Source organism: Paenibacillus oenotherae (assembly GCF_019443105.1).
In the GTDB taxonomy this organism is placed as follows: Bacteria; Bacillota; Bacilli; order Paenibacillales; family Paenibacillaceae; genus Paenibacillus_Z; species Paenibacillus_Z oenotherae.
In genome coordinates this window covers 1-57,671 of the sequence record NZ_JAHZIJ010000018.1, presented here as the reverse complement: position 1 = coordinate 57,671, position 57,671 = coordinate 1, and the positions used below count along the sequence as shown (strand labels likewise).

Genomic DNA, 57,671 nt, shown 5'->3' with positions numbered 1-57,671 from the left:
AAGCTGTGGGGATCCTCCGATTTCTCCGGTGGTATAGTACTGGACACAACTTGCTCCAGAGCAGATAATGTGGATGGTTCGTTCAGATCGGTTAATAACTGGACCAGTGACCAACGATCCAAATATTGATCACTGGACAATTGCTCATACTCTGTTGCAATAATGGCTGTCACTTCTTTTGCTGTCCGTGACAGCTCAGCCAATGACTTGCGGTATTTGTGCTCTGCATCCGCACCGACACCGCCCATACGATTCACCGTTTCGGTCACCTTGTCATTAAGCGGGTTGTTCGGGAAATTCCGAAAGCTGAACGTTTGTGCTTTCTTTTCCACAGCGAAGGAATGATCTCTTGCTACTTTTGGCGAATCATTGCTCTGTTTACGCACAGGTATCCTCCTAATATAAGATTGCCAACCTGCTCCTGCAAGGTCTTTAATGAGGTCGGCTCTTCACATCCTATGAGGGAAAATAGCGAATATTCGCCTGATATTATTATTGTAATTTTTGGAATATTGGCAGCGTTTTCATAATTGTTCAAAGTCTTATCAGCTCTCTACTGCCCGCATATTAACTGGGGTCTGTCTTGCTTTTTTTCGTCATATGCATCAGTCTCTTATCGCTCCAATGATACATATCAAGCAATATTTTGTAGGCATCCCCTTGCAGCCCCAGAAACTGTCCGAATGCCGGTTCGGTCTTCAAGCCGGAAAACTTCAGCAGCCGGATCTCCTCCTTGGCCGTACTGCCCAGCAGTCCCAATATTTTTGCTTCCACAATCATATGCATGTAACCGTTCTGCCGCTTCGTTGGAACAGGCTGTCCGAATATCTCGATTGGCCAGCCATTATATGCGAAATTAACAACTGTACGCTCCATACCATCCTTCATGCGACGGATACACCGGAACCCTTCATGTTCCCCATAGAGCTCGTTCGCAATACGGACAAATGCAGCCATATCCATCACTTCACATGCAATGTCGAGGTCGCTCCCCGCAATATCTATCCCGATGGGAACCGTGCCTACAAGGATCGGATTGAATGCTTGCAAGCTTGGAAACACCCCTAAACTTCTCAATGCCTCATATGCGCTTCTCTGTCTCTCATTCCCGGCAGCCAAATAATCAATCGTATGGTATCGAATCTCGGCAATGTCCATTTGCATGATACAGCTCCTTCTAGAATCATCGCTCCACCGCGCGCAGCTCCCAGCTTACGATTGGAGCGATGACGGCAATGGCTTTAAGGAAACGCAATTCGATCTTTCACTGTTTTCAGTGCTTTCACTGCTCTCACTGCTCTCACTGCTCTCACTGCTTATCATAGAAAATCATATGGCCCTTGTCAGCCCTGTAGTAATCCATCCGTTCCTGCAGAGAGCCGGTATGAAACTCGAACTGATGCCCGTCAGGATCCAACAGATAAATCGATTTCTTATCCCGCACATCTCTTGCCCGCCCTGGCAGCAGCTCCACCTTCAGCTCCAGCAAGCGGGTGTAAACCGATTCATACTCATCCTCCGTAATCGTAAAAGCGATATGGGTATAGCTTTTGCTCTCATGCTCTCTTGGTATATCCTCTTCATTCAATGCGATCCATAATCCATTCAGATCGAAATAAGCGAGCTTCCTGCCCGTTACCAGCAGCCTGGCCCCAAATACTTGCTCATAAAAAACAATCGAACGCTGCAGATCCGAGACAGAAAAACAAAGATGGTTAATTCCCTGTATGTTCACAATCATCGCTCCCCCTGAAAGTTCATTGATTGAAGACTGGCAACCGCAATATATCTCCCCTTAGCAAGTATACGACAATTGACGAAGAAAAAAGGAATAAACTAACATATCTTCATATTCGACGCTGTGTTCACGTATTTTCTTGCTGTCTAAAAACGATCAAGGTTTCCAAATTAAATAAGGCGACCGTTCCCCGATTATACACCGGGAAGCGATCGCCACTTGCTCTTCTTATTCGATCCTAATTCTAATGAAGGTTACTTTATATGATCCTTATCATAAATAACAACTTCTGTCACTGCTTTCGGACCCAATACTGCATTGCCCGTTGGATTCAACAGATTCACCGTGAAAGCCTCCCGATACTCAACCGCATGATCGTCCACAAGCTTGATCTTGACCGTCTTGCTCGTCTCGCCTGCCGCAAAATTCAACGTGCCAGCTGCCGCAACATAATCAGAACCAGCAGCCGCTGTACCGTTAACCGTTGCAAATTTCACACTGGCTGCCTCTGTAATATTGCCTGTGCGCGTGACCTTCAAGGTAGCCCAGCCAAGCTCCTCAATGAACGGGTAGCTCGCTGCTGCAAACTGTATTTGAGACGGAGGAGTGATATCATTGTCCTCGATAGTTACCGCAGCAGTTGTAATGGAACCCAGTGCTGCACCGTTAGTCGGATCACTTAACGCAATGGTGAAGCTTTCCTCACTCTCTGATAGCAGATCATCGTATATTGGAATCGCTATCGTCTGATAGCTTTCTCCGGGCGCAAAGGTTAACGTCCCGGAGACGGCCTCATAGTCGCTGCCGCTTAGGGCTGATCCGTTGCTTGTCGAATAATTAACCGTCACTTCTCCATCTGTGCCGTTATTGCGGACTACTGTAAGATAAGCCGTCTGACTGCCGTCACCTTCAATGACAGAGTAGGAATCCCCTTCAAAATCGAACTGACCAGGATTCCACGGCCCTTCATCATTATCTGTAATCGTCACATTCGAGCTCGTAACAAAACCTAAGCTTGCGCCGCCGGAAGCGTTATACAGCGATACAGTGAAATTTTCTTCACCCTCATACTCGGCATCCTCATAAATCGGAATATAAATACTTTGCCAGGTCTCTCCTTCATAAAACACCAGCGTACCGCTCGTGCCGCAATAATCCACATTCTCGTCAGCACTTCCACTGCTTGTGCTGTAATCAACCGTCACTGTGCCGCCAGCACCGTTCGTGCGGCTAACCCCTAACGTAACATAGCCTTCTCCTTCATTGACCGAAGTAAATTCTGGCTCCAGCTGCAATTCGCCCGGCGGATCCGGAATCCAATAATCATCATCCCCAATCGTCACATACCCGACAGCATTCGCGCCAAGAACTGCACCTGCGCTCGGGTTGCTCAGCTGAATCGAGAAATCTTCATCGCCCTCTACCTCATAATCATCATAGATAGGCACTTCAATCGTCTGAGTTGTCTGCCCGCTTTCGAATGTCAGAGTGCCCGAGACAACCCCGTAGTCACTACCGCCATAAGCCACGCCATCGTTAACCGTGTAATCTACTGATAGTGCTGATTCCCCGCCATTGGCAAGTCCGACAGTCACGTATAGCGTTCCATCTGCTTCGTAAATATAGTAATAATTGCTGTCCAAACTGAACTCTGCGGGAACCGTGTCATCCCCATAAGCAACCCCGCCGAAGCTGGCGACAGACAGTGCGAGCGCTAGCAGCATGGAAGTAAATACTCTTCCTTTGGATTTCACCGGCAATCTTCCTACTATCCCTTTCATAATCATTCACCCTTCACCTTATTATTGATACAAATCGTATCAATTGATAATTTATACCACTTTCTCTCATCCATCAAGTGACAATAGACTTATTCTTAATCCGCTTAATTCGACAATTCCGCTAAGATTAGCATGTTTTTCTCATCGCTTGCGAAGCTGCACTTCTTGCGCTATGCCCCATATCGGGATAAGGGCTCTGTATTCGGGCTTTCAAAGTACTCATTGGTAGGTGCAGGGTGGGGACAAATTCTGCAAAAGGGGGACAATTGGCTCTGTCGCGAGCTGTGGAAAAAGTCCGGTTTAGTCTCAGGGAGTTGCGCCATCCTACAGGGGGATCGATTCTATCAACGTTGAACATTCCTGCGTAACTGCAGTTTTTTTCACCTTCCGGCCTCCTAAAGACCGAATGCCTGCCAAAGTGCAGGATTATCGTTCTATTTCCTCTTACTTGATCAATTTCGCTCTAAATCCCTGCTCAATCGCAAGCATTTTCTGGTAAAGGTACTTTCTGACTAAAATTCCTGCACTTACGCAGGCTTACTTCCCTGCTTATTGACTTGAAGCCATCTCATGCAGAGCGTGGGCTTCATGCGGAACGTGGGTATCATGCAGAGCGTGGGCTTCATGCGGAACGTGGGTATCATGCAGAGCGTGGGGCTTCATGCGGAACGCAGGATTTCATCCGTAGCCAGGGCATCGTCGTGGATGTACTCAAATCAATCAAAAAGAACCTCCATTATCATCAATGGAGGTTCCCAAGAGGGCCGTCGGCCCTTATTTTCAGCTCTCGCAGGAGCCGCTTCTCAATCATTTGAAATAATCCGCCAGCCCATTCGCAATTGCTGCGGCGGCCTTCTTCTGGTATCCCGATTCGCGGACAATCGCCTCGTCCTTGGCGTTGGATAGGAATCCAAGCTCTACGAGCGTGGAGGGAGTCTCATTCTCACGCAGAACATGAAGATCGCCGTAAGAAATCCCGTTGCTTCTCAGCCCAATTCCTTGCGCGAGCCTGCCCTCTACCGCTCTGGCCAGCGACTCATCCTTGGTCTCTGAATAGTAGAAGGTAAGGATGCCCGAAGTGTTCTTCTCCGATGAATTGTAATGAATGCTGACAAAAGCATCCGCTCCTGCTGATCGGCTCGTCTTCACCCTGTCGGATAATGCCGGCTTCTGCTCGTCCTTCGTTCGTGTCATGACAACATGAGCGCCGCGACCCCGGAGCTCCTCCGCAAGATAGAAGGATGTGCTCAAGTTGAGCTCCTTCTCCAATGTATTATGGCGGGTGCCAATCTTGCCGGGATCACTTCCCCCGTGTCCGGGATCAATCACAATCACTTTCCCCGCAAGTACGCCTGAAGGCGCCTTTCCTGAAGCCGTCTTGCCTGCAGCTCCCGCGCCAATATATTGTGCCGACACCCAACCGATCTGGCCGCCTTCCGTGCGAATCTGAGCCCACCCGTCTTCGCGGGCAAGCACAGTTACAAGCTCTCCCTTCGAGAGTCCGCCAAGCACCTTGTAATTAAGTCCGGCTCCTGATCGGATTCGCAAGGCATCTGCCAATACAGCAGCCTGATCGCTTTGTGCCTTCTTCTTATTCGGGGTCTGCGCCACCGTATCTGTCGCGGATGCCGTCACGGCTCCACTGCCATTAATCTTCTTCAAATAGTAACCTGCCGCCCATCCCGATACTTTGCCCTTCGTCACCTTCAGCCACCCGTGCTCTTCACTGGAGACCGTGACCAGATCCCCGTTCTGCAACGATCCCACAACAGAAGCTTCAATTGAGGGCTCGCTGCGCACGTTAATGGAGCTGCCGAATACTTTAGCTGTATATTCACCGCTTGCAGCCGCCTTATCCGGATGATATCCGGAGATACTTGCCAACAGACAGAATAGAAGCACCGCTTGCACTACTTTTTTCATAAGGATCCTCTTAGATATTCATAGATTATCAATTCATGGGGTCGGACTATTATTATAGCAGCAATTACTAGATTTATGCAGTCCTATTCTTTGTATGAACAATAGGAGACTCGCCCCATGCAGAAGCCTGGCCAAAACAAAATAGGCCCCTTCACGGAGCCAGCTGCAGTTGACATATCATTATCCCGAATCAATAAGGATTTAATTTATTCCTAATAACAGACAGCTGATTCTTGACGGTGTAGAACGACTTGTGCAGTCTGCTGGCGATCTGCTTTACCGTAAAGCCAGATTCCTTGAGCTCATAGACTTCCCTCTCCACCGAAGTGAGAATTTGCAGCTTTTTAAGTTTCTGATATCCTTTTCTGAGCGCCTCTGCCGCATCCGGATGGATGCCTGAGCCCTCCGTGACGGAGTCGCGTATCGCTTCCACCATATCTCTTATATTGGACTTGGAGATGTAATTGATCGCTCCATGCTCGAAGCAGTGCAGGATGACGTCCGTATCCACAATATTGGTCAGCATAATAATATTCGTATGCGTGAACGAGTTAATTTCTTTGACGGCTTCTATGCCGTCCATATTATTGGAACTGAGGTTGATATCCATCAATATCGTATCAATGGCATTCTCCCTCGCATAATGGACTGCATCATCCTTCGTCGAAGCGACCTTGACGATTTCGATGTCCTTCTCATTGTTCAACTCTCTGCAAATGTTCTCTACCCAAAACTCGTCATCCTCTACCAGCATTACTTTTATTCTGGTCATCTTTTCCCTCCACCTTAACCCGTCTGTCTAAAGGAAATCGCATAGTGATGGTGGTTCCTTTATTTGGTTCGCTCTTAATCGCCAGCCCCCCTCCATGCTTCTTCATCACGATAAATGCATAGCTTAATCCTATTCCATAATTGCCGTTATTAACCTGTTTGGTGGTGAATAGCGGCTTTAACACCTGCGACAAATTTTCCTTCGTAATACCAACACCATTATCGCGTATATCGAGCTGAATGAAATTTTTCGTAACGGAACAATGCAAGGTGATCTCATGGTTGCTGCTGCGCTTCGCCTCTATCGCATTCTTCAGGACGTTGGACACCGCTTCTTGAATGTGGGTCTTGTCACCGCTTAGACAGATGTTCGCTTCACTGTAAGACACCAGCGTCGAGATGCTTCGGACTGTTAATTGATCGGAATAAGAGTGGACAATATACTGCACCAATCCGATTAAATTAAAAGTCGTTTCATCAATGATAATCTCCCTCGTCTTCTCCTTCACCTTCCGGATCATATTCTCCAGATGCTCCGTCGAATTCGAGATGGATTGCAGATGTCCGATCGCTTCCGTAACCTTTTGCTCCTGCAGCAGCGTCTGTGACTTATAATTCAAGAAATTAATCTTCTCGATCTCGTTCTTGATGGAATGATTGATCATTACGGTCGCATGCGTCATAGCCGGCAGCATAGACACGGAATCGGTCGCTACTTTGTGAAGCCGCAGATGGATGCCGAGCAGACCGGTGCTGAACAGCAGAATAATCAATAGTACAAAAGATAGAAGTGTCAGCCAGGGGACTGCCTGCTCCAGATGCAGCTCTGGCGGCAAAGCATTTTGGAGCGGGTTGCAGATGAACAGGGCTGCGAGTGCGGGAAGCAGCATCAGATACAAGAAGCACCTGTCTCTCTTTCGATAGTAGCTGCCCTCTCTGCGATAAGAGAGGAACATTAGTACGCAAATACACGCAAAATACAGGATGCCCATATTAAATGCAAGATTAGTCTGCTCGATGAAAGGCCTATTGATCCAATGAGCTGCTGCCAGCAGCAGCCATGGAACCGCGAGCCACTTAAGAATAATGCTCAAATTCGGCCTGCGGAATAATTCGGAATATACAAAGCACATGGCTGTTGCACAGAAGATTGCCCCATATTTCGATAGAAGGGCTGCCCCAAGCCAGATCGGCCCAATCTCGAATGAATCATCCCATAAGTAGATAAGACCGCCAATGCTGTTGAATAGTTGAAAACGAACCATCCATCTCACTTGCTGCGAACCGGCATTGACGGCTAGTAAAATGATGACGGTAAGGATAGGTAATAGTGACGGTAACAGATTCATGAGCTCACCTTTACATCAAGAAGTAGGAGTCATTCTATTTTCATCCTGAAGTGGCGGATTGTTACGCGCAATCGTTTGCACAATAGTCGTGTTACTCCGATTATACCATGGTTTATTCCTAAATATTTGTAAACATTATTTATACAATGGCTTTATTATTTTTCATTGCATGATACATTGGTTGCAGCAGCTCTTGCTGCTCTTCTTCCGGTACTTGCTTTGTTTCCAGTACCGTGCGAAGCATAGCGACAGCTTCCTGCATTTGCCCCTCTGTCGGAGTCGCCCCCGTCTCCTCAAGCTCGGCGACCATGCCACGTATTCTGCGGTAAGGCACAACAACCTTCTCCTCATACTCCGCGTTGTTCCAGTTGCGGTTGCGCGTAGACACCGCTGCAGCGAGACATTGGATCATGACGTTCAAACGGCCGGCAGAAATATTCGGATCCACAGGTACTGCAGCAGCCCATTCTCTGAGCTTGGCCCGATCCTCTATCTTATCATAGGCATAAGCAGTCATGGAGGGGACATTCTTCTTCATCAAATTCCTCAGTACAGTCTGCGGACCGAACTCCACTACAGTCGTCACATCTTCCCAATCGAGCAATTGCATGGAATCATACCATTGGACAGCCCCTGTCATCTGCTCCGTCAAATTGCCGATAATATAGCTGCTGCTCTGATACAGCTCAGCTGTGACATTGGATATGACCGGGATCTTTATATCGGAGTAGCTATATTTACTCAGCTCCTCCTTGAGCTTCTGAGCTGCCGGAAGCATTAGCGGACTATGGAAAGGCGCGCTTACTTTCAGCGGAATGACCATTCCTCCCATTTCCTTCAGCCTCTCTCCAGCAAGCTTAACAGCCGACGACTGTCCGGAGATTACGAATTGCTCGGAGGAGTTGATATTGGACACGTCTACAATCTCCCCTGCTTTCCGCAGCGAGCTGCACACCGAGAGTATCGCGTGCAGCTCCACACCTGTCACAGCTGCCATCGCTCCGCTGCCCAGGCCCACCGCTTCCTGCATAAATTTGCCTCGTTCACGAACGATCTGAACTGCATCCGCAAAACGTACAGCCCCCGCACAAGTAAGCGCCGAGAACTCGCCCAAGCTATGACCCGCACAATAAGCCGGTTCGATTCCGAACTCTTCCAGAAACACGCTATAAGCAGCGACACTGACAGTCAGAATCGCAGGCTGTGTATTTTCTGTTCTGGTCAGCTCTTCCTTCGTGCCGTTAAAGCACAGCTCCGCCAGGTCATAGCCGAGTACATCGCTGGCTTCCTGGAACAACTTTTGTGCCAAACGATGCCCGTCATACAGCTCCTTGCCCATCCCGACATATTGCGAGCCTTGACCCGGGAACAACGCTGCATACTTCAACATGACCACCTCCACTATTCCGGTTGAATGACAATTCCGCTCTGCTCTAATTATTTCGCGATGAAAGGTGTTCCATTAGCCGATTGCACGAACGTCCAGATGACATAGCCGCCATAGAGAATCGAGATGACCCATACAACTGCCTTCTGCGCCGTGCTGGAAGCCAGTTTTCCGGCGATCACGAAAGCCAGAAGCGGGATAATCTGCAGCGCGTGCAGCCCGAAGAAGTGAGATACTCTAAGATCTCCAACGACCGTGCTCCAGTTAATGAGGAACAGCCCTTCTCCGCCATCGTCGCCTCCAACCGTGTGCTTGTTATATTTGCTCATATAGCCGCCAATACCGGAACCGATAAGGGAAATGAACAATCCGGTACGCAGCGCAAGCGCCATATAGGCCGGCATATCCAGCTTGTGCCTGATCAAATGGACGAACAGGATAATTCCCGCCACTGTAACTGCGCCAATAAAAACACCCATAATAATAAACAGAGTCAGATTCAGAGGTGAAGTGAAATTAAAATGGGAGTGCTCTCCGCGTGCCGCCTGCACCGCAATGATAATGGTCTCAATAAAGAGTCCAACAGTGCTTATATAGGACACTGCTTTGCGGACCTTCGCGCTGCTGACATATTTCATAATGGCCGCCACGCTAAAGGCATAAACGGCAATAGACAGCGCGAACTTCGTCGGTTTAAGCCAGATATTGATGCCCAGCATCAATCGTGAATCCAGTAAGATAAGTACCGCAAACACGACAGCCAGTACAAGATGAATGTAACCTGTCATGGCCAGCAAGCGGTCGCGCGCATTCAATTCTCTGATCCAATGATTCATATTTCTGCCTCCACAGTAATTGCATGCTGAGCTAATGCCTCATAGTTAATATTGGTGAATGTAACGCGGTGGTCGATCGGCTCCCATGTCTTGGAGAACAGTCCGACACATAATACAGGTTCATCCGCTGAGATGGTATAGATGGAAATCCACGCCTCAGCCGCACTGTTTCTGGTCATGAATGTGATCATCCCGTCCTTCTTCTCGATTCTGAAGCAGCTGGCCAGTTGCACAACTTGCTGCTCATAGACGAGCTGATGATTCTGATTCTCCGGACAATAAATAACCGTACTCTCCGCTCGATAATTGCCGAACAGATACTTCCTGCCACTTTCCATCTTCAGTACAAGCCCGCTATGGAAAGTGCGGCTCTGTTGATTATGAATCGCGAGCTCTAGCTCTAGTCCAAAATCTTCATGCCCATCCGGATAGATGAGCAGCTGCGGCGCATCATCGCGGACAATCCATGTATCATAGGTTTTGCTGGCCTCGTGAATGATCTCTACACTGTCATTGTCCCGCAGGATGGCAGCCTTATTGTTGTTCCTCACCACGAATTTGTCGTTCTCACTCCTGGTCTCCATGTCCCGGATCATGCTCTCCATATCCATGCCGTCAATAATTCCGATGAAACGCTCCCGGAAGGCCCGCTCCCGGCCAATATTCTCTTCCACAAGAAGCTCGATATCGGCAAATTCAAAGTTATTCTCGCCCGCTCGTTCGAACAGCTTCATCCGAATATCCGTCCACTTCCGGAACACGTCTCCCGAGATCGTCTTAATCGACTGGATCTCTTCCGCAGAAATATTGCAAAGCGACAGAAACTTGATCAGAATATCGTAATAAACAAACTTGGAGTTCGCCAAATAAGCGACGCCCTTGCATCTGTATACATGTCTCTGAGTCTCAATCTCTTTCATCAATTCCTGTTCGAGGTATGTAATGGTCGAGCTGCCATCATTAATCTCTTTCATTAATGTGTTATGCTCTGCCAGTGCATGCAGGTAAGTGAACGGCTTGACCTTCTGCTGCCCCTTCCTCAAAGTCCAGAAATATTGATACGGCAAATTCGGGAACAGATGCTTGAAATAGAGACGGCTCATCGCATACATATCACTGCAGCGAACCGTGAAATCGCGATACAGCGCCGTAGCTCCGCCATCAATATGCATATTGTCGAGTATGAAATAAATATTGCGGTCCAGATCATAGCCTTTGATGATGAAATAATGCTCATGCGGCTCCTGCAAATAGTTGGCGTTATAGACAAGGCCGAACAGATCGCCGGGAACAAGCAGCGAGAAGCCGCTGTTGAGCTCCTTGCGGATCTTGTCATGAAAGTCCTCTTCGCTCGTAAATTGCAGCTCCACCATCTCAATGCCCAGCTTGCCCTTCAGCCCGGTCCGATCCAGACAAGGAGTAATCGGTTCCCACGGCTTCGTGAATGGCTCGAACATCATCGCAGAAGACATATTAGGCAGAAATGTAGTGAAGAAAGTCGAATAGAACAGGAACAGCTCGTAGTTGCCGGAATGAAAGGATTCAAACTGAATCGCAACAGGCTTGAAGAAGCAGTTAAGCTGCTCCCAATTGTAGGTGTCTTCGTTCCCTACTATCGTGTCAATGACCTTCAAACTTCTCGCTTTATCCTGCTTGCCATCCATATCAAGCGCTTCGATTCGCAGATCAGGATGCTCCTCCTGAATGCGTGCGGCCACTTCGAATACAGTCTGATGAGCGATGATATCTGCAACCTTCACAGGGATATGGCTGTTATTCATCGTTGAAGCAACATTAACGGCAATGATCGAATCTCCGCCCAGCTCATGAAACGGATCATAGATATCGATTTCATGCAGCCCAAGCACTTCGCCCCAGATCTGTCCCATATGCTGCTCCAGCGGAGTATAGTTTTTGTCCGGTCTCCCTTTCAGCTCCACCTTCACCCGCTCACGTTCTACTACCGGAAACTCGGCTGCTGAAGCCACTTCGTTGTAGACATCCGTCTGCTTAAATGATGTGATGATCTGCTCGCTCAACTGAATCGGCAGATGGGCGTCTAAGAGCGACATGTCCACCTGTTCATTCAACTCGGCAATAACAATATTCGTCAGCTTCCTGTTCAATACAGCCTCGAAGCAATTCATAGCCTTGGCGGTCTCTATGGCCTTGAACACATTCTGCTTCTGGTGGAATTGATGCTCGACTGCCATCCCCGCTTCCTTCCATGCTGGCCAGTTGATGGACAGAGTCCGGCGGCCGCGCTGCTGCCGGTAACCGGCATAAGCATCCATGAAGGCATTGGCCGCTGTATAATCGGACTGCCCGGCTCCGCCGAATACCCCTGCAATCGAGGAATACATCACAAAGAAATCCAGCGGATCATTCTCTGTCAGGCGATCCAGCACCCAGGTTCCTTGCACCTTGGGCCGCAGAACATCGAAGAATACGGACTCCTCCTTCTGCATGACAATACCGCTGCCAGCTACTCCTGCACTGTGAATAACGCCCCGAATCGGGCCGAATGATTCACGCAGATCATCCAGTAAAGCGCTCATGGCAGCATAGTCGGCAATATCCGCACTATAGGCAACGACGCGAGCTCCCAACGCTTCAATTTCCATCATATCTCTAATTTTGCCGACCACACGCGCATCCTGTCCGTCCGCCAGCAGCGCTTCCCATTGGCTGCGATCCGGCATGGCTGAACGGTTGATCAAGGCGATGTTCACGTTCGACTTGCCGGCCAAATATTTGGCGGTCTCAAGGCCAAGTCCCCCCGTTCCGCCCGTAATGACGTATATGCCATCACTGTGAATCTGCACAGGGTCGCTAGCAGTGCGGTTAAGTCCGGCATGCTGGAACTGCTGCACATATCTGCGCCCATCCCGATACGAAACGGTGGAGGCTAGATCGCGCAGTCCCAGCTCCTTCATCCATACGGATACAGGTGTATGCTCATCGATATCCAGGCCTTTGCATTTGAGCTGAGGATATTCTTGCCGCAGCACTTTGCCAAGACCGAGCAAACTCGCATACTGCGGACTAAGCTCCTGCTCCAGATTCGTAACGGCATGCACCTGCTGCGCCACAACGACAAGCTCGATATCACCCTGAATCGCCTGGTTCATCAATGCTTTCGTCAGGAAGAACAGACTGCGAACGCCGTAGTGCTGGCTCTCTTGCAGGCTGGCCAGATCATCCAATCGTCCATCCCCGCGCAGTGAGAGCAGATGAACAATCTGCAGCGAGGCTCTAATGCCAAGATCGGCTATCAGGCGCTTGTAATCTTCCTCGTCTTCCCTGATCGTATATCGATTGCCATCCTGCTTCTCATAGCGATCACCGGATTCAACTGTAATAACTCTGATTCCGTCCTCGGACAGTTTTCTTTGCACTTCATCTCCGAGACCTTGACGATCCATGAATACCAACGCCGTTTTGGCTGCCGCCGGATGCGGAGATACGGCCAAATTCTGCTGCATCCATTTCGCCTCATAGAAGATCCCGTCCTTAATACCCTCCGATACCTCGGGAATGTCAATCCAGCAGCGATTGCGTTCGAACGGATACGTAGGCAGGCTGACCTTGCTCCGCTTCTGCCCCTTGTACAGCTCCTCCCAGTTCACTTCAGCCCCTTGTACATAATACTGGGCCAGCTGCAGGAGCAATCGTTCTCCAATGCCTTCAGAGAACTCTGGAATACCGCTAAGAACACCATCCGCCTCAGCGCTCCATCTTCGCTTGTCCTGCTCCGTTACTTCCTGCGGCTCCGCTGCACGCTGCGATACTGTCTTATGATAGCCGTACAACAGGCCATTGTGATGCCCGGCATCCAGCCCAGCATGCGCAGCAGCTTCCAGCTTCCCGGCCAGATCCTCCGCATCCCATGCAATAACAGCCAGACGGTATTGGTAATGTCCGCGGCCAGTGTTGGCAGTGAAGCATAAATCATTGAAGCCCGGTGAACGTTCGGAGCGGAGCAGCTTCACGTAGTCGCTTATTAAATGCTTCAGCGAATATTCGCTCTTGGCCGACAATGCGAACAACTGCGGATAATCGGCATACGCAATGGAGCTTTGCTGTTCAGGCGCTTCCTCAAGCACAACATGACAGTTCGTGCCGCTAAGGCCAAATGCGCTGACTCCGCATCTTCTCGGCAGCCCGCCGGTATCCCAAGGCACAAGTCTCCTATTGACGTAGACAGGCGAGCTCTCGAAGGAGATCTCCCGGTTCGGCTTCACAAAATGAAGGGAGGGCGGCAGTTGTTTATGCTTGAGCGACAAGACGGCTTTCAATAGTCCTGCTATGCCAGCCGCATGATCCAGATGGCCAATATTCGTCTTCAGCGCGCTTATGGCGCAGAACTGCTTCCTGTCTGTATACCGGGCGAAAGCCTGCTGAATCGCTTTGATCTCGATGGGATCACCCAGTCTGGTGCCAGTACCATGCGCCTCCATATATGTAATCGTCTCCGGATCCACACCGGCATCCTGCCACGCCCTGACAATAACATCCTCCTGCGCTTCGGGATTCGGCACCGTAATGCCGAGTGATTCGCCATCCTGATTAATCGCGCTGCCCTTGATGACAGCATAGATATGATCTCCGTCCTCGATTGCTTGGCCAAGCGGCTTCATGAGCACCGATACAACACCTTCGCCGCTGCCTGTGCCGTCCGACTCATCATCGAATGTTCTTGCTTTCTCAATTGAAGATTCGAAGCCCACCTTAACCGCATCAGCCACCGGTACGAGATTGATCTTCACGCTTCCGGCAATCGCCATGTCGCATTCCTTGTTGCGCAATGATTGGCAGGCAAAGTGAAGTGCAACGAGAGAAGAAGAACAGGCCGTATCCATGACAACGGATGGTCCCCTCAGATTGAGCAAATTCGATATCCGGCTTGGTATGATAGCAGGCAGATTGCCGGCAACCGATATCGACAGTGAAGCAGGCTCCACCTCATTGATGATCCGTTGGTAATTATATTCACCCATGCTTGTATAACCGAGGAATACGCCTGTTCTGCTGCCCGCTATTCTTTTGCCGCCATACCCGGCATCCTCAATCGTCTTCCAGGCAGATTCGAGAAACAGCCGTTGATTCGGGTCCATAAGACCGACCTCTTTGGGCGACAAGCGAAAGAAACGATAATCAAACTGTGCAATATCCTCCAGATAGGCTGCACTGCTGTAGGCCGTTTGGCCGCCTGGCTTGCGCATATACTTCAGATAGCTGTCGATATCCCGTTGTCTTCCCTCCGGGAAGGGGCGAACGCAATCCCTGCCTTGCTGCAAATTATGCCAGAATTGACCGGCATCCTCCGCCATCGGCAGATTAGCCGAAATGCCAATGATGGCAATATCATTAACAGCCGTCTCAAAGCTTACTTCCTCGATCCCTTCATCCATGTCCTCATCCAGCTGTCCGATATCAAAGTTTAACAAATCCTGGAGCAAGGTCTCTCCTCCTCTCCTTATGCATCTATCATTTATAAGTTTCTACAAACCCTTTGAGCAGTTTCACATAGCGGTTGAACCATGCTTTCATCCTGGCTCCATTCATCCGCTTCTGATTAAAGTCGAAATAAATTCTGTCATGACGCTCACTCGTGGCCAGTGCCAGATCGAATGTCCGGAAGGGGTCGATCGCATCGTCCAGCAGGTGCTTCCTATAGAACACCGGGATACAATCATACTCCCCTTTAGCTGGCTTCACGCGGCTCAACTGGGCGGCAGGAATTCCCGCATTACCGTTATTGCGCCGTTGGCCCTGCACCCTCTGCATCAGGTCGGTCAAGCTGGATATTCCGGCAAGCGCAACGTCAACAGGCACGATCACTCCATCCCCGTTCAGCAGCGACGGAACCGACACTTGGCTGCTGCCGGACATCTCCGCGATCATATAGATATAGAGCGTCAAATAAATATCCGTCTGCTCGATCCCCTGCTCTTGCGCAATCCGCGACAATTGGGTGAGCATCGCTTGCTCAACCGCATATTGATAGACGACTTTCTTCTCCGAAAGCAGCGCACCTTCCCCATTCCCGTAATAGTCCGGGGACAGTGGCAATGACTGCAGCACGACAGAATCAAGCGCAGTTGCCGATACAGACTTGGCGATAAACTGCGCCAGCTTGGCGATGCTGGGATAGGTGAACATGTCTGTTACGGTGACTATATTCGGATAGACAACATCAACCTGCGCATAGATCTGATTGATCTGTATGGAGGTGCCGCCATGATCGAAGAAGCTGTCATCCATTCCGATCCCCTCTGTTTCCAGCACTCCGGAGCAGATCTGCAGGAGCTTCTCCTCAATTTCATTGGTCGGAAGCGAGATCTCCCTCTGCTGCGTCTGTGCCTGAGCCATCGCTCCAAGCTCCTCCAGCACCCTCGCATATTCGCCGGCCTGGTAACTATCTCTCAGCTTATAGCGCTGAACCTTGCCGCTTGTTGAGCGCGGAATGCTTTTGACCGGGATGACCTCATGCACTTCAAGCCCCATTCCTCTTCCGATATGCTGCTTCAATTCGGCGGCTACCTTCACGAACGTGTCCAGCTCGCCCAGATGAAATACGAACATGACAATATCGTCCTTGTTCGTCTCCTGATTCTGCACGCCGCACACCGCAACCTTGCCGAGCTCGACCCCTTCGACACCCTCCGCCACTTTCTCAATATCATGCGGATAGTAATTCTTGCCATTGACGAAAATGATATCCTTCAACCGGCCTGCTACGACAAGGCGGCCTCCGGTCATGAAGCCAGTATCCCCCGTATGGAGCCAGCCATCGCCAGCCATCGCCTTGTCCGTCGCTTCTTGATTCTTGTAATACCCTGAGGTGACATTCTTGCCCTTGATCTGGATGTATCCCAGGTGCTCCTCCGGCAATTGACGATTGTTCTCATCACAGATGCGAATATCGCAATCCTGAAGGGGAGCGCCTACTTCAACGAAATGAAGAGCAGATGGGGAATGCGGATCGGATACAAGCTTGACCTGCTCGCCCACATTGAAAGCTTCTCGTTCCACGGAGACGGTCACGAACTCATCCTCCAGAGAGGACAAGGTGACGCACACTGTCCCTTCGGCAAGGCCGTAGACCGGCAGCATCGCAGATTTGCGAAGCCCATAAGCGTTCATAATGTCCAGGAAGCGGTGGCATACATCGGCAGAAATCGGCTCCGCGCCATTGCATATAAACCGGACATGGGATAAATCCCAGCCTTCACCATACTCAGGCTTGAAGTAATCCAAGAAATATTTGTAGCCGAAATTGGGCGAAGCGAGAATGGTAATCTTATGCTCATTGGCCTTCTTCATCCATAACACCGGATTGCGGATAAACAGCAATGTTGGCATCATATATTGATTGTAAGCATCGACAAGAGGCGTGATATGCAGCGCTATAAGGCCCATATCATGGGTGAGCGGCATCCAGTTAAGCAAGCGGTCATCCGGCAGCGTCCGGCAGCCCGTATTCAGCGCATTCGCATTGCTGAGCACATTGCCGTGAGTGAGCATAACGCCTTTGGGATCTCCCGTAGATCCAGATGAGAACTGGATAAAGGCCAGATCGTCCAGCCCCGTCGGATGAATGATTCCTTCTGGACCAGACTGGGACATATCATCAAGAAACAGCGTTCGCTTGCCAATCGCCGCGATGTCTTCAGCAAGGCCATTACGCTTCGAGAAGTTCTCCAGCATTCTGTAGATTGAGCGGGCAGTGACCAAGTAAGGTTCCTCGATTAAGCTCCAGATCCGGAACATCTTCAGCTTATGCTCGTCATTCGTGCCGACAGTGAGAGGCACCGGTATGAAGCCGCCCAATATGCACGCCCAGAACATATAAACAAATGATTCATTGTCATCAATCTGATAGATCAGCTTCTGCCCCGGCTCCATGCCCGATTGCTGGAGGTGATGCAAATAACTCAAGGCCCTCTCATACAGCTGCTTGTAAGAAACAACTTTCTCTTCCTGAGGGCCTGTTATGAATGTAATTCCTTTATCTTCTATCCGTTGATTCGCAACTAACGCTTCCGACAAGCTGCTATATCTACTCATTCCAGCCACCCTTGATTATGATGAAATAGCTGCATTAGCCCTCGCTGCAGCAAAGGTCAATTCCGCCTTCGCAACAATTGTTCCGTCCACAACAGCCTCTGCTTCTACGATTCCGCCCGTTCCTACCATTTTCAATACCTTGCACACGTAACGCACCTGATCACCAGGTACAACCGGCTTCAGGAAGCGGCTCTTGACAGCTGTGAGATAAAAGTTCGTGTTCGGGTCGTCCAGCTCAGGGCGCGATATCTTGAATAGAAGAATACAGGCCTGCGCCATCCCTTCGTTCAACAGCACACCCGGATAGATCGCCTTGGAGGGGAAATGGCCGGGGAACATCCATTCATTGCCGCTAATATTTTTGAGGCATACGATAGACTCTCCTGCTGCGATATTCTCGATGGTATCTATGAGAACGAATGGATACGCCTGCGGCAGCATCTCTTTTACTTCATCAAACGAATATTTAGTTTTCATAATATTCTCCTTTTATTGAACTTTTTATATAACGAGTACTATTTTCCACTATATGAAAGAGGGAGTATTCGAAAGTCGAATACTCACACTCACCGTCAAGCTATTAAACCGCTGACCGTATAACGACGGCACTGGATGCGCCGAATATATCCTGTGCCGATATCAGCACAGTGCCGTCTTGCTTGTTGTTCCACGCTCTTGCCGAGCTGCGGATTCCGGCTATCGCAGGGACTGCCTCTTGCGGTGTCTCGTATCCAGGTGTCGCTGGAATAACCGAACGCTGAATCGCGCCGATCGCAGCGATCGTCTGGAAGATGCCGCTGGCGCCATAGCATTCGCCGATCGTTGCCTTAACCGCGCTTACCGGTACATCAGGCTGGCTCGCGAATACGCTGTTCAAAGCGATTGCTTCAGCAGCATCCTGCTCCCGAACGCCGCTAGCGCCTGCTATGACCAGTTCAACATCATCCGCTGTCAGTCCGCCAAGCCGCAGTGTATTGTTCATCGTTCTGGCCAGTCCCGCAGCCCGCTTCTCCGGTGACGGGTCAGCTACGAAGGAGCTGGACCAGGACACGATCTCCGCGAGAATCTTTGCTCCGCGAGCCAGCGCATCTGATTGGCGTTCCAGAACGATAGCGCCGGAGCCCTCAGACGGAAGCCAGCCGGTGCTGCTTTCGTCGAATGATTTGCCAGCGTTCTCAGGCGACTGCTTGGACAATACGTTCGCATTGTCGTATACCCACAGAACGCGCGAATTGATCTCTTCAACACCACCGACAACGACATACTTGGCACGGCCCTTGCGCAATAGATTGCACGCATAGCCCAGCGCATCCAGACCGCCGCATTGTCCGTTGGCGATCGTCGTGTTCGCTGCCCGCGATTGAATTCTAATCGCCAGATAGGAGGCTGGCGCATTCGTCAGCGTGTTGGGCGCATCCATCGGACTTACCGACTTTGGACCATCCGTAATGGCCGTATAGTCATAATCGATTCTAACTTGTGTACAGGCATGGTTCGTGCTTACGACAACAGCCAGATCATCCGGATTGGGCAGCTCTTCCTCGAATCCCGCCCCCTTGAGAGCGAGGACGGAGGAGCCGAGCAAATACTGTGCGCTTGGCTTCATGAACTGCATCCCCTTCTTCCCCAGCAGCGGAACCGGATCCCAGCCTTCAATCTTGTTGCCATAGACCGGTCCTTGCACATGAGCGGAGAGCTCTTCATCAAGCAGGCTGCGAACATTCGCGCCGCTCTCGATGGAGGACCACAGCTGTTCAATATCAAGTCCATAAGGAGAAACGGCGCCAAGACCAGTTACTACAATAGGATCATCCGATTTATGCAACATGGTTGACCTCCCCAAGGACGATGATGGATATATTGCCGCCGAAGGCGAACGCGTTGCTCACAATAATTTTGACCGGATGCTCGACCGCCTTGTTAGGCACAATGTTCTTCACGCACTCCGGATCAGCTTCCTCGTAGTTGACGGTTGGAGGGAGCATCGACTTCTGAATAGCAAGCGAGCATGCGACTGCTTCAATCGCGCTTGCCGCGCCCATCGTATGACCCATCATGCCCTTGATCGAGCTGACAGGAATCTCATCGGCCAACTCGCCGAAAATGTTGCGGATCGCCTGGGATTCTGTCGCATCATTTGCTTTGGTGCCTGTGCCGTGGGCGCTGATGTAGGAAACTTGTCCGGACGTCAGCCCGGCATCCGCAAGCCCGCTGTTTATCGCCAGCGCAGCTCCCATTCCTTGCGGATGGGGAGCAGTCGGATGATGCGCATCACAGGCCAGGCCATAGCCAAGCAGCTCGGCATAGATCGTCGCTCCGCGGCTGATGGCATGATCCATATCCTCCAGCAGAATAACTGCTGCTCCTTCGCTGACCATCGTACCTTTCCGATTCTTCTCGAAAGGCTGGCATACTTCCGGCGCAAGCGCTCCAAGCCGATTGAACACGGAGTAGCACGCCCGGGAGATCGCATCGGAGCCGCCAACAAGAGCAGCATCTACCAAGCCGTCACGAATGAGGTCGCTCCCCCAGCTAATCGCATAATTGCCCGCAGCGCATGCTGTCGGAACCATCAGGCACGGTCCCTCTGCACCCAGCTCCGTAGCTACTGCAGCCGATATATAAGCCTCCGGCATGTGCGCGACCAGATTCGCAGCCAGCGCGCCCGTTCCTTCCACGCGGATATCGTTGTTGTCTTCAACAACCGAAATATTGCCCATTGTTGTTCCGATACAAACGCCGACCCGATCGGCTCCGAGCTCGTCGATGTTCAGTCCGGAATCCTCCAGCGCCATTCTGGCCGCAGCAGCGGCAAGCTGCGTCGTCCTTGGCGTTTCCGCCGGATTCAGCTGTTTCAGATAGCTGCGCGGATCAGCATCACGAACTTCTCCGCCATTATGTGTATCGAAGATCGACACATCGAATGCTTCGATTCTGGCTGTTCCTACATGACCTTCACACAGATTGCCCCAGAACACATCATGACCGGAACCGATTGGCGACAACACACCTAGTCCTGTAATGGCAATTCTTCTTGTCATCGGATTATACGCTCGCTTTTTCCGTGCCAAGAATCTGATTCACGACACGCGCAACATCGTTCAACGTTACGAATTCAGTCAAATATTCCTCAGGGATGCTGATCTTGAACGCCTTCTCGATACGCACGACCATCTCCAGGGAAAGCATGGAATCGATACCCAGATCGTTCACGAACTCATCGCTGTCGTTAAACTCATCAATCTCAATAATCGCAGCAATAATACCTTTCAGTTCCTCTTTCACTTGTTGTTCAGTCATTATTTTCTTCCTCCCGATTTTGGTTTTTTTATATTTGATAGATATATCAATGGATATATCTTCAATAACTGAATGAATTTCTTTACTAGCGAGACTGCCTAGGCGCTTAGACCTCCGTCGATAACAATAACGCTGCCGTTAATGTAGCTGGCATCCGGCGACAGCAGGAATCGAATGGTGTTCGCTACTTCCTCCGGTGTTCCGGGTCTGCCGGCTGGTATCGTCAGATTCACCTTTTCTCTCGTCGCTTCCTTCATCTCATCCCACATGTCGGTCTTGATATAGCCAGGAGCAACAGCATTCACGGTAATGCCAAACTTGCCGACTTCATTGGCAAGCGTTCTTACCATTCCGATCTGCCCTGCTTTGGTAGCGGAATAGTTCACCTGGCCAGGTGTGCCGATCAGTCCGCTGACAGAGCTGACGACGACGATCCGGCCGGAACGCTGCTGAATCAAGCCATAGACCGATGCCCGCGCATAATTGAAAGTCCCCTTGAGATTCGTCGAAATGACATCATCCCAATCGTTCTCTGCCATCATGACAAGGAGCTTGTCGCGGTTGATGCCAGCATTAAGCACAACACCATCCAGACCGCCAAGCGCTTCCTTCACACTTTCTATCGTCTGCTTCGCCTGTGCATAATCCTCTGCATCAGCGAGAAAGGATACCACCTTGCCGCCCCCCAGCTTGGCCGCTTCGGCAACAACCTCTTCGGCAGCCTCCTGATTGCTGCGGTATGTAAATGCGACATCCGCTCCGGCTTCCACCAGAGAAAGCACAGTAGCGCGCCCAATCCCGCGGGAACCGCCTGTAACGAGAAACTTTTGACCTTGCAACACAACCAACACCTGCCCTTTATCAATTTACTTATGAACTCGTTTGTGACAGCCCCTAGGCTCTTTCGGCTTCATCCTTAGCGAACAGGAGAGAGTCCCTTGACCTTGAGCCCGCCTCCTTGGAGAATTGAAGCGTGCATAACTGGTGATACAATCCATGGGCCCCATAGAGACTGTCATGATTGCCCTGCTCCACCACTTTGCCCTCGTCAACAACATAAATGATGTCTGCATTCTTAATTGTCGATAACCGATGCGCGATGACCAGTGTCGTGCGGTTCTCCATGAGGCGATTGATCGCCTGCTGCACCAATTGCTCAGACTCCGAATCGAGCGCTGATGTCGCTTCGTCCAGCAGCAGTATAGGGGCATTCTTGAGCAGCGCCCGCGCAATGGCGATCCTTTGCTTCTGCCCGCCGGACAGCTTCGCCCCCCGCTCGCCGATCATCGTCTCGTACCGATCCGGCAGGCTCTCAATAAACGCATGAATATGCGCGGACTGAGCAGCTTGCACAACTTCCTCCATGGAGGCATCCGGCTTGCCGAGCCTGATGTTGCTCGCAATCGTGCCATGGAACAGATAGGTATCCTGCGGCACGTACATCATGGAATCCCTGAGTTCTGCCAGGGAATACTGTTCCATCCGCTGACCCGCGATCGTAATCTGCCCTTCGCCGGGCGGGTAAAATCCAAGCAGCAGCTTCATGACCGTGCTTTTGCCGCCCCCGCTCGAGCCAACGAGCGCAGCCATCTCCCCGCGCCCAATCGACATATTCAAACCTTGCAGAATCGGCTTGTCCTGCTCATAGCCGAACGCAACCCCGTCGAATTGAATCATCGCAGCCTTGCCGGATTCCGCTGCAATGCCCGCTGCGTATCCTGCTTCGTCTCCCGCGACCAGCCTCTCAGGCTCCACCGGTTCGTTCAACAGCTCGGTTATGCGTCTAACGCCCGCAGCAGAAGTTTGGAACTGGGTTAAAATTCTGCCAAGATCCAGAAAAACCATACTGACGCTTAATTGCAGCTGGACAAGAGCAACAATGACACTAATCTCGATCCAACGATTGGCTACCATCCAGACACCGATCAGAATAATGCCTCCGAAGTTCAAGAATCCGAGAAAATAATTGGTCGCCTCCAGATGCCCGCTCTTGCGTCCATGCCTGATGGAGGTCGCAGTCAGTTCGCCATTAACGGAAGCGTACTTGCTGTTAAACCGACCGGACAGGCCGAACATCCGAATGGTGAGCAGACCTGTCAGCATGTCTGTTGCCTGCTCGGTAAGCCGTCCCAGCTTGTGCTGGATCGAATCACTCAGCTGCCGCAGCGAACGGGAGAATGCGGCAACCGACACAATCGATAGCACTGTAATACCGACCAGCACTAAGGCGATTCGCGCGTCGAGCAGGAACATGGCTGCAAGCCCGGAAACACTCATCATTGCCATATAAGCGAGCGAGCGAATCTGAGTAAGGAATACATCCTCAATAATCTGGACATCGTTTGTCAGCCTGCTCATTACATCTCCGCTATGCCGTTTCTCGAAGTAAGAAACCGGGAAAATGCTGAGCCGCTCGAACAGCTGAAGCTTCAAACGGGTCATGAGCGTCTTGACGCTTTTCTTGTAGAGATAGCCGAAGAAAGGCGACAGTACAGCTAGTATCACTACGGCAGTACAGACGATTGCAATCGCACTCGCAAGCGAGGATTGATCCCGGTTGATGGATGTTTCAATCAAGTTCTTGAAGACGAAAGCGAGCAGAATTTGCAGGCTTACACTTGCGCCGCAATCACCGAGCACACCAATGAGATACCGCCATTTGTTAAGCTTCAACAAGGAGAGCATGCGGACCGCTTCATGATCCTTCCAGTTAGCGAACAATCCAATACGCTCCTTCTTAGCCAATTTCAATAAGATCTCCCTGATCATGCGATAAGGACTCTGCAACTAGCTTGCGGTACAACCCGTCCTGCTTCAAAAGCTGCTTATGGGTCCCTCGCTCGACCAGACGGCCTCCATCCAGCACCAGAATCTCATCCGCTTCCGCAATTGTCGATAAGCGATGTGCGATCATAAGCACGGTACGGCCTTTCATCCAACGTCCCAGCGCCTCCTGAACGAGCAACTCGGACTGGGTGTCCAGTGCGGAAGTCGGTTCGTCGAGCAGCAGAATAGGCGCATCCTTCAAGATCGCCCGGGCTATAGCGAGCCGCTGCTTCTCCCCGCCTGAGAGATTGGCCCCGCGCTCTCCGACAAAGGATTCATAGCCCTTCTCCAGCGCTATGATGAATTCATGCGCATTCGCCATCTTGGCCGCCTTCACAATATCCGCCATCGTCGCTCTGGCATTGCCATATGCAATATTCTCCGCGATTGTGGCGGGGAACAAGTAAGTATCCTGTGATACGAGCGCAATCTTGCTTCGGAGCTCATCGAGCTGCAATTGTCTCAGCTGCTGGCCATAAAGCTTGACTTCCCCTTCTTGCTGCTCATAGTAGCCGCAGAGCAATTTGAATATGGTGCTTTTGCCGCTGCCGCTCGGACCAACCAGTGCAAACGTTTGCCCTAGAGGCAGTGTGAAGCTCACATGATCGAGAATCCGGGATCCTTCGCTGTATTGGAATGATACGCCAGCGAACTCGACAACAGCTTCAGCGGCTTCATTCGGCTTTAGCACATCGCTGCCTGTAGGCTCAACCGGATGATCCAGAATCTCAAACATCCGCCCCGCAGCACCCGACGCTTCCTTCGAGCTGAAGATCAGATCAGGAATAACCGCAACCGACATCCCGATATGGAACAGCAAGTAGATGAATAGGATGAGATCACTGACTCCAATCTCTCCTTGAACAGCCATATATCCTCCATACACAACACAAAGGATAACCGGGGTCATCTGCAGGAAAATAGTTAACGGACTTAGCCAGGCACGCCGCTTCTCCACTTCTACAGCTTTGCTCAAGGCTTCATTCATAATCGTCTCGTATTGCTGTACAATACGGTCTCTCGCATTGAATGCCTTGACGATTGACATGCCGCCAATCGTATCGTGAAGCACCGCATTTCCCTCGCCCAGATGCTCTTGCAGCTGCTTGACATGCCGCTCGATCGGCTTGGTGATCATATGGCTGGCAATAATCGCTATCGGTGTCAGCAAAGTCGTAATCAGCACGAGCTGCCAATTAATAAATGCCAGTACAATAATTGCGCTTATAAAAACAAGCGGATGGTAGATCAAATTAGCAAATTTATGAGTAAAATAGTTCTGGACTACATAGGTATCGTTCGTCATGCGTGCGATGATATCGCCGGTCTGACGGTTCTCGATCGCCTCTACAGCTGTTTTCTGCAGATGCTGCGTCAGCGCGTTCCGAATCGACTCCAGACTTTTGGCGCTGAACTTTACCGAGCTGAATTTGGCGATATACTTGAACAGAACCCCGCAAACAACTGCACCGAACACCATAATCATGTGACGGAAAAGCTCGCTGTAATTCTGATCAATCGCATCATTCGTTAACACTTTAATAAAATAAGCGATAAAAATATCAATTCCGACAATAACCAGCGATGCAGCTACTGCGAAAAATGCCCACAGCCTGAATGGCTTAACAAAAAACAGCAATCTCCAGAAAACGCCATGTTTCAACTCAGTTAACCTCTCGTTTTTTGCCATATTTTGCAGAAAGATTACTTTCCGCTTCATTGTAGGTTACATAAACCAAAAAAAATAGGACTAAAAAAATAGCCCTTTGACAAAGATTATATGAAAGCGGTTGTCATCTATAAAGCAGCCTGCCCACTCCATAATAGGTAATTTTAACTAGTTGTAATGCGACCTTTATCCCCCGCGAATGAAGAACCAATTACGGCCCAATCTATCCACCTCAACAAGGCGAGAACCGAATACTTCTCCCTCCGGAACTGTTCCATTACCCGTGTACACAAAGCCAGAGAAATGATCCAATGCACCTCTAAATGTAAAGAACAGCACCTGAAGGTCATCTCCTTCCCCTTCGACCACAATGTCTCCCCCACCCTTGGAAAGCTTCTCATATTGCTCCGGCAGATGTATAAGAGAAGGGTTATACGTTACATTGGGTTTCAATGCTCCACCACGAACCATTTCTATTACTTTAGACCTATCCTCTTTATCCCTCTCGAATTCGATTTTCAATGTGATTTGAGTAAAAGGAACCAGCCCCACCGGCATCAATACAAGCAGGCAAATACCGCCCGGAATAAGATTTTTTCTATTCTTTCTATTGATAATCGCATAGATTAGAACAGTCAGGGTACAGAGCGCGAATAGAAGCACAGCCCCGCCTTCTGATCACCGCTTCTTCCACCGTTACATGCCTCCCGATTAGTTGTAAAGGCTTATCGTCAGATCTCCAACCTCAATAATATGTATATCTTGTATATAAAAAAGCCACCAATAATGGCGGCCCAAACTGTTGAAATTTCCCCTTCCGAGGGTAGCGACTCCTGCTTTTAACCGAGAATTGCTGCACTTTCGCAAGTTTCCCTTTCACCACCAACCGGATGTTCGGTAGTCAGTCACTCCCGTACGTTAGGGGGCTAGTTGACGGGAAGTCCGCCGGACTTTCTCAAAAGCCTGCGAATAGGCTGGCTTTTTATCATTTCGGTCTGCTAAAGACCGAATGCCTGCCGAAGCGCAGGCTTCTCGCCAGGTTTTCCCTCTAGTGGCCCGGTCGGCCATATATTCCTGCGTAATCGCAGGCATTCTGCCTGCAATGGCTTCTTTTAGCGGAAATTGCTGCACTTTCGCAGGCTTCCCTCTCACCACCAACCGAATGTGTTGCAGTCAGTCACTCACATACGCTTGGAAGCTTAGTTAACGGAAGCGCTCCAACAGGCTTTCTCAACAGCCTAACCGCCATTCAAGGCAATTTCTGCGTGATTCGCGCATATCTGTACACATGCTGTTCGAAAGATTAATTCGTGCCGTTGCAGTAAGCAACGACTTCCCTATAGGGCAAGTCCCCGCCAAAAATATCAAGCGCACTGCCGATTGTAATATCCAGCTTGCCGACGGTCAGCCGATTGAACAGCTCCATGTCCGCAAGAGAACGCGCGCCCCCGGCATAGGTGGTCGGAATTTCCACCCAATTCGCCAGCCCTTCCACCAGGCTCTCAAGAATTCCTGTCCGCTTCCCTTCCACATCAACAGCATGGACAAGAAACTCGCTGCAATAGGATTCCAGCTCTCGCAGATTGGCTTCATTAACCTCGCAATCACTGAAGGTCCGCCATTGATTCGTAACGACGAACCATTTGCCATCCCGCTGCTTGCAGCTCAGATCGATAACCAGCCTCTCCTTGCCAACCTCCGAGACGATCCGGCGCAGATTGTCCATATCCAGCTTCCCATCCCGAAAAATATAGGAGGTGACGATGACCTGGGATGCTCCTCCCTCCAAATAGCGCGCGGCGTTGTCCGCATTGATGCCGCCGCCAATCTGCAGTCCGCCAGGGTACGCCTTCAGCGCGGACAACGCCGCTTCTTCATTCCCGCCGCCAAGCATGATGACATGCCCGCCCGTCAAGCCGTCCCGCCGGAACATCTCGGCATAATAAGCAGAGTCGTGCTGGGATACGAAGTTCTCCACCACATGCTGCGGATTCGCGTCTAACGTTTCTCCAACGATCTGCTTTACTTTTCCATGATGCAAATCAATACAAGGTCTGAATTTCATGCTGTTCTCCTCTTTCTTCATTATTCAGTGCCAGCAGCGCAATCAGCTGAGACAAGGATTGAATGCTATATTTCGGTCTAATTCCGTCTTCAGGGCGGCTTCCTCCGGGGTTGAAGTAGCAGAAATCAATCCCGGCGCCCAACGCACCGTGATAATCATCCTGCAGAGAATCGCCGACGAACAGCACCTCGTCATGGCGCAGGCCGAACGTATCCACCGCCCGGTCGAATATTTGCCGGTCCGGCTTCCAGAAGCCGATCTCGTCGGAGACGAACAAATGGTCAAAATAATGCTCCAGCCCGCCCGTCTTCAACCTGCTTCGCTGGGCCTCTCCGATTCCGTTGGAGATAATTCCCATTGGATAACGGCCATGCAGCCTGGCAAGCAAATGTTGTGTTCCTTCGATAACATGGCATGTCGAGCAGAACAACCGCCAGTACGTGCCCGCCATGTCCGTGGATGCGCTGTGATCCTGCCCCATCTGCAAGAGCGTATCGCGGAAGGAATAGTCCAGCACCTGCATAATGTTCAACTTGCGCTCATTGCGCTCCACCCAATACATCCAGTTGATGGGAGCAAACACTTCGCGAAATTGCTCCCATTGAAACCCTTCAAGCAGGTTCAGCTGATGATGCTCCAGCATACGGCGCAGCGACTCCTGCTCGCTGCAGCTGTAATCCAGCAAAGTATTATCCAGATCGAACAGAATGGCTTTATACAACGAGCCCACTTCCTTTCCGTCTTACAAATCCATCTGCAAACGAACCATATCCCGGCACTGCATGCCATTGTCATCATAGATCGGTTCTGAATAATGCCGGGTGAAGAAATCAAGATCGATACCAACAATGCGGAAACCGCATTTCTGATACAGCCCAAGCTGCATCAAGCTGGAATTGCCCGTGCCGACCTCGATCGTCTTGTAGCCAAGGCTTGCCGCAGTCACAATCGCATGAAGCGCCAGCTGCCTGCCGTACCCTTTGCCCTGCTCCTGTTCTGCAACTGCAATATTAACCAGTTCCATCGTCTGCGGCCTCGTAGGCAGCAGTGCGTACACGCCGATGATGTCCTGATCTCTCTCCATGACGAAGCATTGGCTTCGATCGATATAGCTTCTTACAACTTCCATCTCCGGGTCTGCCAATAGCAACAAATCAAACGGATGCTGTTCATCGCTCCGCAGCGCTCTTATGTATTCCACTTTATGCTCCCTCTGACCGTCCCAACAGGATACCTAGTCGATAAATAATATAACCCATAATAGCACCCAATGTATTCAATAGCACATCATCAATATCAAAGCTTCCGCGATGCAGTACAAGCTGAAGCAGCTCAAGCATGAATAAAGCGGCGATAAACAAAATCATGAACCGCATCAGCTTCAAGCGAAACAAATAAGGCAGCGCAATGCCGAACGGCACGAACACCGCTACATTCCCGACCATATTCACAAGCCAATTGCGCAAGCTGAAATGATCCGCGTACAGCACGTACATTTTCAGCGTCTGCAGTGGAATGATATTGTATTGATAGGCATCTATGCGGGTATGGCTGCGTCCGAATCCGATAAACATCCAATAGATGAGCAGTCCGGTGTATAGAATTGTAATGATGAATATTAATGGCTTCATGATGTTGTTCATGTACTCCTTCAAATTAGCAGCCTATTCCCTATTAAACTTCATGACCCGCTCAATCGTCCCTGTGGTTGTGTCATATATGGCCCTGCCAGATAACAGATTGCCTCTGCTATCATAGAATTGATAGGCGAATCTGAACCGGTCATTATCCAACCATCGATCCATCCATACGGCGGGATCAAAACGGTCGATTGACTCGGGATGAATGTCATAATTGTTGTCGGGGTCATCAATAATTGCTTCAATCAAGTTCGGCAGCCTCAGCTGATTGCCTGTTGAAGTGTCGAATATAGCGATGTTGCTCCATGTACGGCCGCCATAATCTGCTTCCAGCCATCTCCCGCTTGCTGACATCGACAGACGGAAGACAGAGCCATCCAGATTGCCCAGCAGCTTCGGACTATTCTCCTTGACCATCCACACTTTCCCATCATTGTATCGGCTCTCTCTATACTTGTAAAAGCCAGCTATACTTCCGTCCTGAGAGCGCACAAAGGAGCTGCCGCTATATCTATGGTCGATCAAGGCGACAGCAAAATTCGCCGCCTGCCGGACAACAAGCTGCTCGTCATTGCGCATGTCCCGAATAGCGGATATTGCCGCAGCATCAAGCAGAGCTGGATCATCAACCAGCTTATAGGTGCAATACCAGCGTATTTCGGCTATAGAGTGGTTAAGTCCTTCTAATAAGAAAGCTTGCGGCTTGTCCACCTCTTCCCACTCCAGCAGCATCATATCAAGCAGATGATAGTCCTCTGCGATTCCATCCCAATAACTCTTGATGACCTCCGCATCCACCTTGGCGGCAGCTTCTGGCACGGCCGTATTCACTTCCAGCTCATTCCCCATAGTTCCTTGCGGGGCTAGAATTTTATCGGAATGTATCGCCTGTATGGGCTCCTTGTCCTCTTGCATCGCAAGGGGCTGCTCTTCCCTGTTCTCAGTTGGCTCCTGCATACAAGAAACAGTGGCGCCTGCGAGAATAATTACCGTCCACCCTATTGCAGCTATCCGTCCTAATCGTTCGATTACCACTGTCCGTCCTCCGCCTAAGATTTGAAATTAGCCGCTACTTGCTGCCAATCCATTGCATTCTTCGATCATATACAGCATATATGCAAGCGCATCCGAGCGCCGCCTGCCGATAGAATGATAGATCGAGGGCTTGCCTCTTCGATAATGAATCGCTTCCTGAATAATGGAATGCCAGCGTGGATCGACATGCAGCAGCGCATACTCCCCGGCACCAGCCTTTGTCGTAATTCTATTCTCTCGAAATGTGTAATGGAGCCGCGAGATGCCAAGAACACCCCACTCCGCCGCCTCTCTGCCCAATAAAGCCAATCCTTTGGCCGTCCACAGCCTGGACGATTGTTGAATCCAGGAGTGCCAGTAGCTATTCAGATTATCCCTCATGCGCAGAAGCAGCTCATTCCAGTCCACCTCATATTCCAGCAAGGAAGGATCCGGCCCGATTATTCCAATGCCGCTTTCCTTCAGCTCAGCCCAAGTGACCAGATTGCACTCGAAATATCCGGATGCATACAAACGGTTATCGCAATAATAGGGATACGGCGCGATTTCGTGAGGCAGCTTGCCAAGCTGCTGCGGAGTGACATAAATACCGTTCATATTAGGCTTGCGGGATTTCGAAGCCACTGTACGATGAACCTCAGCAAGCAGCACCAGCTGCCCGCTATTCAGTTCACTTCTTATAACCGCTACAAAGTCAATATCACTCAGCGATAAAGAATAATCGCCTAATGCAATTGATCCATAAATATAGAAGCCTGCAAGCAGTCCGGGCAATGCTGTCTCCACCTGCTCCACGTAATCGTTCACAATAGAACGGATACAGGGATCCGGCAGCATCTCACTGCTGACTGGCAGATGGCGGTTCAGCTTGAATCCCGCCTCATTCCACATGTTCAACATGATCCCCTTCTAATTATAATGAGTTGGAGACGATATGCCTACTATAGCTATTCCGGCCACTCTGGCTGCTCTACGTCATGATGTCATATCCAGACCCTTCTTTTGCTTCACCCAATAACTATACCTATAAATCTCGCGAAATCCGATCTTTTTATACAGGTTTAGTGCAGGCAAGTTGCTCTGGACGACAAGCAGATAGCAGTCCCTAGCTCCGCTTCTCCGCCCCCATTGAAGCAGGTGGCGTACCAATTGCTCACCGAAGCCCTGATTGCGGCAGCCCGGGTCCGTAACGATATCGTATAGCCCGAGCAATCCCCGTTCGATGACACCAAGACCACATGCTACCGGCACGCCGCCGCTGTACAGCATTGCAAAGCCTTGCTCCAGCCTGGACCTGCTCAATAGCTGTCGGGCAATCGAAACAGCCCCTTCCGATAATCCCTGCATTCGTGCAACATTATCCAGCCATTCCCCGCTTGGCGATGATTCAATACGGCATTCCAGCTCCGGCTCGGGAAGCTGCTGCAGCGCCAACAATCGGACGCTGGAAGGCTCCACTTCCACATAGCCGAGCGAAGCCAATGTTCCGGCGAGCGCGGCCGGCTGAGCGAACGGAGTGATTTTGAATATCGTGTCGAGGCCAGCACCTTCATACAATTGCTCAACCTCTGTAATTTTTGCAGCGAGCTCCTCTTCCGGACAGGTTCCATAGATTGGACTGACTGAATTGGAGCGTTTCGTATAGCCATCAGCAAACCGCAGCAGCCAGCCGTCCTGTACGATTGTCTGCAAGGATGGCCAGCTGTTTAGGGCAATCTCTTCAATATGCTTGTACATGTATTCTTCCCCTTGATATCAGGTTTTGAATAAATATACATTAATTATTATTTTTATTCAATATTACACATCCAGAAGCTTCTGATACGTGACAATATCCAGCCACCGCCCGAATTTATAGCCAACCTCCCTGTAATGTGCAACCTGCTGGTAACCGTGCCTGGAGAAAATATGTACACTGGCATTGTTCTCCGCGCAGATCGAAGCAATCAGGGAGTGGAATCCCAGCTCTTTGGCAATGCCTTCAATAAACCGCAGCGCATGATCGCCAACACCTTTGCCCGTCTCCTCAGGGTTCAAGTAGATCGTGACCTCTCCCGTAAAACCGTAGGCAGCCTTCTTCTTATGCTGCGTGATAAGAACGTATCCCCTGTAGCGGTCATCCACACGAATAATAAAGGATCGATAGCGATTGGCGAGCGGTTCAATAACCCCTCTCATCTGCTCGGTTGTGAGAGGCTCCATATCGAACGAAACCGTCGTATGCATGACATAATAATTATAGGTCTGGCACACAGCATCCAAATAAGCTTCCGTATATTCATGAAACGAAATGTGATTCAAACAAGTTGCACCCCAATCATCAACTAATTCTACGTACTAATTTGTATGATCCGGAATTGCAGATGGCGAACGCATCAGATAAGGATAGAGCCATACCAGCCCCAGCACGAACAGCAGCAGAGCAATCAGCGGAGGCGTCAGATGCCACCAATCCATATAGCCGATCACGATATGGACACTGAAAGCAGCTATGAAAGGCGGCAAGCCGGCAGCGAGAAACGTCCACCAAAGCCAGCGTTCACCCTCTTGAATGCCCCATAAAGCGGTAGCGAGCAGCCCAAGCGCGACAGATAATAAAGCGCCTCCGAAGCCAGCCCGGTCATGTGCAATAAGCGGAATCAGATTCTCATTTGCTCCGTTCAATACGGAAGGAGTCGTCATTAGAAAGGCGAGATCTTCCGGCACAAAGACGTCTGTAATGCCTACTATCGAGATAATGATGCCGCCAAGGACAAGCGCGAAGCCTAGCGATACCATCATAAACTGGCCCCTCTGCGCCATTCGCCAAACCCGGTCATTGCGCATATTGGGCCGCTTGCGATACGGTTCATCCCTGCGGTCTCTCATCGATAGAACGAACATCGGCAGCAGCAGCGCAGCGACAGTAGCATGGAGCGGATCGAAATAACCGTAGCCCAGATAAAGGAAGAAGCTGCTAAAACCGAAAAGCCCTGAGGTCATCAGCGCCGTTCGGGCCCAATGCAGTCTTCGTCTCAGGCCATAACGTGCCAACTGGTAATAAAGAATCCCGATCGCGATCATCGTCCCGGCAAGCGTAATCCGGTCATGCGACATGAAGGGCAGCAGCCGGTCGTTCAACTGCTCCAGCATTTCGGGAGTGGCGCATAGAAAGGCGATATCATACGGCAGAACGACCGTTGTCGCTGCAATAATCCACGCAATCACGCCGCCGATGATCATCCCAAGCCCTAATAGACACATCCAGCCCCAACCCTGCCAGAAGCCCGGCTCCGACGTCGCTTCCTCACCTTTTACAAGCTCATGAAGCAGCGCTTCATTCACACGCTTGGGCAGACCTGGACCGGAGAAAACGAGACCGCTATGCAGCTGCACATAGTTAGCTCCCGCCCCGACCAGTGCAAGAGCATCCTCAGGCTCATGAACGCCGCCAGCAGCAATGATAGTTGCCGCTTCTCCACATATACTGCGGGCGCAGGAGGCCAACCGGATGGAATACGGCAACGTCTCTTGCCCGATCTCATAGCCCCATTCTCCCCTCATCGCATCTCCGATAACGATGCCATCATAGCCCTTGCCCGCTCCACTCAGCGTGCGAAGAAGTGATGTCAGCCGTTCCTCCTGCATATCCAGAGGCAAATATATTAACAGCGGCTTGGCGGGAGCGATCTCCCTCGCCGTATCCAGCAGTGAGGCCATATGATCCAGCTCAGCTTCTGCAGACCAGTCCGAATCGGTACAATCGAGATAAAATCCGGCAGCAAATGGCATTAAAGCCTGCAGCATACGCTTATTCTCGGTCAGCGCCTCCGTTGGAGTACGCCCCGGCATATGGCGCAGGCGTGCAAAGATTGGAAGCGAGTGCCCCTGCTTCCCTTGTAGTCGTTTCACGATAGCGTCAAGGCCGTCATTCGATTCTATTAGTTCGCTAATGAGCATCTCACGCGCAGCATCGCGGACTACTGGCTTCTCAGCGATTGGTTCCGTTGTTACGGGACCGATCTCAATGAATCCGAAGCCGAATTGCGCGAGGGCCGCATGTGCTGTCCCATGCGGGTCGAGGCCGCCGCTTAAGCCTACCGGATATTTGAACGTGATCCCTATCCGTTTCTGCTCCAGCAGAGGTGATACTTCCATATGCCCCAGGGTGCGGATAACGAGCGAACCACCAGGAATTCTGCTCAGCCCACCCATAGCTTGAAGTGTCGCATTTCTCGCAATCCTGGGAGGCAGACGGAATAATAGTGGCCGAAATAACGTTTGGTAGGACCAGTCAGGCATCTCATTGCCTCCTTACGAACAGTGCCATTGAACGAACGGCCGCTTTGTTGGGGGAATTCCCTGCCCCATTTGGTTGTTCATTCTCCCGTTCAGCTAATAGTGCATTTTGTATATTCTAATTATAGCACTATTGGAAGCTCTAACGAATCCTATCCTTATTTCCAAAAAAACGGCGCATCCCGAATTCCTCCGAAATACGCCGCCAGCTTCAGACTATTCAATTAGGGCTGCGGCAATCTTTTCTCAAAACAGAGACTTGAGGGACAATCCGCATATTCTCCGAATCTGTCAATCTCGTAGAAACCATTCTTTTTATAGAAATGAACCGCTTCGAATTGCGGAGCCCCTGTCTCCAGCTTCAGGATGCTGTAGTTCAGTTCCTTGGCCGCATCCTCAACGAAGTCCAGAATCCGCTGGGCGATTCCTTGCTTTCGAACAGAACGATCCACGTAGAACCGCTTCAGCTCCGTGCTCTCATGATCCAACGGGCGGATTCCGCCGCAGCCTACTGCCTTCCCGTTATGATAAGCAACCACGAATACCGCTTCCTCGATCTTCGGATCCTCCACATCAATTCCGAATATCTCCTCGCCCGGATAACGCTCCAACAGCTCTTCATCCAGCTTCCCAATCAAATAAGCCAAATCAGCATGCTTCGCAGATACTTTCGCCAACACTATCTCATTCATCTTTGTAAAAGCCTCCAATATGTTATATGTGAGATAATCTTACATTATTGTGTTGGGAATGTATAGTTGGGATGTTGATGCCAGTGCAGTAACTTACGACTTTGGAATACTTTAACCACAACTACTATTACGTTGGGTTTTGTCCCTTGAGTTTAGCCTATAGCTGCTTTTAACTCCATTATTTCTTTCAATTCATTTGAATAATTACATTTGGCATTAAATGTATCACTCATACAAGCGAAAAACTGTTCTGCCCCGTCGAGTAGCGCAAGTAAAAAATCATCTCTGGGCAGTACAATTTTAACAATCTCGCTGCCAGTAACTGAGAATAACAATAAATGTTCAGATACCTTTTGAAGCCTCAGTTCTACTGGTTGATCCGGAAAATATGTACTCCCTTCTCCTATTCGCATGAAATCCCTTATTACATTCACAATATATGCCCATAAATGGGCTACTAAATCCCATAATCTAAAACCGACCAATTCCTTGTCGCAGTACTTAATTATTATCGCACCATCCAGATACATAAAATCTAGCTGATTATAAATCCCGTTCAATGCCACCAAATCAGTCATTTCCACGAAATACTTTTCAGGAAGTTTCACAACATCATCCAGATCAGTGATGTTCCTTTGGGGATATTTCAAAAAGGACTTGATTTGAAACATTCTATCACCTCAAAAGTATACTCAATAACCTATTCCATTAATGATACCTCGGACCTTTTTTTAACTGCATCCAATAAGTTAATAAGAAACAAATTCTTATTAGTAAAACCTAAATAATATTCATAGTCTTCCTTATCAATGGACGAATAATATTCCTGATGAAATATAACATTGGAATATTGTTCGGAATTTTCACCCTTCTTGATAACAATACATTTAAATAAATATCAATCTGAATCGCTTTAATCGTATCTTCTTTTTGATTACTTTCGGCGATGTCTGATTTGACTCATCCCAATGAGGTGTAGATTCCACCCATGGCAATACTCACGCAGAATTCACAAAAACACATCTCTCTGAGACGAACTCCTGTGTACTCACGTCAAATAAATCCATATTTCTTTCGCACAGTCTATGTTAAATTCTAATGTTGATATTTGACCATAAGAAAACCGCCTTGGTGAAAAAAGGCGGTTTATTGAGCTAACGTTCCCAGTTAGTCAGAAAGCAAAGCAATTACGTTTAGCGTAATGGTTCGCCGTAGAAGACATGAAAATGAAGATGTTTTGAGTCTTGGTACTTCCCTAAATTAGTCAGCACTCTGCAAGCTCCATACTCAGATTGCACTTGTGATGCCACCTTTTTAACAACATCCATCAACTCAATTAAGAGTTCATTGTCGCATTGTTCCAGTGTTAGAAGTGACGAGATGTGCTTCTTTGGAATCGTAACAATGTGAACGGGGTAAAAAGGGCGAGTATGATGATATGCAAGAACGTTATCACTCTCAAATACTTTCTGTACAGAAGTATGACCACTTAATACCTCGTCGCAATAAAAATCCTCAGACAATACCATCCCTCCATATCTTGTTCTCCTTTATTTTAGCATAAGTTATATTCTGTCAGCACCCTGTCCGTAAGCTTAACAAGAATAAACGCCAGGTTTACGTGGCTTACGTTCGGCATTATTCCGCTTTCCCTTTTTCCGAGTAGAGAAAGTAGTAGGTCTCGTCTATTTCAACAATACCTTGAAATGCTCCGGTTGGAATCTGCTTTAGAGCGGCAAGAATCTTATGCCTCCTTTCAATGGATTTTGGACTGATGATTGTAAAACGAAATCAGTTTGATCCATTTATATTTTTTCTCCAATATGAATATCAAGCATTTTAATATCATTACTCTGAAAATCCTCCCACGTAACAAATAATAAGATTCATAGACAATTAGCAGCAACATGCATATATAAAAAAAGTGGAAGTCTAGCGCATGTTTCCATGTCTAGACTTCCACTTGTGCTGCCGCGTTTCTCAGCTTAACTCTTTCTTCTCAATTCATCCAGCAGCTGCTGGAACCTCGCTTCCAACTCTTCCCGTTTATCCTCTTTTCTTAGCGTAGATAAACGCGAAACGACCTCTGTCAGCTCATGCTCCAGAATAAGCCGTCTGCCTGCGACTTCCCTCTCTTCCTGCATCGCTGCTGCAGACGATACGCGGCTGCTATCAGTCCTGTTACTGGCAGTTCCTTCCACCAGGCCAGCCTCGGCACCTTCTGTCCACGACCAGTGACCCTTTTCCAGACTCAAGGTATGCGTAGCAATAGTCCGGATCAACCTCCGGTCATGCGAAGCGATGAGGATCGTCCCAGGATAAGCCCTCAATGCCTCCTCCAATTGCTCCCGCGCAAAAATATCCAAGTAATTCGTTGGTTCATCCAGCAGCAACGTGTTGTAAGAACCAAGGAACAGCATAGCAAGGGCCGCCTTCACTCGCTCTCCGCCGCTTAAATCACGGATCCGCTTGTGCACGTCCTCTCCCTTGAACAACGTTCTCGCCAGAACGGTACGCACATGCGACTGTTCATAATGGGTAGCCGCCAGCACATTGTGGATCACAGAGCTGTCATCATCAAAGAGCGACAGATCCTGGCGGAAATATCCGACTTTACAGCTGGGCGACAGCTTAACCCCATGGGCCCCGCTTGCTATCATCTTTAGTAATGTCGTCTTGCCGGATCCGTTGGCTCCCATAATGGCCACTCGCATCCCCGGCCTTATCTTGATATTAATATCGGCAATAAGCTTTCTGTCACCGTAACCCGCACTTACATGTTCAAGCTGAATAATATGTTTGCTGCGGCAAGGCTGGTGGGCGTTGACATCGAACAACGGTACTTCGCTCGTTCGCGGCTTCTCCTTCACCTCCAGCTTCTCGATGCGCCGCTCTATCGACTTAGCGAATTTGTCCAGCTTTGCTTGCTTCGTGCCCCTCTGATCTTGACCCCGTTTGGCCTCCATAGGGTTCATATGAGATGGGTTCAACTTACGGGATCTCGCATTTTGCTTCAACTCATGCAGCGAATGCTCCAGTCTGGCTTTCTCCGAAGCATACTGCTCATATTCGAACTGCCTTCTGGCCAGTCTAGCCGCCTTCTCATCTTGATAGGCAGTGTAGTTGCCGTGATAGAGCGTCAGCTGTCCTTCATCAATCTCCATAATAGAGGTGCAGACCGCATCCAACAGATCCCGATCATGCGAGACAAGTACAACCGCCCCCTTATACGACCTGAATGCCTGCTGGAGCAAGGCAATCCCCTCTTGGTCCAGATGGCTCGTAGGTTCATCTGCCAGGATCAGACCGACTTCTCGTCCGAACAGAGCGGCGATACGTTGTCTGGTCTTCTCGCCTCCGCTCCCGTGCGCTTCAATATCCGCAGCAGATTGGCGGGCCTTCCAGCGTTTCGCCATTTTCAGTTCATTACGCGTGTCAGTGGCATCCCCTTCAAAGGGATCCATCTGCTCGCCTCCGCGTCTTCCAGTCATCTGCAGCATCTCCGAATGAGAGACCAGATGCTTCACATAGCCCTGATGAGGCTCCAGCCTCCCGGCAAGCACCGCTAGCAGCGTTGATTTGCCCGCGCCATTCGTGCCAACGACACCAACTCGCTCACCTGCTTCAACCTGCCACCTGTCCTGCTGTCGGAACAATAATCGATCCCCTATATATACTTGCAATTGCTCTGCTATCATATACGTTTCCGTCATACAATCAAGCCTCCCCAGTTCGTAGAAATCAATCGATCTGAAGAGGACTGCGAGTCCAGCACAAAAAAGAGGCACAGACGTCCACTAATAGAAATATGAACTCGTAATCCTACTCCAGAAACAACACATCGCAAACATACCATCCTCGGAATCGGGAATGGCGTTCTCGTCCTGTGCACAAATAACCTCAGTCTTTCGGCTATTCACTGTTTCGTAAGGGTAAGATGACTACTTCATATTCCTCCGGCACCTGTTCCTCTCTCATACGCTCATTTGTTCATTCCATAAATTACATTTTTAGTATAATATGTTCTGAACCTTTTATCAATAGCTGCTTCTCTCTTCCACCATATAGCAGTGAATATCATTGTGAAGTACAATGATTAAGGGACATTCCTGCCCTTTCACTTACCACTCTAGCAGAAGGAGAACCTCATGAAGCTGTGGCATTCCATTATCATCTACACTCTATCGGTCGCTTTATTGTTGCTATATAAGGATGAGCTGCTGGAATGGCTTGTGACGGGCCAGCCTCATCCTCTGCTCATTTTTCTATTCGCGCTGTGCCTGATTATTTTCCCCATCATCCCGTATAAAATCGTCATCGTCGCTCTCGGCCTCATGTACGGCCCTTTGCTTGGAGCCTTCCTCAGCTGGAGCGCAGCTTCAATCGGCTCTGTATTCATTTATCTGTGGGTGCGCAAATATGCCCGCAATCGAGGCAGAACGTACCTGTCCCGGTACAAGCAGTTGGAGAAAATGGCTGTGATGATGGAGCGGAGTCCATTTCTGGCGATTTTTCTGGCGAGACTGGTTCCTTTCTTCCCTCAGACGCTTGTCAATATTTATCCTGCTTTTCTGTCCATTCGAACCGCTACATACGCCATAGCATCTGCACTTGGCAAAATCCCGATCATGCTCGTTATTTCTTATCTTGGCAGCAATCTGTTGTCCAGTACCGCTAACGCAATCCTTGTCATCGGATTATATGCCGTTTTCTTGGGCTTGGTGTATGCGGTCTATCGGCTATGGCTGCGCGAGCGGCTTGTATGATTGTTCAATCAACAGCTTCAGCTGCCGATTACGATCATGAATGAAGCGGGCCATATACCGTTTCAATACAAGACGCTCCACAAGCCGTCCGATCATTCCGAATGGCGCCTCAAACGCCAGTTCATCCCTCATAATCGTCACATCCTGCCTGGCAGTAAACTCCCGCGAGTGCTTCAGCCTCTTAAAGGCTCCGGATACCATCTCATCCACAAAATAAAGCGGCCTCTTATAAGCAGTAACTCTTGAGGTTAGCCGCTGCCGGACCAACAAATGCGTTGCCTCGAATGTAACCTCTTCCCCAGCCTCAATCATCCCGCTCGTTCTTCCGGCGACTGCGCGTTCTCTCGTATGCTTCCATACCGTTCTCGTATGGATATCAATATCTCTGGCATAATCGAAGCATATTTCGATCGGCGCTTCAATCTCAATTTCAGACCGGATAATTATCATAGATACACCTCAACACTTCAATTTCCACTGAACGTCCAACCTCCTGAATCGGTGTCCTGCTTGTTCGCAATCAGCTGCCAGCATGCGGTGTTTCGCTGAATAATGGGGGTCAATCAACCTGCTCACATGAACGATAATCAGACTGTAGACGCAATCCTCGCCAGAGGATAACCCGCAATTCAAACGCCGAGACATGCGAGATGCGAGCGAGGTAAAACATGCGAAACGGCATTTATTTTTAGTTTTTGGCCCGACAAAGGTGAAATGCCTGCCAGAGTGCAGGAATTTCACCTTTGTTTCCCCTTATCGGCCGATTCTTCCTTAAATTCATGCACGATCGCAGGAATTGTACCAAAATGGCGCCTTGTAACCAAAATTCATGCACATTCGCAGGCTTCTTCCCCCGTCACTGCCGCGAGCTTAGTGCAAAACCTCCTCCGGTTCCCCGACCGCATTCGGAAATTCATCCCGCAGCAGGCTGAGGTCTCCCTTCATCTCTGCATCGTTCAGAAGACAGGCATCCAGACTGGCGGTCAATTGCGGCTGATTCATCTCAATACCGATAAAGACAATCCTGTTGATCCGGTCGCCATGGTCGGGATGCCATGTCCTGGTCAATTCAGGCTCCTCCTGCAGCAGAGCCGTCTGCTCCTCCTGCGGCAACGCTGCGATCCAATAGCCGGCTGGGCCGAATTGGATGGATGGCCCTGCCTGGCTCAAGCTCTGCGCATGCGCATGCCGCGTCGCAAGCCATACCGTCCCCTTGGCGCGGACAATCTCGGCCGGCCAATCCTGCATCCAGCGCATAAGCCGCTCCGGATGAAAAGGCTTGTTCCGCTCGTATACGAAGGAGGCAATGCCATATTCCTCCGTCTCCGGCGTATGGGCAGGCTTCTCCATCTCCTGTATCCAGCCTGCAGATTCGCTCGCTTCATCGAAATTAAACAAGCCTGTGTTCAAAATTTCAGCCGGAGCCACATTACCCCGCTCCGTGCGGATGAGCTTCGCCCTCGGCTGCAGCTTGCGAAGCACACCCTCAAGCTCGGCAAGCTCTTCCTCATCCACCATATCACATTTATTCAGCAGCAGCACATCACAGAATTCGATCTGGTCAATGAGCAGATCGACCACCTCGCGTGTATCTGCCCCATCTACCGCCTGACTTCGATCCAGCAGTGTCTCGCCTGATGAATAATCATGCCAGAACCGGTATGCATCAACTACTGTAACCATGCAATCCAGACGGCAGAACGCCGTCAGATCGATGCCATGCTCCTCATCGATGTAAGAGAAGGTCTGCGCGACTGGAATCGGCTCGCCTACACCCGTTGATTCGATCAGAATATAATCGAACCGGTTCTCCTTGGCGAGCCGCTCCACCTCCCGCAGCAGATCCTCACGCAGCGTACAGCAGATGCAGCCGTTGGACATCTCTACCAGCGTCTCATTCGTTCTGGACAGGCCGCCGCCATCCTTGATCAACTCGGCATCCATATTAACCTCGCTCAAATCATTCACGATAACCGCGACCTTCAGCCCATCGCGATTGTTCAGCACATGATTGAGCACCGTTGTTTTCCCCGCTCCCAAATAACCGCTCAATACGGTGACAGGCAATTGATGTCCGTTCATTGTAAGCACCTCTTTTTTACTTTAGTAAATTTTACGATTAAACACCAAACAATAAACCCGGCTCGAATGAACCGGATTTTAAATGTAATAATTACTATTAATCAAGAATACCCGCATGCCGTCTCTTCTGTCAACCCCTCTCCTCCGCTTTGCTACCATCCGTACTTCCCTTGTGCACATGAATAAGGGACTTACGCAGCTTCAAACCCTGCATCCGGCCTGAAGCTCATAAGTCCCTCTTTCGTCATCAATCCCCCGAACGTATACTGCTAGCTGCTCGGCAAATGATCCTTATCATAAATAACAACCTCAGTCATATAGATATCGCTCGATCGAATAAGGCCATAGTCTGAGAACAGCACAACCCCGAACGATTCCCGATACTCCTTCAACGCATCATCGACAAGCTCAATTCTCAATTTTGCACTCGCTTGTCCATCCTCGAATATGAAAGAACCTCTGTAGCCTCTATTATAGATAGAGTCGCTTCTTTTAATATCCTTATCATAGATCGCCGTATTCGGGAATATTAAATATTCGACAAAATACTCCCCCTTCGTATCTTCACGCACCACTTCAACCTCTGCCCACCCGGATTCTTCGATCACGTAATAAACGGGCTGCTTAAAATTCACGACATTGGGAGCTGGCATATCCCTAATTTCAACCGTAGCACTGATTTCATTCTCCCATTCCAGACTCGTATTGCCAGTAGGATTGGAGAGCGTGATCGTAAGCGACTCCATACCTTCTTCAATACCGTCAAGAACTAGAGGGATAATAACCTCCGTCTCCGACAAACCGCTCTCAATCACCGCCGTACCGCTTGTAGGCCCTGTATAATCCGCTCCCGCAGTCGCAGAATCACTGGTTATCGTATAATCTACAGTCGCTCTGGTTGTTGTAGGCTTGGTAAGGAAAATACGGAATGACACATCCTGACCCTCGTTAAACGTTGAACACCCGGAAGCCCAATGAAAAAACATGCAGGGCCCGCTAAATACAGAAAAAATGCTGGGATAGCTCTCATCCGGACCGGATCTTAAAATCTCAAAATCGATGAAGGTTTGAACTTTTCGCGTAACAGGATCGAAGAGCTTGAGCCTAAACATTCGATCACCGCAGCAGTTCTCATAACTAAGCGGAACCCGAATGATTTTCTTCCATTCCCCGTCTCCGAATAGGAGTGTTCCGCTGGTCGCAGTGTAATCAATTCCCGCGATCGCTGTAATATCCTCCGTTTTATAATCGATTCGAGCCTCTCCTCTTATATTGCCCCAACGAAATACCGGGACATCAACATAACCTGGATCCGCTAGAATAGTCATATATGAACTAACGACATAGCCGAAACTAAAAGCATCATTCGGAGCTTTCAGTCCCCCTGTTACTGAAGCCGCTGAATTTTCTGCTGCCATCGCGGCTCCTTGAGAAATGGTCAACACTAACGATACCGCCACCAGCAGACACGCCATAAACCTTCTGAATCGCAGTGCTGTCCTCCCTTTTCCGGCATTATGCTTCATGTGCAACTCTCCTCCATTTACAATGATATACGATACATTTCGTATCGTAATCTACCACAAATGGTGTGTCAAGGATTATTTTACTATTATATCCATCGTCGGGACACCCTAATGTGCTCCCCTTACGCAGGCATAAAAAAAGAGGGCTCGTCGCCCTCTAAACATCCTTGCCGGATTCATTCTGACACTGCTCGCACACACCGTACACCTCGAAACGGTGATTGACGATTTTGAAGCTGCCCGGCAGCTCCAACGTTTGCTCCATCGGACAATAGTCGAAGGTGAGCGTCTTCTCGCAGTTGATGCAGATCAAATGATGATGGTGATGGGACAGGCAGCTTCCACGGAATTTCAGACCGCCATCCATAAAATAAAACTGCTCCAGTGCCCCCATCTCGCTCAGCAGCCGCAAATTGCGATACACCGTATCGAAGCTTACACTAGGATATTGGTTGGTCATCTGGTCATAGACATCTTTGGGTGATAAATAGCCGTCACTCTTCGCAAAAATCTCCGCCAAAGTCCGGCGCTGCTCCGTTATCCGCCATCCGCTCCGGGACATAATGTCAATCATCTGTTTAACCGTATTATTCTCCGCCATGAGTTCCCTTCATCTCCAACCCGGTGTCACATTATTTAGCCGCAAACGAAGATTGCTCGCTCAAGAACGTTTGCATGATCGGTACTTTCATCCTATCTTAACAGCTATAAAGACATATTACCACCACGTTAATTATAGGCACTCGGCGCAAATTCATCAACAATTCCCATGAGTCCGTCTCCGAAAATAATAGCAACCTTATGGGCATTATTATGAGCATCTTGAATGACATATTCCCAATCACCGTTGTAGGCCACACTTAGGGAATCCAGATCCCGGTCGAAAAACAAATCATACATCGCTATTATTTTTTTAGCTTTAGCTTCTGTGTAGATGAGATCGTCTACTGTCATCACGTCGGCAATTTTTGCCGTGTCTCTTGCCTTAATTGCATTGATGTAGGCATTCAGCAGTCCAGCGTTGTAGGGAAAATACCTGAAGTAATTCCAGTTCAGCGTTATAGATGATGAAGATGTTAAAGGCGCAGCTGCAATATACGTCATATGGATCATATCTTCCAAATCTGTGAATGCTGCCGCCTTGCCATCTTTGGTACCGTGAATCGAAAAACCAAGCTGATACATCCCCGACTCATGAGAAGAAGAAACATTCGCTAACCGGGCCTCGATACTGTCAAGATCGATCTCATATTCCAGTCCAGCCAGGGCACGCTCTATGCCATCCTTCCCGATATCGTGAAGCTCCGGCCCGTATTCAGCATTAAGCGCAATCGTTTTCTGCAGCAGCGGCTCAATCTTCTTGTCCCGGATCAGGGCTATAAATCCCTTCATCTCCTCCGTAACCTTGTCAAGCACATCGCTCGGGACATCAAAAGCCGGCGCGGCTGGGGCCACTTCCCCAATGGCGGGTTGACTAACGGCTTTATCCGCTACTTTGGCAGGCTGATCAACGGCTTTGTCCTGTCCATTGTCCGATTGACCAACGGTTTTGTCCTTGTCGGGCTGCCCAGCGGCTTCATCCTGCCCTTTGGCAGGCATACCAGCGGTTTTGTTCTGCTCGTTACCGCTCCCGTCTGCCACGTTATCGGCCTTCGCTGCGGGCGTGGTCTCCGTTTCGTTCGAGCAGCCTGCCAGCAATAAAATCCCGGCGGTCAATAACAGGAATGCCGTCAAACCCCATTTTCTCATAAGCGATCATCCCCTGCCCTTCAGAATAGCGATCAGTTCCTGCTCATTCGTCTTCAGCCAATCCCTTCTTGTGACCAATTGATTCAGGATAAAGGCAAAATATTGGACGATATCCCTTCCGGAATCATACTGTCCGATATAGATGCAGAGCAATGCCGTGTAGTACATCCGCATAAGCTGCGGGATGCTCTCCATTTCCTCCGCCGTCAACGTAATAAATTGCCTGTATTCCTGGACAAAAAGCTTCACTGGAGCCAGAGAGCCGTCCCGTGCTTGCAGCAAATGATTGATGCAGATCGCGAGCTCAAGGGCCCGAACATCATAGGAGGCAAAATCGTAATCCAATATGCCCTTCATCTTCCCGTCACTGCCTATCAGCAGATTGAAGATCAACAGGTCATGATGCACGAGCCCCATCGGCAAACGCTCAAACCAGGCCGTAGAGCTCCGCACCTCGCTCAAACTTTGAACGAAGATAAGGAGCTGCCCGCGATCAATCTCGAACGGAGGATGCTGGACAAATTGATCAACCGATTGCTCATTGCTTAACGGGTGCAGACTATTCAGAAGATAGAATCGCAGCTGCTGCCCCTGTTCTTGCTGTTCCACTGGCTGAGAGAAGCTCAGAAGAGCGGCGGAAATCTCCCCGATGCTTCTCCCATACTCGCTTACATGCGCCGACAGGCTCAGATCAGGCGGTTCGCCCTCGATGAAACGAACCATCGTTCCATATTGACCGTTCGAGAGCCGGCTATACTTCTCGCCATCGCGTGCAGGCAGAAATGCCGGAACATCAAAGCTTAGTGAGCAGTCCTCCAAATAGTCAAGCAACCGAATTTCATCGTTCAGCCTGTCCAGGCTTTTGGAATAGCGATCATAGATTCTGGCTACATACTTCTTCTTGTCAATCGTCACAATGCGTGAATAATTGGTGAGACCGAACGGAACGGCGTCGATCGTATCAATCGCTTCATCCGTATAGCCTCTCAATAACTCCTCCATCAGCTCATCCATATGACTACTCCTCCTAGTATCGGTGTGCAGCTGCTACATTGGATAGGTGTACCGATAATAACGGAATTCCGATTCCTTGAATTGATTCCCTTTCTCCAGCAGCAGAAAGGCGTTCGTCCCTTCCGCGCCCAGCCATTCTACCCCGAGAACGAGCCCGCTCGTTGTCTTGGCCGCGAACAGGATCGAGAACATATCCGGGCTCACTTCACCGCCATCATCTACCCGCCATACCGACGTCTCATCTTCCAATACTGCAGGATAGTCCATAAACACAAGAGATTCATCCCGTTTCAGAACAAGGCTGAACAGCATGTCCTTATCTCTTCTCTCGAACTGAGCCAAATACAGCTGTTCTCCCGTGCCGAACCCGGCGAGATTCCATATGCCGCTAACCGCTCTGTCCTTGGCCTTTGCTACAGCTCCTTTAACCTCTTCCGCAACTGCGGCTCCATTCGGCCCCTTAACAGGTAGGAGCGCTTCTACATCCACTTCATTGCCATCAACCAAATAGTACGTCTCATCCTGCTCGGCTGATCCTTTATCCACCGCAAACACAAATCCGCTTAAATTTGCGAAATTATGAGCCATATCTCTTCCACTGGAGCTCTCATTGCCCTCCTGCCATTCCAGAAAACGCAGCGGCAGCACCTTCCCATTCTCGCCAATGGCCTTATTGAGCTTGGATACCTTATCCATTTGCGAGCGTTCATGCCCAGACATAATAATGCGATCCCCCGCAGCATTGGCGAAGCCGAAAGCATCGGTTAATTTGGCAGTATCCACAACATGCACGACAGGCTCGGTTTTGCTCGGCTCATCCCCTTTGGCTGTGTCATTAGCTTGATCTTTCATACAACCAACGAGCAGAATCAATAACAGCCAGATGCAGGCGATCTTCTTCATCGTTGCCCTCCATTCTTCTTCAACAGACTTATCACGTTCGGCCAGACTTCCTGTACCGTCATTAGTGGGACTGTGATTCCACCAGGTGCGTCTGCTATCCGTTTAAAGTCTGCGAAATTTATATTGACAAAAATATTTATTTGTGTTATAATAATTTATTTACGTATTTACAATACTCTGATCCTTTGATAGTATAAGTCTCGTTATGATTTGGGCATGTCCAGACGACAGCTGCCTAACGAGATGAGGGATAAGAATGATGCATATCGCCAAAGGAATAACGATGCTGGAATTATCAGCCTCTATGATGGGCCGAACAGAAGTAATCTATCCTGCGCTAGTCTGGGATGAGGAAGCTGCGATTCTGGTAGATACCGGCTACCCCGGACAATTGCCGCTTATTCTCGGGGAGATGGAGAGGGCCGGGATTGCCTTTGACAAGCTGGGCACAATCATCCTTACACATCAGGATCTGGATCACATCGGCAGTCTGCCGACGCTGCTCGCCGAATCCACCGCTTCCATCGAAGTATTGGCCAGCAGGCTGGAGCAGCCCTACATTCAAGGAGAACGGCCCCTGTTAAAAATTACGCCCGCTTCTATCTCCCTGGCCATGGCCGCTCTCCCGGCGGAAGTACCGGAAGAATGGCGCAGCGCATTCAAGCATGTGCTTGAGAATCCGCCCAGAGCGAAGGTGGATAGAATCGTAGCCCCTATGGAGGAGCTGCCTTATGGCGGCGGACTGATCGTCATTGATACACCTGGGCATACGCCAGGACATATCAGCCTCTACCACCGGCCAAGCAAGACCTTAATCGCGGCAGACGCCATGGTCGTTCAGGACGGACAGCTGCTGGGGCCTGACCCCGCGCAGTGTATCGATATCGAACAAGCAAGGCGATCCCTGTCCAGGCTCGCTGTCTATGATATCGAAGCCGTCATCTGCTACCACGGCGGTCTATTCACACAATCCGTCAATGAACGCATCGCGTTTCTGGCAGCAGAGCTTGGATGAAGAGCATTCCGATAGCGGAAATTATTGTTCAATGATTGTGAGAAGCGGCCATTGCTCCTGCCAGCCCTTGCCTTTCACACGCCCGATATAATAGGTGGTGTCCATGAAGAGTGGACTCCTCCTGACAACCATGCCGAACAAATCGATCAAGCCATGGGGACAGCATAGCTCCAAGCTGTCATTCCCGTTCAGTCTTGCTCCTACAGCGGTTGCGGTCTCCGGCCATCTGCTCAGTGCATCTGCAGTTGAGCGGTATGGCCGATCGCCGCTCTTGATATGCATCCTCGCTTGATTTTTAACCGACCACTTGCCGTTTCCGGTTGCCTGGATCAGCGCTTGCTCTAATCCCTCGTCCCGCTCCTTCGACTGCTCGCTTGCATCATAATAGACGACATCAATATCATTATGCCTCTCTCTGCGTTGGTAGCCGTGCAACTCGTCCCATATATAATTCCGAATATAGCCGGCTGCTATATAACATTGCGGCAGCTGCAGCTCTCTCACTAACCGCAAATCCTCCATCAAAGCATCATATTTCATAATATATTGCTTGAATCGGTTTTCCAGTTGCAAATCAGCCGGAGGAGATAGCCGGGCGTTCTCTGCTTCATTCGTCATATTTGACCTCCATCAATAAATCAAATCCTCGCGAATAGGCAAGCCATTGGCCGTACAGTAATCCCGATATTTCTTCAGCACTGTGAACACATCATCCTGTCCAATAAACTCATAATCCGAATCGAAGTATTGCAGCGTGCCCCCAAGGATAAACAAGGCGATCACCTCTTCATCCTCCGTAACAAGCGTATGAATATCACCAGGCGGCTCGAATATGAATGTTCCCGGCTCAGCAACCCAATTCCGACCTGTATAGCCCCATCGGCCCTGCAGATTATAGCCGATTACACTGCCGCCGGTATGCCGATGCGGATTTAACGTTTTGTTGCGCTGGATTTTGAACAGATAGATCCATGTTCCAGTTGCCAAATCAAAGCGCAGCGGCTTGAAATGGCAGGCACCATCATCGAATGGCACCCAGGGCACGTCGTCCATATGAACGATCCGCTCCGGAAGCTGCATTTGTTCTGCAAGCTTAATTAATTCATTATCTATGAAACGCCCCATCTCGGCCTCTCCTTCACTATCTTGAATTCATGACATCTGTATGCGCATATACATGTTCCGCCGAAGTTCAATCGCCCGAGCTTTCGGACTGAATTCGTTCATTGAATTCCAGCAGCGCAGCAACCAGCTGCTCTACATCCTGCGCCTGAAGCCGTGCCGTCACATATTCAGGCGACATACCGCCATCATTAACCTCTACAATCAGACTGCGATCCTCCCTATCCATCCTCAGACTAATCAGATGATGCTCCATTAAAGTCAGCCATTTCATCCTGTCCCTCTCCTCCGCTATGCCCCATTCTGTCGCTGACGCCTGACTTTGGAGCATCTGTTATGTATCTTTATTAATCCCGTTGGCTGGCCGCGCAATCTCTCTTCAGAATCGAAAACATCGCGCCATGAAGATATCGATTCCTTGAGAAATAATAGTCTCTCAATACGCCTTCCTCTATGAAACCGGATTTCTCAAGCGTCATAATCCCCAGCCGACAGGAAACAAGCTCATATGACTCTTCCTTTCTATCTCTGTCAGTGGAATCGATCCCTCGCTAACTTTTGCTATATCCATTATAAGTCAACCATTCAACTCTTGTAAAAAGAACCATAACTTCCAGCTTGAATTCTGCACTTTGCACTTGCAGCCGCATATATAGAATGTTTATACCTGGCCTGCGCTATTCTTTTTATCGGCTCACTGGACTTTTGTTTGGCTAATTCTGAGTCATCGTCGGTAAATTGGATTTCCGTGGCTCAGTGTGCGATAGGGGATTTTCGTTCGCTGTAAGCCGATTTTTCATCCCTACAAGGTGGCAGAGGACATCGAGCGAGTGAGGCATCATCTGTAAGCGGGTTTTTCCGTGGCTCAGCCGTGCGATATGGGGTTTTTCGTTCGCTGTAAGCCGATTTTCCATCCCTACAGGGTGGCAGAGGACATCGAGCGAGCGAGGCATCATCTGTAAGCGGGTTTTTCCGTGGCTCAGCCGTGCGATATGGGGTTTTTCGTTCGCTGTAAGCCGGTTTTTCATTCCTACAGGGTGGCAGAGGACATCGAGCGAGTGAGGCATCATCTGTAAGCGGGTTTTTCCGTGGCTCAGTGTGCGATATGGGGTTTTTCGTTCGCTGTAAGCCGGTTTTTCATCCCTACAGGGTGGCAGAGGGCATCGAGCGAGGTGGCGTCCTCTGTAAGCCGGTTTTTCCGTGGCTCAGTGATCGAATGGTTTTTTTTCGTCCTCTGTAAGCCGGTTTTCCATCCCTACAGGTCGAAAGTGCAGTCTGAAGTCAATCCAATTGCAGCGCTTTATAAACGGGCCTGCGCTTATTCGAACACGAACTCAACTTTCTGAGTAATTATGATATAATGGTGTGCAGCAAATTGGCATACCGATAAGGTACGCCATCATTATGGTTACATCAAAGGAGTCTAAGCCGTTGCGCCTCACACTTCCGCAAACCTTTATTGATAATATGCAAGCCATTCTTGGATCACAGACAGATTCATTCTTGAACAGCTACAACGAGCCTCGCACATATGGGTTGCGCTTGAACCCTTTAAAGGCAGCAGCTCTTGATAAGATACTTCCCGCACTAACCGAGCAGTTCGGCCTCCAGCCGATCCCTTGGTGCGCAACAGGGTACTATTATAATGAAGAATTCCGGCCTGGCAAGCACCCCTACCATGCGGCAGGATTATATTATATCCAGGAGCCCTCCGCCATGACAGCGGCAGAGCTGCTGGATCCGCAGCCAGGGGAGGTCATATTGGATCTCGCAGCAGCGCCCGGCGGCAAAACAACACAAATCGCCGGCAAGATGCATGGACAAGGGGTGCTCGTAGCCAATGAAATCCATCCCGCCCGCGCGAAAATATTAAGCGAAAACGTTGAACGCTGCGGCATCGTCAACGCCATTGTCACAAGCGCCGCTCCCGATGAGCTTTCCCGCCGATTCCCCGCGCTTTTCGACCGCATCATGCTTGATGCCCCTTGCTCAGGAGAGGGAATGTTCCGCAAGGATGAGGGAGCGATAGCAGAATGGTCAGACTCCCATGTCGCCATGTGCGCAGCCAGGCAGTCGGATATTCTGGAGCACGCCGCAATCATGCTAAAGCCAGGGGGCAGATTGGTTTACTCCACCTGCACCTTTAACCGCAGTGAGAATGAGGATACGATCCACGCATTTTGTCTCGCGCATCCGGAATTCGAGGTGTCGCAGATAGAGCGGGTTTGGCCGCATGAATCACGGGGCGAGGGGCATTTTGTCGCTGTGCTTCATAAGGCCAAGCCGAGCGATGTTGTTGCCGATGCCTGCAGCTCGCACGCTTCGGCAGCTGAAGACGGGCCAGCAGAGCGCATAAGCAGCAGCGCCCAAACCGTCACCGCACCCAAGCTGCGAGCGCGCGAGGCCCGCAGCAACAGCAGCCGCGACCGCGGCGCCGATCGGGGCCGCCGCAGCAGCTCAGGCGGCGCCGGGGGCAGCAGCGCCGCAGACATGGCGCTGCTGCATGCCTTCTGCGCCGCCGCGCTGCCCGGCGGCGCAGGCCTCGGTCCCGGCGAGCCGCTGCGCTTCGGCGACGCCCTCTACTGGCTGCCGCACACAAACAGCGGCAGCCCCATCCGGGCGAGCGACCTGCAAGGCCTCAAGGTCGCCCGCCCCGGCCTGCACCTCGGCGACATCCGCACGAACCGGATCGAGCCCTCGCATTCGCTCGCGCTCGCCGTTTCGGCTCATGCCGCCGCCTGGGTGCAGTCCTATCGGCCTGACGCCCCGGAGATCGCCGCCTTCCTGCGCGGAGAGACACTTCCCGCGCAGGAAGGCAGCTCCGGCTGGGGCCTCATCGCCGTAGATGACCTGCCGCTTGGCTGGGGCAAAGCCAGCGGCGGCCAAATTAAGAACCACCTCCCCAAAGGACTTCGGTGGTTCAAATAGAGGGCTGAAGCTCCCTGACAGCTGTCTCTCATACAGCTGTTCCAAGCTTCTGCGATACAAGACGGGATGGTTGCCCAATTGTTTGCGGACAGGGACATCTGTCCAATCGCACAGGGCAAAAATACATACAATACTGTATACCGAGTGCCGAGAAACATCAGCCCTATCAAAGAAGATGCACGGTGCCGGAAATACTATACAGGGAGGAATTAGCATGTCCGGTATACATGGAGGTTTTACTTCTGCTGGTGTAATCCTGGTATTGTTCATTCTGCTGGTCATCGTTTCCCGCGGAATCCTGCACTAATCCATCGCTTGGCCAATAATGGGAACAGCCGAAGAGAAGAATCCCTTCGGCTGTTTCTCATACTGCATTCTATTATATAGAAGCCTCTCCCTCATCCCGTGAAGGTGCCGCAAGCAAGCACATCACCATGCATAGGAGCGCAGCGCGTGCGCAACCCCATCCTCCTCATTCGACAGTGCAATGACATTGGCCGCCGCTTTCACCGCCTCAGGCGAATTAGCAACTGCAATGCCGAGCCCAGCGAAGGTCAGCATGCCAACATCGTTATAGTAATTGCCGATTGCCATAATTCTGCTTGGATTAACCTTCCGCGCCAGCGCAAGCTGCTCCAATGCTGCCGCTTTGCTTGCCTGCCGATTCTGAACATCGATAAAATAATCTCCGCTCCGTATATACTGCAGACCGGCGCTCCACTTTTTCCAATCCGCTTCAATACAATCAATCTCGCTTTGCTCGCCGAATACCGTAAACTTAACAAGACCGTCAGGCAGCGCAGCGGCGGCATCACGCCAGATTGGCCCAACCTTATACCGGCTGTACATCGCTTCCGCGCCCGGCGTCATTCCTTCAATCATAAGCTCGAACGCCGTATTCAGGTCAAAATGATGTCCACCAAGCAGGCAATAATTCCGGAATTGCGCAATCTCATTAGCTGTGAAGCCGAACTGATGGATCACCTCGCGGCGCGCCGCATCTACCGTTGCAGCACCATTATGAGTGATTATAGTGCCCGATAGTCCCAGCTCTTCAAGCACGGGCAGTGTATTCGACGGTCCCCGGCCCGTACATAGAACAATCTCCGCTCCCCGCGCGGCGGCTTCCCTCACCGCATCTCTCACCGCAGGAGTCAGAACATGGTCATCCGTCAACAGTGTACCGTCCACATCAAGCGCGATTATGTCATAATTCATCCTCTTGTTGTCCTCCTTGAAGTCTTCTACCCTGCTGACAAAGGCATCGATCTATTCGTCATTTATGACAGAATCGGTATTTCTTGTATTGCCGTCCCGTACGGCAAGCAATAGCTCCAGTTCGACGTCCGTTAATTCCCGGTAATTGCCCAGCGGCAGTGCAGGATCAAGCTTCAGAGGCCCCATCGCGATCCGCCGCAAATAGACAACCTCCTTGCCGACTGCTTGAAACATACGTTTCACCTGATGGAATTTCCCTTCATGAATCGTGAGCGTAATCCGGCTTAGCACGCCTTCAGCAGCAGCTTCCCGCTCACGAACAAACAGCTGTGCAGGCATCGTTTCATACCCGTCATCAAGCGTAACGCCCGCGGCAAAGGCTTCAACATCCGACTCCCCGACATCACCGAGCACATCTGCTTCATAAGTCTTCGGAACATGCTTGCGCGGCGATAACAGCTCATGCGCCATACGTCCATCATTGGTCAGCAGCAGCAACCCTTCCGTGTCTTTATCGAGACGGCCAACGGGAAAGGGCTGCAGCACCCCGTCCTCAGGGTCAAGCAGATCAACAACCGTCCGGTCGCGCCGATCCTCAGTCGCAGACACAACACCTTGCGGCTTGTTGAGCATAACATAAATAACATCGCGGTATATAACCCGTTCATCATCGAATAGCACAACAGCAGCAGCAGGATCAAGCAGAAGTCCGCTATCCTTGGCGACCATGCCATCCACCGACACACGTCGCTGCTTGACCGCCCGTTTCACCTCACTGCGCGTGCCGAAGCCCATATTGGCAAGCAGCTTGTCCAGCCGCATTTTCTTCGCCATTACATCCACCTCCAGCCAGCGGGCAGCTCATTCTTGAGCAAGCCATCCCCGCTATATTTCCCCCATCCTATTGGACAATCGTCCGCGCAAACAAGCACATAGCCCTTTGCCGCGTTCCCTTTCGTACCGTTCCGAGCCGCTTCCCGCCTTGACTGATCATGCGAAGCCGGCCCGTTGTCCCCATTGGCCGGCCCAACCAGGCGGGACGCATCGATATGCAGCGTCTCACCCTTCAAATAACGAAGCGTCACTTCCTCGTCCGCCCGCAGCCGCAACGTCAGCGCCGCTTCCCCGCAGCGCAGCCCCATGGCCAGCGCCTGCGACGGCTGAAACCGGTGCGGCCCGGCTTCGCCAACGAACCAGCCTGCCCGCACCACGCGCAAACCATCCAGCCGCGGCAAGCCCGGCGGCTGCAAATAAACGCGCGAGCCATAAGCAATCGGCTCACCCGCCCAATACTCCGCGCCGACCAGCTGTTCGGCCGCGAAGCGCCGCCAAGCCTCAGCGGCATCAACACCCCCGGCAACGCCGCTGCCATCGGCGCGCTTCAACCCTTCACCGCGGGCACCCTTCCGCCCGCGGTTCCCTGCCTCAGCGCGGATCATTCCCCCGCGCTCCGCTCTTCCCGCAGCTCGGCCTCGCCCGCTCGCGCGCATTTCCCGCTGCTCCCGATCACTCGTACCCCTGCGTCCGCTCTCACGCGCTTCCCGCTGCTCCCGATCACTCGTGCCCCTGCGTCCGCTCTCACGCGCTTCCCGCTGCTCCACATCACTCGTGCCCCTGCGTCCGCTCTCACGCATTTCCCGCTGCTCCACATCACTCGTGCCCCTGCGTCCGCTCTCACGCGCTTCCCGCTGCTCCCCGTCACTCGTGCTGCGTCCGCTCTCACGCGGATCATGACGCTCCCCATCATGCTCCACATACTCGCGTGATTTCCCGCCGCTAAGCTGGGTGTCGGTGAACAACAAACCGTCCTCATCTTGCGCTTTTTCTTGCCGCCCGTCCCTGCCCATCTGAGGACGTTTCCGCAGCACAGCTGCATAATGGCCTTCGCCTTCCGTCAAATGCGGCCACAGCCTCACCGTTCCAGAGATGCTGTTGATTCTGTCATCCTCTTGCTCCGGCTCGCTGCTCGTCCTCCCAATTACCTCGGCATTAGTCCATTCCGGTCTCCCTGGCGCCCATCCATGAGCCAATTGAACCGGTACCACATCCAGCTCGGGACAAGCCGCGAGCAGCTCGGCAATCTGAGCCTCATTCTCCTCAGGAGAGAATGTACAAGTGGAATAGACTAGCGTGCCGCCTGGTGCGAGCATACGCTCAGCATGCCTAAGAATATCCCGCTGCATGACAGAACATCGCGCAACCGAATGACGCTCCCATTCCCCAATCATAGACTCGTCCTTGCGAAACATCCCTTCTCCAGAGCAAGGCGCATCGACGAGAATTCGATCGAACCAGCCTTCGAATACATTCGCTAGCGCCGCTGGCTCTTCATTCAGAACGACAGCATTCCGGATACCGGCCAGTTCAATATTTTTGGCTAATGCCTTCGTTCGCTCCCGTGCATTGTCATTCGTTACGAGAATGCCGCTGCCCTGCAGCTTGGCAGCGAGTTGAGTAGATTTCCCACCTGGAGCAGCGCACAGGTCAAGCACCCGGTCGCCCGGCTGCACATCCAGCAGCTCTGCGGGCACCATTGCACTAGGCTCTTGAATATAATAAAACCCCGCATGATAATGCGGATGCTTTCCCGGACGATCCCCTTCCTCATAATAATAGCCGTCCGCAGCCCAAGGGATAGGCACCAGCCACTCCCCCCACGGCGACAGCTTCAAATAATCGTCCGTACTCAGCTTCAAGCCGTTAACACGAAAGCCATACTTGCGCGGCCGCTGATAAGATGCGATAAAAGCATCAAACTCATCTCCCAGCAGCCTCCTCATTTTATCTATAAACGATTGCGGCAGCACGATGCTCACATTCGAAACCCCTTCCGCCGAGCCATCGTTCTCATATATACAAGTTTCACAAACAGGCCGCTGCACAGGAGAGCGCTCTTACAAGCGCTAACACTTCTCCAGAATCATTCCCCTGCCCACTCTGTTGCACCATCTCTTATTCAACTTATATAGAATCGATCATGTCTCATGTAGTAACACTATTGTATAATAAAGCTATTCCGTTGACCAACAGTCACCTCAATAAGCACCGCAGCCACCCAGCTACAAAGGAGTCCATACTAATGAATACAAAACCACAGCTTGTCCTCGATATTGGAGGTGTGCTGCTTGCCAATCTATCTCCGCTATTCTGGCAGGAGCTTACATCAGATACCGTCATCACACATGCTGAATTAACCTCTCGCTACAAAGCTCAAATGAGCGAAGCATTATGGAGAGGCGCCATAACTGAAGAACAATTCTGGCATTGGATTTGTGAGCAATGCTCTTCCATTGACGGTGGACATGCACGGGCCTTACTACGGTCCAAGCTGACCCCGCTTCCGGCGCTCAACCTGCTGCCGGAGTGGAGCCGCATCGCTGATATCCACCTGTTAAGCAACCATCGGATGGAATGGATCATGCCATGCCTGGCTTCTGTAGAACCCTTCATCCAAAGCATGACCATTTCCAGCCAAGTAGGCGTCAGCAAGCCTCATGCTCCGATCTACAGGCATGCCGCCTCTGAATTGCGGCCAAGCCAGCGCGTCCTGTTCGTTGATGACCTGGAGACCAACCTGCTGGAAGCCTCGCGTCTAGGATGGGATACACTGCTGGCGGACGAGCAAGGAGCATGGCTCCACAAAGTCATTCCACTTTTGACAAAATGATCCCCAGCGTCCCTGTACCAGGAGGACGGTCTATAAACGGCACGTATTCCTGCGAAAAAATGCGAAAGTGCAGCTTTTCACTCATTTCGGATGACGTACAATAGTTTGTGTACCAAGATTTGGCCCCTTAACAGGGAACAAAAAAGTAGAGTATCCTCGGGGTTACCACGCACCAAGAAGGGACTCTACTCCATGACTATAATAGCAGAAAACCAGCTCACAAACCTATTTGAAAATCTTGTCACTCAGTTTGTAAAAGAAAACCTGGAATCCATTATGAAGGCGGAGATCAAACACTTCATGGAGGATGAAACGAAC

The 57,671-nt window shown here is 50.5% G+C and carries 50 protein-coding genes and 2 pseudogenes (1 of these 52 running past the window's edge); 6 read left to right on the top strand and 46 right to left on the bottom strand.

Annotated elements, in window-relative coordinates:
* From K0T92_RS19775 to abc-f, 33 genes and pseudogenes are all read right to left on the bottom strand, one after another.
* Window positions 1–386: the 5' portion of a HEAT repeat domain-containing protein gene (locus tag K0T92_RS19775; protein WP_219874209.1), read on the bottom strand. It extends 337 nt beyond the left edge of the window; the window shows 386 of its 723 coding nt (coding positions 1–386); its start codon is at window positions 384–386; the stop codon falls past the left edge of the window.
* A 181-nt stretch (window positions 387–567) separates the two neighbouring features.
* A complete protein-coding gene (locus K0T92_RS19770; protein WP_246628292.1) occupies window positions 568–1,164 on the bottom strand; it encodes a DUF4269 domain-containing protein in 597 nt (198 codons plus the stop codon).
* Between the two features lie 145 nt (window positions 1,165–1,309).
* Window positions 1,310–1,741, bottom strand: a complete 432-nt coding sequence (fosB, locus tag K0T92_RS19765) for a metallothiol transferase FosB (protein WP_246628291.1) — start codon at window positions 1,739–1,741, stop codon at window positions 1,310–1,312.
* A gap of 251 nt (window positions 1,742–1,992) precedes the next feature.
* On the bottom strand, window positions 1,993–3,519 hold the full coding sequence (locus K0T92_RS19760) for a Calx-beta domain-containing protein (protein ID WP_219874207.1): 1,527 nt from the start codon (window positions 3,517–3,519) through the stop codon (window positions 1,993–1,995).
* Window positions 3,520–4,326: 807 nt separating this feature from the next.
* A complete protein-coding gene (locus tag K0T92_RS19755; protein ID WP_219874206.1) occupies window positions 4,327–5,442 on the bottom strand; it encodes an N-acetylmuramoyl-L-alanine amidase family protein in 1,116 nt (371 codons plus the stop codon).
* A 190-nt stretch (window positions 5,443–5,632) separates the two neighbouring features.
* On the bottom strand, window positions 5,633–6,214 hold the full coding sequence (locus tag K0T92_RS19750) for a response regulator transcription factor (RefSeq protein ID WP_219874205.1): 582 nt from the start codon (window positions 6,212–6,214) through the stop codon (window positions 5,633–5,635).
* Complete coding sequence (locus tag K0T92_RS19745; protein WP_219874204.1) at window positions 6,180–7,562, bottom strand: sensor histidine kinase; 1,383 nt, start codon at window positions 7,560–7,562, stop codon at window positions 6,180–6,182. Before K0T92_RS19745 ends, K0T92_RS19750 begins: the two co-directional genes overlap by 35 nt.
* A 139-nt stretch (window positions 7,563–7,701) precedes the next feature.
* Window positions 7,702–8,952 (bottom strand): ACP S-malonyltransferase, encoded by a 1,251-nt coding sequence (fabD, locus tag K0T92_RS19740; protein ID WP_219874203.1) that lies wholly within the window; start codon window positions 8,950–8,952, stop codon window positions 7,702–7,704.
* 47 nt (window positions 8,953–8,999) lie between these two features.
* The gene (locus tag K0T92_RS19735; protein WP_219874202.1) at window positions 9,000–9,785 is read right to left on the bottom strand and encodes a hypothetical protein; all 786 of its coding nucleotides are present in this window, start codon (window positions 9,783–9,785) and stop codon (window positions 9,000–9,002) included.
* The gene (locus K0T92_RS19730) at window positions 9,782–15,247 is read right to left on the bottom strand and encodes a beta-ketoacyl synthase N-terminal-like domain-containing protein (protein WP_219874201.1); all 5,466 of its coding nucleotides are present in this window, start codon (window positions 15,245–15,247) and stop codon (window positions 9,782–9,784) included. Before K0T92_RS19730 ends, K0T92_RS19735 begins: the two co-directional genes overlap by 4 nt.
* Before the next feature lie 28 nt (window positions 15,248–15,275).
* On the bottom strand, window positions 15,276–17,858 hold the full coding sequence (locus tag K0T92_RS19725) for a non-ribosomal peptide synthetase (RefSeq protein WP_219874200.1): 2,583 nt from the start codon (window positions 17,856–17,858) through the stop codon (window positions 15,276–15,278).
* 15 nt (window positions 17,859–17,873) lie between these two features.
* Entirely contained in the window at window positions 17,874–18,335 is a 462-nt protein-coding gene (gene fabZ / locus K0T92_RS19720) for a 3-hydroxyacyl-ACP dehydratase FabZ (protein WP_219874199.1), read from the bottom strand.
* A 103-nt stretch (window positions 18,336–18,438) separates the two neighbouring features.
* Window positions 18,439–19,686, bottom strand: a complete 1,248-nt coding sequence (locus tag K0T92_RS19715; protein ID WP_219874198.1) for a beta-ketoacyl-[acyl-carrier-protein] synthase family protein — start codon at window positions 19,684–19,686, stop codon at window positions 18,439–18,441.
* Window positions 19,676–20,899: a beta-ketoacyl-[acyl-carrier-protein] synthase family protein gene (locus tag K0T92_RS19710; protein ID WP_219874197.1), complete on the bottom strand. Its 1,224-nt coding sequence runs from the start codon at window positions 20,897–20,899 to the stop codon at window positions 19,676–19,678. Before K0T92_RS19710 ends, K0T92_RS19715 begins: the two co-directional genes overlap by 11 nt.
* 4 nt (window positions 20,900–20,903) lie before the next feature.
* Window positions 20,904–21,158 (bottom strand): acyl carrier protein, encoded by a 255-nt coding sequence (locus K0T92_RS19705; protein WP_219874196.1) that lies wholly within the window; start codon window positions 21,156–21,158, stop codon window positions 20,904–20,906.
* 98 nt (window positions 21,159–21,256) lie between these two features.
* Entirely contained in the window at window positions 21,257–22,000 is a 744-nt protein-coding gene (fabG, locus tag K0T92_RS19700) for a 3-oxoacyl-ACP reductase FabG (RefSeq protein WP_343223749.1), read from the bottom strand.
* 52 nt (window positions 22,001–22,052) lie between these two features.
* Window positions 22,053–23,909, bottom strand: coding sequence for an ABC transporter ATP-binding protein (locus K0T92_RS19695; protein WP_219874195.1), 1,857 nt, complete (start codon window positions 23,907–23,909; stop codon window positions 22,053–22,055).
* A complete protein-coding gene (locus tag K0T92_RS19690; protein WP_219874194.1) occupies window positions 23,896–25,647 on the bottom strand; it encodes an ABC transporter ATP-binding protein in 1,752 nt (583 codons plus the stop codon). The genes K0T92_RS19695 and K0T92_RS19690 overlap by 14 nt, the downstream gene beginning before the upstream one ends.
* Window positions 25,648–25,839: 192 nt before the next feature.
* Entirely contained in the window at window positions 25,840–26,316 is a 477-nt protein-coding gene (locus K0T92_RS19685; protein ID WP_219874193.1) for a hypothetical protein, read from the bottom strand.
* Between the two features lie 640 nt (window positions 26,317–26,956).
* Window positions 26,957–27,718, bottom strand: a complete 762-nt coding sequence (gene hisA / locus K0T92_RS19680; protein ID WP_219874192.1) for a phosphoribosylformimino-5-aminoimidazole carboxamide ribotide isomerase — start codon at window positions 27,716–27,718, stop codon at window positions 26,957–26,959.
* Window positions 27,696–28,439: a YjjG family noncanonical pyrimidine nucleotidase gene (locus tag K0T92_RS19675; protein ID WP_219874191.1), complete on the bottom strand. Its 744-nt coding sequence runs from the start codon at window positions 28,437–28,439 to the stop codon at window positions 27,696–27,698. Before K0T92_RS19675 ends, hisA begins: the two co-directional genes overlap by 23 nt.
* A gap of 21 nt (window positions 28,440–28,460) precedes the next feature.
* The gene (locus K0T92_RS19670) at window positions 28,461–28,919 is read right to left on the bottom strand and encodes a GNAT family N-acetyltransferase (protein WP_343223748.1); all 459 of its coding nucleotides are present in this window, start codon (window positions 28,917–28,919) and stop codon (window positions 28,461–28,463) included.
* A gap of 1 nt (window position 28,920) precedes the next feature.
* Window positions 28,921–29,349 (bottom strand): VanZ family protein, encoded by a 429-nt coding sequence (locus K0T92_RS19665; protein WP_219874190.1) that lies wholly within the window; start codon window positions 29,347–29,349, stop codon window positions 28,921–28,923.
* A 33-nt stretch (window positions 29,350–29,382) separates the two neighbouring features.
* Window positions 29,383–30,393: a hypothetical protein gene (locus K0T92_RS19660; protein ID WP_219874189.1), complete on the bottom strand. Its 1,011-nt coding sequence runs from the start codon at window positions 30,391–30,393 to the stop codon at window positions 29,383–29,385.
* 27 nt (window positions 30,394–30,420) lie between these two features.
* Window positions 30,421–31,293 carry an aminoglycoside adenylyltransferase domain-containing protein gene (locus K0T92_RS19655; RefSeq protein ID WP_246628290.1) on the bottom strand — a complete coding sequence of 291 codons (873 nt, stop codon included), beginning with the start codon at window positions 31,291–31,293 and terminating at the stop codon, window positions 30,421–30,423.
* Between the two features lie 75 nt (window positions 31,294–31,368).
* Window positions 31,369–32,130, bottom strand: coding sequence for a GNAT family N-acetyltransferase (locus tag K0T92_RS19650; RefSeq protein WP_219874188.1), 762 nt, complete (start codon window positions 32,128–32,130; stop codon window positions 31,369–31,371).
* Window positions 32,131–32,193: 63 nt separating this feature from the next.
* Window positions 32,194–32,694: a GNAT family N-acetyltransferase gene (locus tag K0T92_RS19645; RefSeq protein WP_246628289.1), complete on the bottom strand. Its 501-nt coding sequence runs from the start codon at window positions 32,692–32,694 to the stop codon at window positions 32,194–32,196.
* 36 nt (window positions 32,695–32,730) lie between these two features.
* On the bottom strand, window positions 32,731–34,674 hold the full coding sequence (locus K0T92_RS19640) for a dihydroorotate dehydrogenase (protein WP_219874187.1): 1,944 nt from the start codon (window positions 34,672–34,674) through the stop codon (window positions 32,731–32,733).
* Between the two features lie 221 nt (window positions 34,675–34,895).
* Entirely contained in the window at window positions 34,896–35,363 is a 468-nt protein-coding gene (locus K0T92_RS19635; RefSeq protein ID WP_219874186.1) for a GNAT family N-acetyltransferase, read from the bottom strand.
* A gap of 152 nt (window positions 35,364–35,515) precedes the next feature.
* Complete coding sequence (locus tag K0T92_RS19630) at window positions 35,516–36,034, bottom strand: hypothetical protein (RefSeq protein ID WP_219874185.1); 519 nt, start codon at window positions 36,032–36,034, stop codon at window positions 35,516–35,518.
* Between the two features lie 522 nt (window positions 36,035–36,556).
* Complete coding sequence (locus tag K0T92_RS19625) at window positions 36,557–36,892, bottom strand: HIT domain-containing protein (protein ID WP_219874184.1); 336 nt, start codon at window positions 36,890–36,892, stop codon at window positions 36,557–36,559.
* Between the two features lie 81 nt (window positions 36,893–36,973).
* A pseudogene (locus tag K0T92_RS19620) lies at window positions 36,974–37,115 on the bottom strand (IS1595 family transposase); the annotation flags it as partial.
* A gap of 233 nt (window positions 37,116–37,348) precedes the next feature.
* Window positions 37,349–39,061, bottom strand: coding sequence for a ribosomal protection-like ABC-F family protein (gene abc-f, locus K0T92_RS19615; protein WP_425517669.1), 1,713 nt, complete (start codon window positions 39,059–39,061; stop codon window positions 37,349–37,351).
* Between the two features lie 450 nt (window positions 39,062–39,511).
* Between abc-f and K0T92_RS19610 the strand changes: the two genes are divergently transcribed.
* Window positions 39,512–40,129, top strand: a complete 618-nt coding sequence (locus K0T92_RS19610; protein ID WP_219874182.1) for a TVP38/TMEM64 family protein — start codon at window positions 39,512–39,514, stop codon at window positions 40,127–40,129.
* On the opposite strand, the gene K0T92_RS19605 is transcribed toward K0T92_RS19610, so the two are convergent.
* From K0T92_RS19605 to K0T92_RS19575, 7 genes are all read right to left on the bottom strand, one after another.
* On the bottom strand, window positions 40,103–40,579 hold the full coding sequence (locus K0T92_RS19605; RefSeq protein ID WP_219874181.1) for an SRPBCC family protein: 477 nt from the start codon (window positions 40,577–40,579) through the stop codon (window positions 40,103–40,105). The genes K0T92_RS19610 and K0T92_RS19605 overlap by 27 nt on opposite strands.
* 420 nt (window positions 40,580–40,999) lie before the next feature.
* Entirely contained in the window at window positions 41,000–42,211 is a 1,212-nt protein-coding gene (locus K0T92_RS19600) for a GTP-binding protein (RefSeq protein ID WP_219874180.1), read from the bottom strand.
* Window positions 42,212–42,480: 269 nt separating this feature from the next.
* On the bottom strand, window positions 42,481–43,737 hold the full coding sequence (locus K0T92_RS19595) for a Calx-beta domain-containing protein (protein WP_219874179.1): 1,257 nt from the start codon (window positions 43,735–43,737) through the stop codon (window positions 42,481–42,483).
* Window positions 43,738–43,894: 157 nt separating this feature from the next.
* Window positions 43,895–44,338 (bottom strand): Fur family transcriptional regulator, encoded by a 444-nt coding sequence (locus tag K0T92_RS19590; protein WP_219874178.1) that lies wholly within the window; start codon window positions 44,336–44,338, stop codon window positions 43,895–43,897.
* 128 nt (window positions 44,339–44,466) lie between these two features.
* The gene (locus K0T92_RS19585; RefSeq protein WP_219874177.1) at window positions 44,467–45,486 is read right to left on the bottom strand and encodes a hypothetical protein; all 1,020 of its coding nucleotides are present in this window, start codon (window positions 45,484–45,486) and stop codon (window positions 44,467–44,469) included.
* A gap of 6 nt (window positions 45,487–45,492) precedes the next feature.
* On the bottom strand, window positions 45,493–46,500 hold the full coding sequence (locus K0T92_RS19580; RefSeq protein WP_219874176.1) for a phosphotransferase enzyme family protein: 1,008 nt from the start codon (window positions 46,498–46,500) through the stop codon (window positions 45,493–45,495).
* A 33-nt stretch (window positions 46,501–46,533) separates the two neighbouring features.
* Window positions 46,534–47,403, bottom strand: a complete 870-nt coding sequence (locus K0T92_RS19575) for a hypothetical protein (RefSeq protein ID WP_219874175.1) — start codon at window positions 47,401–47,403, stop codon at window positions 46,534–46,536.
* 259 nt (window positions 47,404–47,662) lie between these two features.
* Here K0T92_RS19575 and K0T92_RS19570 point away from each other — a divergent pair, with 259 nt between their 5' ends.
* On the top strand, window positions 47,663–48,418 hold the full coding sequence (locus K0T92_RS19570; protein ID WP_219874241.1) for an MBL fold metallo-hydrolase: 756 nt from the start codon (window positions 47,663–47,665) through the stop codon (window positions 48,416–48,418).
* A gap of 21 nt (window positions 48,419–48,439) precedes the next feature.
* Here K0T92_RS19570 and K0T92_RS19565 read toward each other — a convergent pair whose 3' ends face one another.
* From K0T92_RS19565 to K0T92_RS19555, 3 genes are all read right to left on the bottom strand, one after another.
* A complete protein-coding gene (locus K0T92_RS19565) occupies window positions 48,440–49,036 on the bottom strand; it encodes a nucleotidyltransferase family protein (protein WP_219874174.1) in 597 nt (198 codons plus the stop codon).
* A gap of 12 nt (window positions 49,037–49,048) precedes the next feature.
* Window positions 49,049–49,543, bottom strand: a complete 495-nt coding sequence (locus K0T92_RS19560) for a 2,4'-dihydroxyacetophenone dioxygenase family protein (protein ID WP_219874173.1) — start codon at window positions 49,541–49,543, stop codon at window positions 49,049–49,051.
* A 67-nt stretch (window positions 49,544–49,610) separates the two neighbouring features.
* Window positions 49,611–49,814 (bottom strand): hypothetical protein, encoded by a 204-nt coding sequence (locus K0T92_RS19555; protein WP_219874172.1) that lies wholly within the window; start codon window positions 49,812–49,814, stop codon window positions 49,611–49,613.
* 1,193 nt (window positions 49,815–51,007) lie between these two features.
* Between K0T92_RS19555 and K0T92_RS19550 the strand changes: the two genes are divergently transcribed.
* On the top strand, window positions 51,008–52,468 hold the full coding sequence (locus tag K0T92_RS19550; RefSeq protein ID WP_246628296.1) for an RsmB/NOP family class I SAM-dependent RNA methyltransferase: 1,461 nt from the start codon (window positions 51,008–51,010) through the stop codon (window positions 52,466–52,468).
* 214 nt (window positions 52,469–52,682) lie between these two features.
* Complete coding sequence (locus K0T92_RS19545) at window positions 52,683–52,775, top strand: dihydroorotate dehydrogenase (RefSeq protein WP_219874170.1); 93 nt, start codon at window positions 52,683–52,685, stop codon at window positions 52,773–52,775.
* Window positions 52,776–52,897: 122 nt separating this feature from the next.
* Here K0T92_RS19545 and K0T92_RS19540 read toward each other — a convergent pair whose 3' ends face one another.
* From K0T92_RS19540 to K0T92_RS19530, 3 genes are read right to left on the bottom strand one after another with little or no spacing between them, the layout of a single operon-like run.
* Window positions 52,898–53,686, bottom strand: coding sequence for a Cof-type HAD-IIB family hydrolase (locus K0T92_RS19540; RefSeq protein WP_219874169.1), 789 nt, complete (start codon window positions 53,684–53,686; stop codon window positions 52,898–52,900).
* Window positions 53,687–53,737: 51 nt separating this feature from the next.
* Window positions 53,738–54,520: a pseudouridine synthase gene (locus tag K0T92_RS19535; RefSeq protein ID WP_219874168.1), complete on the bottom strand. Its 783-nt coding sequence runs from the start codon at window positions 54,518–54,520 to the stop codon at window positions 53,738–53,740.
* A complete protein-coding gene (locus tag K0T92_RS19530) occupies window positions 54,520–56,502 on the bottom strand; it encodes an RsmB/NOP family class I SAM-dependent RNA methyltransferase (protein ID WP_219874167.1) in 1,983 nt (660 codons plus the stop codon). The genes K0T92_RS19535 and K0T92_RS19530 overlap by 1 nt, the downstream gene beginning before the upstream one ends.
* A gap of 263 nt (window positions 56,503–56,765) precedes the next feature.
* Between K0T92_RS19530 and K0T92_RS19525 the strand changes: the two genes are divergently transcribed.
* Window positions 56,766–57,353, top strand: a complete 588-nt coding sequence (locus K0T92_RS19525) for an HAD-IA family hydrolase (protein ID WP_219874166.1) — start codon at window positions 56,766–56,768, stop codon at window positions 57,351–57,353.
* 192 nt (window positions 57,354–57,545) lie between these two features.
* A pseudogene (locus K0T92_RS25690) lies at window positions 57,546–57,671 on the top strand (IS256 family transposase); the annotation flags it as partial.

What these genes read in the sequence shown, in the direction of transcription:
- K0T92_RS19630 (WP_219874185.1), bottom strand. Translation starts at nt 36,034, where the DNA reads ATGTTTCAAATCAAGTCCTTTTTGAAATATCCCCAAAGGAACATCACT.
- K0T92_RS19550 (WP_246628296.1), top strand. Translation starts at nt 51,008, where the DNA reads ATGCAAGCCATTCTTGGATCACAGACAGATTCATTCTTGAACAGCTAC.
- K0T92_RS19665 (WP_219874190.1), bottom strand. Translation starts at nt 29,349, where the DNA reads ATGAAGCCATTAATATTCATCATTACAATTCTATACACCGGACTGCTC.
- K0T92_RS19605 (WP_219874181.1), bottom strand. Translation starts at nt 40,579, where the DNA reads ATGATAATTATCCGGTCTGAAATTGAGATTGAAGCGCCGATCGAAATA.
- hisA (WP_219874192.1), bottom strand. Translation starts at nt 27,718, where the DNA reads ATGAAATTCAGACCTTGTATTGATTTGCATCATGGAAAAGTAAAGCAG.
- K0T92_RS19755 (WP_219874206.1), bottom strand. Translation starts at nt 5,442, where the DNA reads ATGAAAAAAGTAGTGCAAGCGGTGCTTCTATTCTGTCTGTTGGCAAGT.
- K0T92_RS19560 (WP_219874173.1), bottom strand. Translation starts at nt 49,543, where the DNA reads ATGGGGCGTTTCATAGATAATGAATTAATTAAGCTTGCAGAACAAATG.
- K0T92_RS19610 (WP_219874182.1), top strand. Translation starts at nt 39,512, where the DNA reads ATGAAGCTGTGGCATTCCATTATCATCTACACTCTATCGGTCGCTTTA.
- K0T92_RS19710 (WP_219874197.1), bottom strand. Translation starts at nt 20,899, where the DNA reads ATGACAAGAAGAATTGCCATTACAGGACTAGGTGTGTTGTCGCCAATC.
- K0T92_RS19570 (WP_219874241.1), top strand. Translation starts at nt 47,663, where the DNA reads ATGCATATCGCCAAAGGAATAACGATGCTGGAATTATCAGCCTCTATG.
- K0T92_RS19580 (WP_219874176.1), bottom strand. Translation starts at nt 46,500, where the DNA reads ATGGATGAGCTGATGGAGGAGTTATTGAGAGGCTATACGGATGAAGCG.
- K0T92_RS19715 (WP_219874198.1), bottom strand. Translation starts at nt 19,686, where the DNA reads ATGTTGCATAAATCGGATGATCCTATTGTAGTAACTGGTCTTGGCGCC.
- abc-f (WP_425517669.1), bottom strand. Translation starts at nt 39,061, where the DNA reads ATGATAGCAGAGCAATTGCAAGTATATATAGGGGATCGATTATTGTTC.
- K0T92_RS19575 (WP_219874175.1), bottom strand. Translation starts at nt 47,403, where the DNA reads ATGAAGAAGATCGCCTGCATCTGGCTGTTATTGATTCTGCTCGTTGGT.
- K0T92_RS19725 (WP_219874200.1), bottom strand. Translation starts at nt 17,858, where the DNA reads ATGAGTAGATATAGCAGCTTGTCGGAAGCGTTAGTTGCGAATCAACGG.
- K0T92_RS19595 (WP_219874179.1), bottom strand. Translation starts at nt 43,737, where the DNA reads ATGAAGCATAATGCCGGAAAAGGGAGGACAGCACTGCGATTCAGAAGG.
- K0T92_RS19555 (WP_219874172.1), bottom strand. Translation starts at nt 49,814, where the DNA reads ATGAAATGGCTGACTTTAATGGAGCATCATCTGATTAGTCTGAGGATG.
- fabZ (WP_219874199.1), bottom strand. Translation starts at nt 18,335, where the DNA reads ATGAAAACTAAATATTCGTTTGATGAAGTAAAAGAGATGCTGCCGCAG.
- K0T92_RS19705 (WP_219874196.1), bottom strand. Translation starts at nt 21,158, where the DNA reads ATGACTGAACAACAAGTGAAAGAGGAACTGAAAGGTATTATTGCTGCG.
- K0T92_RS19625 (WP_219874184.1), bottom strand. Translation starts at nt 36,892, where the DNA reads ATGGTATTGTCTGAGGATTTTTATTGCGACGAGGTATTAAGTGGTCAT.
- K0T92_RS19540 (WP_219874169.1), bottom strand. Translation starts at nt 53,686, where the DNA reads ATGAATTATGACATAATCGCGCTTGATGTGGACGGTACACTGTTGACG.
- K0T92_RS19565 (WP_219874174.1), bottom strand. Translation starts at nt 49,036, where the DNA reads ATGACGAATGAAGCAGAGAACGCCCGGCTATCTCCTCCGGCTGATTTG.
- K0T92_RS19590 (WP_219874178.1), bottom strand. Translation starts at nt 44,338, where the DNA reads ATGGCGGAGAATAATACGGTTAAACAGATGATTGACATTATGTCCCGG.
- K0T92_RS19535 (WP_219874168.1), bottom strand. Translation starts at nt 54,520, where the DNA reads ATGGCGAAGAAAATGCGGCTGGACAAGCTGCTTGCCAATATGGGCTTC.
- K0T92_RS19650 (WP_219874188.1), bottom strand. Translation starts at nt 32,130, where the DNA reads ATGTACAAGCATATTGAAGAGATTGCCCTAAACAGCTGGCCATCCTTG.
- K0T92_RS19655 (WP_246628290.1), bottom strand. Translation starts at nt 31,293, where the DNA reads ATGTTGAACATGTGGAATGAGGCGGGATTCAAGCTGAACCGCCATCTG.
- K0T92_RS19760 (WP_219874207.1), bottom strand. Translation starts at nt 3,519, where the DNA reads ATGAAAGGGATAGTAGGAAGATTGCCGGTGAAATCCAAAGGAAGAGTA.
- K0T92_RS19745 (WP_219874204.1), bottom strand. Translation starts at nt 7,562, where the DNA reads ATGAATCTGTTACCGTCACTATTACCTATCCTTACCGTCATCATTTTA.
- K0T92_RS19525 (WP_219874166.1), top strand. Translation starts at nt 56,766, where the DNA reads ATGAATACAAAACCACAGCTTGTCCTCGATATTGGAGGTGTGCTGCTT.
- K0T92_RS19640 (WP_219874187.1), bottom strand. Translation starts at nt 34,674, where the DNA reads ATGCCTGACTGGTCCTACCAAACGTTATTTCGGCCACTATTATTCCGT.
- fosB (WP_246628291.1), bottom strand. Translation starts at nt 1,741, where the DNA reads ATGATTGTGAACATACAGGGAATTAACCATCTTTGTTTTTCTGTCTCG.
- K0T92_RS19770 (WP_246628292.1), bottom strand. Translation starts at nt 1,164, where the DNA reads ATGCAAATGGACATTGCCGAGATTCGATACCATACGATTGATTATTTG.
- K0T92_RS19735 (WP_219874202.1), bottom strand. Translation starts at nt 9,785, where the DNA reads ATGAATCATTGGATCAGAGAATTGAATGCGCGCGACCGCTTGCTGGCC.
- K0T92_RS19750 (WP_219874205.1), bottom strand. Translation starts at nt 6,214, where the DNA reads ATGACCAGAATAAAAGTAATGCTGGTAGAGGATGACGAGTTTTGGGTA.
- K0T92_RS19545 (WP_219874170.1), top strand. Translation starts at nt 52,683, where the DNA reads ATGTCCGGTATACATGGAGGTTTTACTTCTGCTGGTGTAATCCTGGTA.
- fabD (WP_219874203.1), bottom strand. Translation starts at nt 8,952, where the DNA reads ATGTTGAAGTATGCAGCGTTGTTCCCGGGTCAAGGCTCGCAATATGTC.
- K0T92_RS19585 (WP_219874177.1), bottom strand. Translation starts at nt 45,486, where the DNA reads ATGAGAAAATGGGGTTTGACGGCATTCCTGTTATTGACCGCCGGGATT.
- K0T92_RS19635 (WP_219874186.1), bottom strand. Translation starts at nt 35,363, where the DNA reads ATGAATGAGATAGTGTTGGCGAAAGTATCTGCGAAGCATGCTGATTTG.
- K0T92_RS19600 (WP_219874180.1), bottom strand. Translation starts at nt 42,211, where the DNA reads ATGAACGGACATCAATTGCCTGTCACCGTATTGAGCGGTTATTTGGGA.